This is a genomic window from Salinivibrio sp. ML198 (genome assembly GCF_001996015.1).
In the GTDB taxonomy this organism is placed as follows: domain Bacteria; phylum Pseudomonadota; class Gammaproteobacteria; order Enterobacterales; family Vibrionaceae; genus Salinivibrio; species Salinivibrio siamensis.
The window spans coordinates 115,344-169,572 of the sequence record NZ_MUEZ01000007.1 but is presented as its reverse complement, the minus strand read 5'-3'; the positions used below and the strand labels follow the sequence as shown (position 1 = coordinate 169,572).

The 54,229-nt window shown below is 52.6% G+C and carries 53 protein-coding genes (1 of these 53 running past the window's edge); 39 read left to right on the top strand and 14 right to left on the bottom strand.

Features of this window, described 5'->3' with window-relative positions; genetic code table 11:
* The 8 genes from ftsY to BZG25_RS06905 all read left to right on the top strand — a co-directional run.
* A partial coding sequence (gene ftsY, locus BZG25_RS06940; protein WP_077638728.1) for a signal recognition particle-docking protein FtsY occupies nt 1-1,046 on the top strand: 1,046 nt, incomplete at its 5' end.
* 2 nt (nt 1,047-1,048) lie between these two features.
* The gene (gene ftsE / locus BZG25_RS06935) at nt 1,049-1,717 is read left to right on the top strand and encodes a cell division ATP-binding protein FtsE (RefSeq protein ID WP_046074629.1); all 669 of its coding nucleotides are present in this window, start codon (nt 1,049-1,051) and stop codon (nt 1,715-1,717) included.
* On the top strand, nt 1,710-2,648 hold the full coding sequence (ftsX, locus tag BZG25_RS06930; RefSeq protein WP_077638727.1) for a permease-like cell division protein FtsX: 939 nt from the start codon (nt 1,710-1,712) through the stop codon (nt 2,646-2,648). Before ftsE ends, ftsX begins: the two co-directional genes overlap by 8 nt.
* A gap of 133 nt (nt 2,649-2,781) precedes the next feature.
* The gene (gene rpoH, locus BZG25_RS06925) at nt 2,782-3,633 is read left to right on the top strand and encodes an RNA polymerase sigma factor RpoH (protein ID WP_369795704.1); all 852 of its coding nucleotides are present in this window, start codon (nt 2,782-2,784) and stop codon (nt 3,631-3,633) included.
* Nucleotides 3,634-3,952: 319 nt separating this feature from the next.
* Nucleotides 3,953-4,288, top strand: a complete 336-nt coding sequence (glpE, locus tag BZG25_RS06920) for a thiosulfate sulfurtransferase GlpE (RefSeq protein ID WP_077638726.1) — start codon at nt 3,953-3,955, stop codon at nt 4,286-4,288.
* A 23-nt stretch (nt 4,289-4,311) separates the two neighbouring features.
* Nucleotides 4,312-5,142, top strand: a complete 831-nt coding sequence (glpG, locus tag BZG25_RS06915) for a rhomboid family intramembrane serine protease GlpG (RefSeq protein ID WP_046074633.1) — start codon at nt 4,312-4,314, stop codon at nt 5,140-5,142.
* 252 nt (nt 5,143-5,394) lie between these two features.
* Nucleotides 5,395-6,756: a glycerol-3-phosphate transporter gene (gene glpT, locus BZG25_RS06910; RefSeq protein WP_046074634.1), complete on the top strand. Its 1,362-nt coding sequence runs from the start codon at nt 5,395-5,397 to the stop codon at nt 6,754-6,756.
* An 87-nt stretch (nt 6,757-6,843) separates the two neighbouring features.
* Complete coding sequence (locus BZG25_RS06905; RefSeq protein ID WP_077638730.1) at nt 6,844-7,638, top strand: DeoR/GlpR family transcriptional regulator; 795 nt, start codon at nt 6,844-6,846, stop codon at nt 7,636-7,638.
* On the opposite strand, the gene BZG25_RS06900 is transcribed toward BZG25_RS06905, so the two are convergent.
* Nucleotides 7,639-8,055 (bottom strand): flagellar basal body-associated protein FliL, encoded by a 417-nt coding sequence (locus tag BZG25_RS06900; RefSeq protein ID WP_046074635.1) that lies wholly within the window; start codon nt 8,053-8,055, stop codon nt 7,639-7,641.
* Between the two features lie 157 nt (nt 8,056-8,212).
* Between BZG25_RS06900 and BZG25_RS06895 the strand changes: the two genes are divergently transcribed.
* Nucleotides 8,213-8,755 (top strand): chorismate lyase, encoded by a 543-nt coding sequence (locus BZG25_RS06895; protein ID WP_046074636.1) that lies wholly within the window; start codon nt 8,213-8,215, stop codon nt 8,753-8,755.
* Nucleotides 8,752-9,606, top strand: coding sequence for a 4-hydroxybenzoate octaprenyltransferase (gene ubiA, locus BZG25_RS06890; protein WP_046074637.1), 855 nt, complete (start codon nt 8,752-8,754; stop codon nt 9,604-9,606). Before BZG25_RS06895 ends, ubiA begins: the two co-directional genes overlap by 4 nt.
* An 85-nt stretch (nt 9,607-9,691) precedes the next feature.
* Here ubiA and plsB read toward each other — a convergent pair whose 3' ends face one another.
* A complete protein-coding gene (gene plsB / locus BZG25_RS06885) occupies nt 9,692-12,142 on the bottom strand; it encodes a glycerol-3-phosphate 1-O-acyltransferase PlsB (RefSeq protein WP_046074638.1) in 2,451 nt (816 codons plus the stop codon).
* 213 nt (nt 12,143-12,355) lie between these two features.
* Here plsB and lexA point away from each other — a divergent pair, with 213 nt between their 5' ends.
* The 6 genes from lexA to BZG25_RS06855 all read left to right on the top strand — a co-directional run bounded on the left by lexA (nt 12,356) and on the right by BZG25_RS06855 (nt 18,322).
* Complete coding sequence (gene lexA / locus BZG25_RS06880) at nt 12,356-12,982, top strand: transcriptional repressor LexA (protein WP_077456800.1); 627 nt, start codon at nt 12,356-12,358, stop codon at nt 12,980-12,982.
* A 120-nt stretch (nt 12,983-13,102) separates the two neighbouring features.
* The gene (locus tag BZG25_RS06875) at nt 13,103-13,897 is read left to right on the top strand and encodes a class I SAM-dependent methyltransferase (RefSeq protein ID WP_327294138.1); all 795 of its coding nucleotides are present in this window, start codon (nt 13,103-13,105) and stop codon (nt 13,895-13,897) included.
* Between the two features lie 310 nt (nt 13,898-14,207).
* The gene (gene coxB / locus BZG25_RS06870; protein ID WP_077638725.1) at nt 14,208-15,317 is read left to right on the top strand and encodes a cytochrome c oxidase subunit II; all 1,110 of its coding nucleotides are present in this window, start codon (nt 14,208-14,210) and stop codon (nt 15,315-15,317) included.
* 9 nt (nt 15,318-15,326) lie between these two features.
* On the top strand, nt 15,327-16,928 hold the full coding sequence (gene ctaD / locus BZG25_RS06865) for a cytochrome c oxidase subunit I (protein ID WP_077578180.1): 1,602 nt from the start codon (nt 15,327-15,329) through the stop codon (nt 16,926-16,928).
* The gene (locus BZG25_RS06860) at nt 16,918-17,445 is read left to right on the top strand and encodes a cytochrome c oxidase assembly protein (protein ID WP_046074642.1); all 528 of its coding nucleotides are present in this window, start codon (nt 16,918-16,920) and stop codon (nt 17,443-17,445) included. The genes ctaD and BZG25_RS06860 overlap by 11 nt, the downstream gene beginning before the upstream one ends.
* Nucleotides 17,446-17,455: 10 nt before the next feature.
* Nucleotides 17,456-18,322: a cytochrome c oxidase subunit 3 gene (locus BZG25_RS06855; RefSeq protein WP_046074643.1), complete on the top strand. Its 867-nt coding sequence runs from the start codon at nt 17,456-17,458 to the stop codon at nt 18,320-18,322.
* 1 nt (nt 18,323) lies between these two features.
* On the opposite strand, the gene BZG25_RS06850 is transcribed toward BZG25_RS06855, so the two are convergent.
* Nucleotides 18,324-18,530: a DUF2909 family protein gene (locus BZG25_RS06850; RefSeq protein WP_074213800.1), complete on the bottom strand. Its 207-nt coding sequence runs from the start codon at nt 18,528-18,530 to the stop codon at nt 18,324-18,326.
* A 45-nt stretch (nt 18,531-18,575) separates the two neighbouring features.
* On the opposite strand from BZG25_RS06850, the gene BZG25_RS06845 reads away from it, so the two are divergent.
* Genes BZG25_RS06845 through cyoE form a run of 4 tightly spaced genes read left to right on the top strand, consistent with a single transcriptional unit; the run spans nt 18,576 to nt 21,703 of the window.
* Nucleotides 18,576-19,283 carry an SURF1 family protein gene (locus BZG25_RS06845; RefSeq protein WP_158010253.1) on the top strand — a complete coding sequence of 236 codons (708 nt, stop codon included), beginning with the start codon at nt 18,576-18,578 and terminating at the stop codon, nt 19,281-19,283.
* Nucleotides 19,280-19,801 (top strand): hypothetical protein, encoded by a 522-nt coding sequence (locus tag BZG25_RS06840; protein WP_077638723.1) that lies wholly within the window; start codon nt 19,280-19,282, stop codon nt 19,799-19,801. The genes BZG25_RS06845 and BZG25_RS06840 overlap by 4 nt, the downstream gene beginning before the upstream one ends.
* A 2-nt stretch (nt 19,802-19,803) precedes the next feature.
* Nucleotides 19,804-20,826, top strand: coding sequence for a heme A synthase (locus BZG25_RS06835; RefSeq protein WP_077638722.1), 1,023 nt, complete (start codon nt 19,804-19,806; stop codon nt 20,824-20,826).
* Nucleotides 20,801-21,703 (top strand): heme o synthase, encoded by a 903-nt coding sequence (gene cyoE / locus BZG25_RS06830; protein ID WP_046074647.1) that lies wholly within the window; start codon nt 20,801-20,803, stop codon nt 21,701-21,703. The genes BZG25_RS06835 and cyoE overlap by 26 nt, the downstream gene beginning before the upstream one ends.
* Nucleotides 21,704-21,707: 4 nt before the next feature.
* Here cyoE and BZG25_RS06825 read toward each other — a convergent pair whose 3' ends face one another.
* Nucleotides 21,708-21,956: a lipoprotein gene (locus BZG25_RS06825; protein WP_046074648.1), complete on the bottom strand. Its 249-nt coding sequence runs from the start codon at nt 21,954-21,956 to the stop codon at nt 21,708-21,710.
* 248 nt (nt 21,957-22,204) lie between these two features.
* Here BZG25_RS06825 and dinF point away from each other — a divergent pair, with 248 nt between their 5' ends.
* The gene (gene dinF / locus BZG25_RS06820; protein ID WP_077578184.1) at nt 22,205-23,545 is read left to right on the top strand and encodes an MATE family efflux transporter DinF; all 1,341 of its coding nucleotides are present in this window, start codon (nt 22,205-22,207) and stop codon (nt 23,543-23,545) included.
* Between the two features lie 58 nt (nt 23,546-23,603).
* Here the strand turns inward: dinF and nfuA are convergent, their stop codons facing one another.
* Both nfuA and BZG25_RS06810 read right to left on the bottom strand, forming a co-directional pair.
* Nucleotides 23,604-24,263, bottom strand: a complete 660-nt coding sequence (nfuA, locus tag BZG25_RS06815; RefSeq protein ID WP_152795962.1) for a Fe-S biogenesis protein NfuA — start codon at nt 24,261-24,263, stop codon at nt 23,604-23,606.
* Between the two features lie 36 nt (nt 24,264-24,299).
* Nucleotides 24,300-25,031 carry a ComF family protein gene (locus tag BZG25_RS06810; RefSeq protein ID WP_077578185.1) on the bottom strand — a complete coding sequence of 244 codons (732 nt, stop codon included), beginning with the start codon at nt 25,029-25,031 and terminating at the stop codon, nt 24,300-24,302.
* Between the two features lie 39 nt (nt 25,032-25,070).
* On the opposite strand from BZG25_RS06810, the gene bioH reads away from it, so the two are divergent.
* From bioH to BZG25_RS06795, 3 genes are all read left to right on the top strand, one after another.
* Complete coding sequence (bioH, locus tag BZG25_RS06805) at nt 25,071-25,850, top strand: pimeloyl-ACP methyl ester esterase BioH (RefSeq protein ID WP_077578186.1); 780 nt, start codon at nt 25,071-25,073, stop codon at nt 25,848-25,850.
* Between the two features lie 98 nt (nt 25,851-25,948).
* A complete protein-coding gene (locus BZG25_RS06800) occupies nt 25,949-26,308 on the top strand; it encodes a hypothetical protein (protein ID WP_046074653.1) in 360 nt (119 codons plus the stop codon).
* Nucleotides 26,309-26,372: 64 nt separating this feature from the next.
* Nucleotides 26,373-26,846, top strand: a complete 474-nt coding sequence (locus BZG25_RS06795) for a hypothetical protein (RefSeq protein WP_046074654.1) — start codon at nt 26,373-26,375, stop codon at nt 26,844-26,846.
* Between the two features lie 63 nt (nt 26,847-26,909).
* On the opposite strand, the gene BZG25_RS06790 is transcribed toward BZG25_RS06795, so the two are convergent.
* Nucleotides 26,910-29,207, bottom strand: a complete 2,298-nt coding sequence (locus tag BZG25_RS06790; protein WP_077578187.1) for a Tex family protein — start codon at nt 29,205-29,207, stop codon at nt 26,910-26,912.
* Nucleotides 29,208-29,297: 90 nt separating this feature from the next.
* Nucleotides 29,298-29,792 carry a transcription elongation factor GreB gene (gene greB, locus BZG25_RS06785; RefSeq protein ID WP_046074656.1) on the bottom strand — a complete coding sequence of 165 codons (495 nt, stop codon included), beginning with the start codon at nt 29,790-29,792 and terminating at the stop codon, nt 29,298-29,300.
* Nucleotides 29,793-30,013: 221 nt separating this feature from the next.
* Between greB and ompR the strand changes: the two genes are divergently transcribed.
* The 3 genes from ompR to BZG25_RS06770 all read left to right on the top strand — a co-directional run bounded on the left by ompR (nt 30,014) and on the right by BZG25_RS06770 (nt 32,553).
* Nucleotides 30,014-30,730, top strand: coding sequence for a two-component system response regulator OmpR (gene ompR, locus BZG25_RS06780; protein WP_046074657.1), 717 nt, complete (start codon nt 30,014-30,016; stop codon nt 30,728-30,730).
* A gap of 2 nt (nt 30,731-30,732) precedes the next feature.
* Nucleotides 30,733-32,058 carry a two-component system sensor histidine kinase EnvZ gene (envZ, locus tag BZG25_RS06775; protein ID WP_077578188.1) on the top strand — a complete coding sequence of 442 codons (1,326 nt, stop codon included), beginning with the start codon at nt 30,733-30,735 and terminating at the stop codon, nt 32,056-32,058.
* A 99-nt stretch (nt 32,059-32,157) separates the two neighbouring features.
* Nucleotides 32,158-32,553 carry a GntR family transcriptional regulator gene (locus tag BZG25_RS06770; RefSeq protein ID WP_046074659.1) on the top strand — a complete coding sequence of 132 codons (396 nt, stop codon included), beginning with the start codon at nt 32,158-32,160 and terminating at the stop codon, nt 32,551-32,553.
* On the opposite strand, the gene recG is transcribed toward BZG25_RS06770, so the two are convergent.
* The 5 genes from recG to gmk all read right to left on the bottom strand — a co-directional run bounded on the left by recG (nt 32,538) and on the right by gmk (nt 38,577).
* The gene (recG, locus tag BZG25_RS06765; RefSeq protein ID WP_077578189.1) at nt 32,538-34,616 is read right to left on the bottom strand and encodes an ATP-dependent DNA helicase RecG; all 2,079 of its coding nucleotides are present in this window, start codon (nt 34,614-34,616) and stop codon (nt 32,538-32,540) included. The genes BZG25_RS06770 and recG overlap by 16 nt on opposite strands.
* 39 nt (nt 34,617-34,655) lie before the next feature.
* Nucleotides 34,656-35,357, bottom strand: a complete 702-nt coding sequence (gene trmH / locus BZG25_RS06760; protein WP_077578190.1) for a tRNA (guanosine(18)-2'-O)-methyltransferase TrmH — start codon at nt 35,355-35,357, stop codon at nt 34,656-34,658.
* 82 nt (nt 35,358-35,439) lie between these two features.
* On the bottom strand, nt 35,440-37,539 hold the full coding sequence (spoT, locus tag BZG25_RS06755) for a bifunctional GTP diphosphokinase/guanosine-3',5'-bis pyrophosphate 3'-pyrophosphohydrolase (RefSeq protein WP_046074662.1): 2,100 nt from the start codon (nt 37,537-37,539) through the stop codon (nt 35,440-35,442).
* Between the two features lie 27 nt (nt 37,540-37,566).
* Complete coding sequence (gene rpoZ, locus BZG25_RS06750) at nt 37,567-37,839, bottom strand: DNA-directed RNA polymerase subunit omega (RefSeq protein ID WP_046074663.1); 273 nt, start codon at nt 37,837-37,839, stop codon at nt 37,567-37,569.
* 114 nt (nt 37,840-37,953) lie between these two features.
* A complete protein-coding gene (gene gmk / locus BZG25_RS06745) occupies nt 37,954-38,577 on the bottom strand; it encodes a guanylate kinase (protein ID WP_046074664.1) in 624 nt (207 codons plus the stop codon).
* A gap of 379 nt (nt 38,578-38,956) precedes the next feature.
* Between gmk and BZG25_RS06740 the strand changes: the two genes are divergently transcribed.
* Together BZG25_RS06740 and BZG25_RS06735 are read left to right on the top strand one after the other, a co-directional pair.
* Nucleotides 38,957-39,874: a phytanoyl-CoA dioxygenase family protein gene (locus BZG25_RS06740; protein WP_077578191.1), complete on the top strand. Its 918-nt coding sequence runs from the start codon at nt 38,957-38,959 to the stop codon at nt 39,872-39,874.
* A gap of 131 nt (nt 39,875-40,005) precedes the next feature.
* A complete protein-coding gene (locus tag BZG25_RS06735; RefSeq protein ID WP_241828661.1) occupies nt 40,006-41,109 on the top strand; it encodes a glycerophosphodiester phosphodiesterase in 1,104 nt (367 codons plus the stop codon).
* Nucleotides 41,110-41,320: 211 nt separating this feature from the next.
* Here BZG25_RS06735 and BZG25_RS06730 read toward each other — a convergent pair whose 3' ends face one another.
* Nucleotides 41,321-42,631, bottom strand: a complete 1,311-nt coding sequence (locus tag BZG25_RS06730) for an MATE family efflux transporter (protein ID WP_077578192.1) — start codon at nt 42,629-42,631, stop codon at nt 41,321-41,323.
* A gap of 679 nt (nt 42,632-43,310) precedes the next feature.
* On the opposite strand from BZG25_RS06730, the gene BZG25_RS06725 reads away from it, so the two are divergent.
* The 10 genes from BZG25_RS06725 to gndA all read left to right on the top strand — a co-directional run.
* Complete coding sequence (locus BZG25_RS06725; protein ID WP_046074667.1) at nt 43,311-44,336, top strand: ABC transporter permease subunit; 1,026 nt, start codon at nt 43,311-43,313, stop codon at nt 44,334-44,336.
* Between the two features lies 1 nt (nt 44,337).
* Nucleotides 44,338-45,381, top strand: coding sequence for an ABC transporter permease (locus BZG25_RS06720; protein WP_046074668.1), 1,044 nt, complete (start codon nt 44,338-44,340; stop codon nt 45,379-45,381).
* Nucleotides 45,382-45,427: 46 nt separating this feature from the next.
* The gene (locus tag BZG25_RS06715; protein WP_077578193.1) at nt 45,428-47,254 is read left to right on the top strand and encodes an extracellular solute-binding protein; all 1,827 of its coding nucleotides are present in this window, start codon (nt 45,428-45,430) and stop codon (nt 47,252-47,254) included.
* A gap of 8 nt (nt 47,255-47,262) precedes the next feature.
* Entirely contained in the window at nt 47,263-48,129 is an 867-nt protein-coding gene (locus tag BZG25_RS06710; protein WP_077578194.1) for an ABC transporter ATP-binding protein, read from the top strand.
* 15 nt (nt 48,130-48,144) lie between these two features.
* Nucleotides 48,145-49,032 carry an ABC transporter ATP-binding protein gene (locus tag BZG25_RS06705; RefSeq protein ID WP_077578195.1) on the top strand — a complete coding sequence of 296 codons (888 nt, stop codon included), beginning with the start codon at nt 48,145-48,147 and terminating at the stop codon, nt 49,030-49,032.
* A 288-nt stretch (nt 49,033-49,320) separates the two neighbouring features.
* Nucleotides 49,321-50,337, top strand: coding sequence for a TRAP transporter substrate-binding protein (locus tag BZG25_RS06700; RefSeq protein ID WP_046074670.1), 1,017 nt, complete (start codon nt 49,321-49,323; stop codon nt 50,335-50,337).
* 62 nt (nt 50,338-50,399) lie between these two features.
* Nucleotides 50,400-50,957 (top strand): TRAP transporter small permease subunit, encoded by a 558-nt coding sequence (locus BZG25_RS06695; RefSeq protein ID WP_077606753.1) that lies wholly within the window; start codon nt 50,400-50,402, stop codon nt 50,955-50,957.
* The gene (locus tag BZG25_RS06690) at nt 50,950-52,266 is read left to right on the top strand and encodes a TRAP transporter large permease subunit (RefSeq protein WP_077578197.1); all 1,317 of its coding nucleotides are present in this window, start codon (nt 50,950-50,952) and stop codon (nt 52,264-52,266) included. The genes BZG25_RS06695 and BZG25_RS06690 overlap by 8 nt, the downstream gene beginning before the upstream one ends.
* A gap of 79 nt (nt 52,267-52,345) precedes the next feature.
* Nucleotides 52,346-52,846 (top strand): gluconokinase, encoded by a 501-nt coding sequence (locus tag BZG25_RS06685; protein ID WP_077638721.1) that lies wholly within the window; start codon nt 52,346-52,348, stop codon nt 52,844-52,846.
* Nucleotides 52,843-54,229, top strand: partial view of an NADP-dependent phosphogluconate dehydrogenase gene (gene gndA / locus BZG25_RS06680; RefSeq protein WP_077638720.1) — the 5' portion only. The gene runs 104 nt beyond the window's last position; only the first 1,387 of its 1,491 coding nucleotides appear in the window; the start codon lies at nt 52,843-52,845; the stop codon falls past the right edge of the window. Before BZG25_RS06685 ends, gndA begins: the two co-directional genes overlap by 4 nt.

Below are 54,229 nucleotides of genomic sequence, written 5' to 3'. Positions count from 1 at the left end.
AGCCAGAGCCAGAGCCAGAGCCAGAGCCAGAGCCAGAGCCAGAGCCAGAGCCAGAGCCAGAGCCAGAGCCAGAGCCAGAGCCAGAGCCACAATCTGCTGCGGTTCGCGAGCGTGAAAGACCGCAACGTGAAGGCTTTTTTGCCCGCCTAAAGCGTGGCCTGCAAAAAACCAAAACCAACTTAGGTTCTGGATTTTTTGGCCTGTTTAGCGGTAAGAAAATCGATGATGACTTATTCGAGGAGCTCGAAGAGCAGCTGCTTATCTCCGATGTGGGGATGGAAGCGACCACTAAAATCATCGATAACCTGACCGATAAAGCCAGTCGCCGCGAGCTAAAAGATGGCGAAGCCTTGTATGGCATTCTTAAACAAGAAATGGCGCAGATGTTGGAAAAGGTCGAGCAACCGTTGGTGCTGACTGACCAAAAGCCTTACGTGATCTTAATGGTCGGGGTCAATGGAGTGGGCAAGACGACCACCATCGGCAAACTAGCACGCCAGTTCCAAGATCAAGGTAAATCTGTGATGCTGGCTGCCGGTGATACCTTCCGTGCGGCCGCGGTGGAACAGCTGCAAGCTTGGGGCGAACGCAATCAGGTGCCCGTGGTCGCGCAACACACGGGTGCAGACAGTGCTTCTGTGCTGTATGACGCGATTGAAGCGGCCAAAGCGCGTAACGTCGATGTGGTGATTGCGGATACCGCCGGGCGCTTGCAGAACAAAGCCAACTTGATGGAAGAGCTGCGCAAGATTGTGCGCGTGATGCAAAAGCTGGATGTGGGTGCCCCACATGAAGTGATGCTGACCCTGGATGCCGGTACCGGACAAAACGCCATCAGCCAAGCGAAATTGTTCAATGAAATTGCACCGATAACGGGGATTACGCTGACAAAATTAGACGGCACTGCCAAAGGCGGAGTGATTTTTGCTGTGGCAGAACAATTTAATATTCCGATTCGCTATATTGGTGTCGGTGAAGGCATTGAAGATTTACGCACCTTTAACGCCAACGACTTTATCGAGGCGCTCTTTAGCCGGGAGGAATAACCGTGATTCAGTTTCAGCAGGTAAGTAAAGCCTATCGGGGCGGTCGTCAGGCGCTACAAAAAGTCAGCTTTGAGCTTCCCAAAGGGGATATGGCGTTGTTAACCGGCCATTCTGGCGCTGGGAAAAGTACGCTGCTGAAACTGATCTGCGCCATTGAACGTCCCAGTGATGGGCAGATTTACTTCAATGGCCATGATATTTCCCGCATTCCGCGCCAAGACATTCCGTTTCTACGGCGCCATTTAGGGATTATTTTTCAGGATCATAACCTGCTGATGGACGCGACTGTCTACGAGAATGTGGCGTTACCGCTGCGAATTGAGCAGCAGCCAGAGGGTGAAATCAAAAAACGCGTGTCTGCGGCGTTAGATAAAGTGGGGTTGTTGGATAAAGCGCGTTGTTTCCCGATTCAGCTATCAGGGGGCGAACAGCAGCGCGTTGGGATTGCCCGGGCGGTGGTCAATCGCCCGCAAGTCCTGTTGGCGGACGAGCCAACGGGGAATCTCGATGCCGCTTTGTCAGCGCAGATTATGGAGCTGTTTCGCCTGTTCAACCAAGTGGGCGTGACCATTCTTATGGCGACCCATGACACCAGCTTGCTTGAGCAGTACCGCCACCTTAGGCGGTTTGATCTCCAGCAAGGCAGTTTGGCGGAGGTCAGTCATGGCTGAATCTTTTATGCAGACGCAAAAGCGTCATGCCTCCACTGCTTGGCGAGATCTGTTTCAACGCCCGATGGGGAATCTACTCACCTTGATGGTGTTAGCAGTTGCACTTTCCTTACCCGCGACCTTCTACTTATTGGCCAAGAATGTGGTAGCAGTGAGTGCGCAGTGGCATAGCCCTGCAGAGCTCAATGTGTTCTTAACGCCGGATCAATCGTCGCAGCAAGGTGAAGCACTGGCTAAGCAGCTGGGGGAGTGGCCCGCCATTGATAGCATTGAATACATCTCGCCTGACCAAGGTATGGCGTCGCTAAAACAGCAGCGAGGCTTTAATCAAGCGGTGAGCTTGTTAGATAATAATCCACTGCCTGCTGTGTTGGTGGTGGTGCCTGACGTAACCCCCGCAGATGGAGAAGACGCCATCTCTTTGACCGCGCGTGTGGAAGCCTTGTCCGACAAGCTTTCGGCACTGGCTGAAGTCGAGGAAGTGCGGTTAGATACGGATTGGCTGGCACGGTTGGACGCGATCAAAACACTGGCCATTACACTTGCTTGGCTTTTTTCCGGGTTGATGTTGGCAGCTGTCGTGCTACTTGTGGGGAATACCTTGCGGTTGCAGGTACTCCATCATCGTGCACGGATCCAAGTGATGAAAATGGTAGGAGCCACCGACCGTTTTATCTTACGGCCTTATCTTTATATGGGCGCATGGTTGGGCGGACTGGCGGCGATCGTCGCGTGGTTACTCACCGGATTAAACACCTGGTTGATGGATGGGGCGGTGCGGCAATTTGCACAGCTTTATGACAGTCCCTTTACCCTTAGCGGACTCAATTGGGATGAATCTTTGCTATTGTTAATGGGCTCAATCCTACTAGGAGTGTTGGCGGCGTTGCTGGCGACGCGCCGACATTTAAAAGAAATTGAACCTGTGTAGGGTTAATACGGTCATAGACTCACAACAGACAGATAAAGGCTTGCAGTTTGCCCCTGCTTGGGTATATTTTTGCATGCTTAATCAGCAATTCGGTCTTCGACGATTCGGAAACGAGGTTTGAATGACAAAAGAGATGAACGCATTGGCACCGATTGTTCAAGATAACATCGACGGTTATCTGCAAGCGGTAAACAGCCACCCTATGCTCAGCGCTGAAGAGGAGCATTCGCTGGCCGAGCGTCTCCATTATCATGGTGATTTGGAGGCGGCGAAGTCGCTGATCCTATCTCACTTGCGTTTTGTTGTTCATATCGCCCGCGGATACACCGGATACGGTCTCCCGATGGCAGACTTGGTACAAGAAGGCAACATTGGTTTGATGAAGGCGGTGAAGCGCTTCAACCCAGAAGTTGGCGTGCGCCTCGTGTCCTTTGCTGTCCATTGGATCAAAGCTGAAATTCACGAGTACGTATTGCGTAACTGGCGTATCGTTAAAGTGGCAACCACCAAAGCGCAGCGTAAGCTTTTCTTTAACTTGCGTAAAAACAAAAAGCGCTTGGGTTGGTTTAATAACGACGAAGTGAATATGGTCGCAGAGCAACTCGGCGTGGAAGCGTCTGAGGTGCGCGAAATGGAAGCTCGGTTGGCCGCACAGGATGCGACCTTTGAAGCGCCGGCGAATGCCGACGATGAGCGCGAAAGCGGTCCAATGGCCCCTGTCTATTATCTGGAGGACAAAACCTCAGATATTGCCGCGTCGCTAGAGGCGGAAAACTGGGAGTCGCACGCAAACCGCCGATTGGCCAGTGCACTATCCGCATTGGATGAGCGCAGCCAACATATTGTCCGTTCTCGTTGGTTAGACGACAACAAAGCCACGCTGCAAGATCTCGCGGATCATTATCAAGTGTCGGCGGAGCGGATCCGTCAGCTAGAGAAGAACGCGATGAAAAAGCTTAAACAAGCAATGGGTGATGCGCTGTAAGATCGTCTTCGATCAAAGCTGAACCGGCCATGAGGCCGGTTTTTTTATGCCTGTTGCCAGGGAAAAAGAAAAGTGTTGAAGAGGTTATTCACAGCTTATCCTGGATCCTTACTACATCTAGTGGATCCGGTATGACGATCATCGCTTATCAACGCAATCCACACCTTTTTCCACAGTCGACTAAAAAACGAACACTGTTGGCGGGGGGAAGCAGACGTGTGAGATCAAACTCAGGTACAATGCGGACTTGTTTCGAGGAGCACGTTATCCTCGTGTGACGTCAGCTGGGAATAACTTTGTGAGTGAAGGGGTAAAAGGTATGGATCAGTTTGCACACATCTCTGTGACCGATGCGTGGGAAATGCTGCGTGATGATCAGCAAAATGCAGTATTAGTGGATATTCGCGATCCACAAACGTTTCAGGTTGCGCACCCTCAAGATGCGTATCACCTAACGAACGATACCTTGGTGGCGTTTATGGATCAGGTTGACTTTGATCAGCCGGTGCTGGTGATGTGTTATCACGGGATCAGCAGCCAAGGCGCGGCGCAGTACTTGATCAATCAAGGCTTCGATGCGGTATATAGTGTCGATGGCGGGTTTGAAGCCTGGCAACGTCAAGCCCTTCCCACCGCGTCGGGTATCGATATTTAATAGGGGCCTCAATAGGACAGCTCATGCAAAAAATCGCGGTACTGCCAAATGCGCGCTTGGCTCAGGCGTTTGTCGATTATGCGGCAGCGCATCACGTCACTCTTGAACTCGCCCCTGAGCCGGAAACGCAGGTGGCGATTTGGTTGGTGAACGACAACGATAAAGCCTGGGTGGATAGCGAGCTGGAGCGGTTTATCGCTGACCCCATGCATAGCCGTTATCAAGCGGCGTCTTGGCAGGTGGCAGAAACCCGCCATGCCCGTTTTCACTACCCCTCCTCAGGGTTATGGCAAACGGTCAAAGATAAGTCTGGTCCAGTGACCTTGGCGGTGATGTGCGCCAGTGTGGTGTTGTTTGCGTTGATGACGCTGGGCGGGTTTGAGGTTGTCGTACGCAGCTTACTGTTTCCGGCTGATAGTGGTCAGCGCTGGCAGCTGTGGCGTCTATTCAGCCATGCGCTCCTGCATTTTTCCGCTTTGCATATTATCTTCAACTTACTCTGGTGGTGGGTGCTTGGTGGTCGCATCGAGCGCCTCGGCAGTAGCAGTAAGCTGGTTCAAATCTTTTTATTTGCCGCGCTTTTCTCGGGACTCGGTCAGTATTGGTTGGAAGGGCCTTACTTTGGTGGTCTCTCGGGCGTGGTTTACGCGCTGTTAGGCTATTTATGGTGGATGACTTGGCTGGCGCCATCGCGTGGCCTCACGGTCGAAAAGCCATATGTTGTCTTTATGCTGGCGTGGTTGGTGATTGGCTTTTTCCAGCCGATGGGCATGAACATCGCCAATATGGCGCATTTATTTGGTCTGATCATTGGCTGTTTGCTCGCTCTGTGGGACGCGAAACGCCATTCTTAGCGGATCGGTACTTCTGTCTACATCGCATTATCTCTATCGCGTAAAGAAAAAAGAGCAGGTAACTGCTCTTTTTTTGTTCGTAAGCGCAATTTTATTGCGTCAGATCTATGTTTTTATGTTCGCTTTCACGGTTTTTGTTTTCAATTTGAGTAATTATTCTACTCGTTGAGCGAATACGAAAATTTATTGCTCACTTCTTTGATTTTTATCCTTTTATAAATCCATCGCGTACATCTTACTGAGGACCCTCTCATGTTTGGAATCTTCCGTCCGGCTGCTCACCGGCAAAGATTGCCCCAAGCGCAGATCGGTGACACCTACACTCGACTGCGCTGGCAACTGTTTATCGGGATTTTTATCGGCTATGCCGGCTACTATCTCGTGCGTAAAAACTTTAGCTTGGCCATGCCGTATTTGATTGATGAATATGGCTTTAGTCGTGGTGATTTGGGGGTAGCGCTCGCCGCTGTGTCCATCGCTTACGGCTTATCAAAATTCTTAATGGGCAGTGTCTCTGACCGCTCAAACCCACGTTATTTCCTAAGTGCTGGGCTGTTAATGTCATCGTTGGTGATGTTCAGCTTTGGTTTTCTTCCTTGGACAACCAGCAGCATTACCATCATGTTTATCCTGCTGTTTATCAATGGTTGGGTACAAGGTATGGGCTGGCCTGCCTGTGGGCGCACCATGGTGCACTGGTGGTCACGGAAAGAGCGTGGTGAGCTGGTGTCGGTTTGGAACGTGGCGCATAACGTCGGGGGTGGCTTAATTGGGCCGCTATTCTTGCTCGGCTTGTGGCTGTTTAATGATGACTGGCGTGCGTCTTTTTATGTACCTGCATTTTTTGCCGCATTGGTCGCGGTGTTTATCTGGTTAACGCTACGTGACACCCCACAATCGTGTGGCTTGCCACCGATTGAGGAGTATAAAGACGATTATCCAGAGAACTATGACGAGGAAGCGTTTGAAAAAGAGATGACCGCCAAAGATATCTTCGTCACCTACGTGATGAAGAACCGTTTGCTGTGGTATATCGCGATTGCCAATGCCTTTGTCTATTTGATTCGCTATGGCGTACTCGATTGGGCACCGGTTTATCTTGATGAAGCGAAAGGCTTTACCGTGGATAAATCCTCTTGGGCCTACTTCCTCTATGAATGGGCGGGGATCCCAGGCACCTTATTATGTGGCTGGATGTCTGATAAATTCTTCAAAGGGGCGCGAGCACCTGCCGGTGTGTTGTTTATGGTGCTGGTGACCGTGGCAGTGTTGGTGTACTGGTTTAACCCAGCCGGCAACCCGGGCATCGATATGGTAGCGTTGGTGGCGATTGGTTTCTTGATTTACGGGCCGGTGATGCTGATTGGCCTGTATGCATTGGAGCTGGCACCGAAAAAAGCGGCGGGCACCGCGGCCGGCCTGACCGGTTTATTCGGCTATCTGGGTGGCGCGGTTGTCGCGAACATCGCGCTTGGCTATACCGTCGACCACTTTGGCTGGGATGGTGGCTTTATGCTGCTCACCGGCGGGTGTGGGTTGGCTATCTTCTTCCTGTGTTTGGCATGGGTCGGGGAGCATCGTGTGCGTCGTGACACAGCTGTGCACGCTGTCTAAGTGATCTGTCTTGGCATCGCCTAGTGGCTATGCGTAAACTAGGAAGCCCTCGTGATCGCGGGGGCTTTTTTTGTAAGGGGAGAAGCAGTGAAGCAAAACAAACGTCATCAGCAAATCATTGATCTGGTTAAGTCACAAGGATACGTGAGCACGGAAGACTTGGTTGAGCGCTTCAATGTCAGCCCGCAAACGATTCGACGCGATCTCAATGAATTGGCGGCAGAGAACCACATTCGTCGTCATCATGGTGGCGCGACGGTGCCGTCCAGCTCAGAAAATACCGCGTATGCGACCCGCAAGGTGCTTCAGCAGCAAGAAAAAGACACCATCGCACAGGCCTTGGTCAAACATATTCCTGATGGGGCGACCTTGTTTATCGATATTGGTACCACACCTGAAGCGGTGGCACGTGCGCTACTAGACCATCATAACCTGCGCGTGGTGACCAACAACTTGAATGCGGCCGCGATCTTAATGCCAAAGCAGGACTTTACGGTGATTATTGCGGGCGGCGAGGTACGGAATCGCGATGGGGGGATTGTCGGTGAGGCAACGCTCGATTTTGTCTCTCAGTTTCGGCTCGACTTTGGCATTCTTGGCATCAGTGGTATTGATGATGATGGCTCATTACTCGACTTTGACTACCATGAAGTGCGCGTCAAAAAAGCCATTCTTGATAACAGTCGTTGTGTGATGCTGGCAGCAGACCATACCAAGTTTGGCCGCAATGCCATGGTGAATTTGGGCAATATCACCCAGCTGGATATGGTCTTTACTGACGCAACGCCACCAGCTCAGATCCGTGACATGCTGAGCGCACAGGGAAGCCACCTTGAGGTGATTAGCCACCCTGAGCCCGCCGCTAACGTCACGGCTGAGTGATTATTGATATAAGTATTTTGTGAATAACAGGTCGGTGAGCATGCGGCGATTGGTTTCGGCGAGTAGGTGCTCGTTGACTTTCTCTAAACAGGTTTTGCGAATCGTTTCTCGGCCAGACAACGACTTTATCTGGGTGGCGGTTTGCTGGTTTAGGGTTTCAATAATCACATCGCGGATCAGGGGAGAGTGATACTCCAGCTCACTGACGAGTTTGGGGTTATCGACCATCAACTCGACTTTCACCTTGATAAAACCTAATCGACGGCCTTCGGTGACATAGTTGGTGGTAATCTCAGGCTCTAAGGAAAAGTAACTGTATTTGGGGTTACCCTCACCCTCTTCTTGTGCATGGACGGCGGCACTAAGCCAGAACAACACGCTCAGTACGACCATTAATAGGGGTTGTTTTTTACTCATAGTGACCCAGTTATTCCGTTCATGGTGTGACAGGGATAGGCTGAGCGCATTCTCCAAACGCAACCAGCCTGATACAATTACCAGCCGAGTATAGCAACATTGTCCCCCCCTTAGCGGTAAGGACAGGCGAATTTTGCGCGATGTGGCACAGGAAACAATGTCGGAATTAAATCATACCTATTTAGAAGCGCTGCAAACGGCACGCTGGGAGCGACCAGATATTGCGGCGCTAAAGCGCACCGCAGAAGGCAGTTGGTTACTCGAATCACATTCGATGACAGCAAGGTTGAAGCAGCACTGTCATGACTTTGACGTGGATGTGATTGCCGTTTATCAATTAACCCCAGACAAACTGACCGACAGCGAAGTGGCGCTGATTGGCCAAGAGGCTTGTGTGGTGCGTGAAGTGGTATTAAAAGGCGATGGACTTCCTTGGTTGTGCGCGCGTACCTTGATGCCGGCCTCCACCTTAGAAGGACAAGGGGGACACTTGCATGCCTTGGGAACAGAGCCACTAGGCCAACATGTCTTTAAGCAGCGCGCCTCACGGCGAGATGCGATTGAAACCGCTAATGTGGCGTGCCTGTCCCATCAGTTGCATGCGCGTCGCTCTCGGCTTTGGCTCCACAATCGCCCCATGCTAGTGGCGGAATTATTTCTGCCTAGCTCACCTGTGTATGGAAAGGAGATCCCTGCATGAGCGCAAAACTGGCCGCCTTCGGACAGCTGGCCCGTCTAGACCGGCCCATAGGCACGCTATTGCTGTTATGGCCAACCTTATGGGCCTTGTTTCTCGCTGCCGATGGCATGCCGTCACTGCTAACCCTGGTGGTCTTTGTGCTCGGGGTATATATGATGCGTGCCGCCGGGTGTGTCATTAACGACTATGCGGATCGCCATTTCGATGGCCATGTTAAGCGCACCAAAGACAGGCCCTTACCAGCCGGACGGATCAGCGAAAAAGAAGCGCTCGGCTTTTTTATTATGTTGGTATTCGGTGCGTTTTTGCTGGTGCTCACCCAAAATCGTTTGACCATTCAGCTTTCTTTTGTCGGCGTCGCGCTGGCGTTTATTTATCCTTTTATGAAGCGCTACACCCATCTGCCTCAGTTAGTATTAGGGCTGGCGTTTAGCTGGGCGATCCCAATGGCGTTTGCGGCGGCGCAAAATGCGCTGCCACCAGTGGTTTGGTTGCTGTTTTTCGCCAATATTTGTTGGACCATCGCTTACGACACCTTGTATGCCATGGTCGACAGAGACGATGACGTGAAAATTGGTATCAAATCGACGGCGATTCTATTTGGCCGCTGGGATAAAGCGACGGTGGGTGGCTTACAATTATTAACCCTCGGGCTGCTGATGCTCGCTGGGCAGTGGTTGGCGCTGTCGCCAGCCTATCAGTGGAGCTTATTGGCCGCCTTTGCATTGTTTGTCTATCAGCAATACCTCGCCAGAGAGCGCGAGCGGATGGCATGCTTCAAAGCCTTTTTGAACAATAACTACGTCGGCCTAGTGATTTTTATTGGTGTATTGTTGGGTGTATACGGGTAGCCGAGTTTGGATAAAGAAAGAGAAGGCGCTTCGTGGTGAAGCGCCTTTTTTTTGTCAGGAGGGCTGTATGAGTGGGCCGTTTCGCTTAGCGTTTGTCCGCCTTATTCGTGCCTAATGGCTGATTAAGCACTGCTTGAATGGTCAATTGCACCTCGGGGGAAATCAACTCACATACCAGATCGTTGAGCGCGGCGATACGCTCTGCATTGGCCTTGGCATCATCGTCCAAATAGCCTTGCTCGCGCAAGGTGTCGACAAAAATGGAGAACACTCGCTTGTCAAAGAACTCAGGGGCGTTGATCCCATGCAAACGGCTGAGTCGCTGCGCCAGCATCTGGCTGTGTTTTTCCAAATCACGCTTATCAATATGCGGCTGGTGGCTGAATAAGGTAAGCGTAATCGCGTAGCGCTGTAGCGTTTCGGCAATGGTGCGGCCGAGTAATTGCAGCTCACCGAGCTTGGCATTATTCATGGTCACTTTGCCATCGTCACAGCACAGCAGCGACTGGTCGTGCATTGCGTGCAGTAAGGCTTCGAAGTAGCTTTCAAGGCCGGCTTGGTCAAAGCTCATAAAGAGTTCCGCTTTAAGCAAGGGGTACAATTGCTGCACGCAGGCGCGCAAGCCGGATCGGCTAATCGATTTGTGGGTCACCAATATTTGCGCGATCAGCGACGGCAGCGCCACCAGATGAATGACATTGTTGCGATAGTAGGTCATCAAGATCGCTTGCTGGCGATCCAGAGAAATGACTTCACCCATGGTGTCTTTTTCGACCACCAATTTGTTGAGTGATAACGCGTGATCGACCAGATCCGCCGGTGAATCTTGAGGCACACTGCTGCTCGCCGAGTAGGGAGCCTGTGTCAGCAGGGCTTGATACACCCCTAACTGGGCCTCGAGCGCTTCACGGCTTAAGGCACGCTGACGTGAGGCCAGCAACGCGGTGGCGCACAAGTTGAGAGCATTGGTCGCGGCGGCATCGTTGATATGGGTCATTACCTTGGTCGCCAAATCACTGACGACCGGATTCATCCACGCCGGTTTTTGCGGCTCCATCGGGTTAATGTAATCGTGCCAGTCAGGCACCTGCTCATTAAGGTGTTGGTTGAGCGCAATGGGTTCACCAAAGTTCACGTAACCCAAGCCGTAGTTACGCAGCTTACGCACGATCCCTAATACTTGGCCGACGCTTTCTTTCTCTTTGCGCTGGCCTTGGAGCTCTTTGGCGTAAGTGTTGACCTCCATCACGTGCTCATAGCCGATATAGACAGGCACCAAGGTGATAGGGCGTTGTTGGCCGCGAAGCATCGCCTGTAGGGTCATGGCGAGCATCCCGGTTTTCGCTGGCAGTAGGCGGCCTGTACGAGAACGGCCGCCTTCGGCAAAGTACTCGACCGAGTAACCACGGGCAAACAGTTCTGCGAGATACTCACGGAATACGGTGGAATACAGGCGATTGCCTTTAAAGCTGCGGCGAATAAAGAAGGCACCACCACGGCGGAATAAGGGGCCGGCCGGGAAGAAGTTGAGGTTCACACCGGCGGCGATATGCGGTGGCACCAAGCCCTCTTTGTATAACACGTATGAAAGTAGCAGGTAATCCATGTGCGAGCGATGGCAGGGCACGTAGACAATCTCGTGGCCATCTTGCGCGAGTTGACGCACACGCTCGGCGTTGTTGACATGAATGCCTTGATAGAGCTTGTTCCACAGCCAAGTAAGAATGCGGTCACTGTAACGGATCAAGCGATAGGAAAAGTTGGCGGCGATCTCCTCCATCATATCGACCGCTTCTTTGCGCACTTTGTCTACTGACACATCGCGCGTTTGCGCTTCATCGTGCACCACCTTGTCGATGGCTTTCGACGCAAGCAGCCGCTTAAACAGTAAGCCACGGTTGGGCAAGCGCGGCCCTGAAGCGGCGAGCTTTTGGCGTGAGAAATGGATCATCGCCACGCGCGCCAGTTTATGGGCGATAGCCTGGTCGGTGCCGTGCTTATCGGCCATATAGCGTAGCGATACCGCTTGGCTAAGTCGCACCATGCCATCGCGGCCACGGGTGAGGATGGTCCACAGTTTTTCTGGTCCATTCATCGCCCGCAGAATCGCTTGGTGGCGCTGGGTCTCATTGCCCGGATCGCGCTGCCATAGCACGGAGGCTGGGACGAGCTGGATATCTAATTCGCTATCTTGGCGGTGTAAGTGAAGTAAGTCTTTAAAATGCGCGAGCGAGCGCGCAGGCAGATCGTCATCCCCAGAAAACACCTTGCGTCCGTGGCTAATAAACACGTAGCGCGGCAAAGTGACATCGCCAATGGTCAAGGGCGTTAACGGATCGGGCAACCCCTGGCGTAAGCAGGTGCGCCGTAAGGTTAATAAATCGGTGTGAGACTGAAACGGCAACACATACACAATAGGGCGTGCGAGTGACAGATTAAGCTGTTCGACCGGTTCAGAGGGAATACATTGGGTGTTTACCCAGGCAGAAAGCGGCAAATTCAATAGCTTGTAATAAATCTTTTGCCAGAGAGCCATGATTGTCAGTGCCTCAAATTCAAAATGCGCGCCAAGGATAGCAGAAAAGTGCCGCGAACTTGCAAACAAAGGTCGAGATTTGCCATTAGCCTGCGCGTAATCGACGATATTCGCGATAATGAGATCGGCTTCTCGTGGCGTTAATTAGTGCTTTTCAAGCTGCATTTTACTGGATATACTCACAGTTAACTGTATAAAAAGACAGGTAAGAGCATGAAGCCGTTAACCGCGAGACAGCAACAAATCTTCGATTTGATTAAAGCCCACATTGAAGAAACAGGAATGCCCCCGACCCGTGCCGAAATCGCCCGTCAATTGGGTTTTCGTTCGGCGAATGCCGCAGAGGAGCATTTAAAAGCCTTGGCCCGTAAAGGTGTGTTGGAAATCATTCCAGGGGCATCACGTGGTATTCGTTTGATCAGTGAAGAAGAGGTGGTGACGCCGGAAGAGCAAGGGCTGCCTTTAATTGGGCGTGTTGCTGCCGGTGAGCCGATACTGGCGCAAGAGCACGTCGAAAGCCACTATCAGGTCGATCCTGCTCTGTTCAAGCCCAATGCTGACTTCCTACTTCGTGTCAATGGCATGAGCATGAAAGACATTGGTATTCTCGACGGTGATTTGCTCGCCGTCCACAAAACGCAAGATGTGCATAACGGCCAGGTGGTGGTTGCCCGTGTCGATGATGATGTGACGGTTAAACGGCTTGAGAAGAAAGGCGCACAAGTGGTACTTCATGCTGAAAACGATGAGTTTATGCCAATTTCGGTGGATTTGACCGCACAATCGCTGACGATTGAAGGCGTTGCTGTGGGGGTGATCCGCAATACCGACTGGATGTGATCTTGACCTTGGCGGACGACAGCGTCCGCCATTGGAACGCGGTTAAAAAAACACCTTTGCATTCTTGCTCAGTTAAACGATAATTATTATCATCAGTGATTATCGTGTGTGGAGGTGTCCGTGCGTACACAACAGCATTCTGTTCCCAGTAAGCTATTTAAGCCAATGTGGCTGCGCAGTCGTGAGAGCCTGACTGACGACGGCGTGATCTATGATCCCATGGCGGCGGCTGCCTGCCAGGGGTGCGTGTTGCAGCCTGAATGCGATTGGCACAACCTAGATCAAACCCAGCTGCTTTATGCCACGCTTACCAGTCAATGTGACGCGATTGTAAAACAATTCTTAGCCCAGCATCCCACTGCGTGGATTATTAACGTGGGTGGCGGACTCGATACCCGCTTTTATCGACTAGATAACGGCCGCTGTCGCTGGTTGGAAGTGGACGTAGACGAAACCCTGCTCTGGCGAGAGCGCTTGTTTCATACCAGTGAGCGTTTTCGCATGGTGCAAGGCTCGGTCAAGCAGCTTGATTGGCTGGCGCAGTTGGCGGTGCCGGCAGGTCATCCCACCATGCTGATTTGCGATCAAGCCTTGTTAGAGTGCACTAACCAAGAAATTTCTGCCTTTTGCCACCACATTAGCCGTTATTTTCCTCAACTGGAGGCTTGCTTGGTCTTAGCGGGGGATAAATGTCATACCCGAATGGGTCAAAAACTCGGCTGTGAGCACTATCAACATGGGTTCACCGACCCCAGAATGGCGATTATTAATGCGTTACCTTGGGCGTGTCGCGTGGAAGAAAAATCTCCGCTCGATAAGCCGTGCCCACGGTGGCGTCTATGGCAGCGTGCACTGGCCGCGATGCCTCGCTATCGCCTCCGCTTTACGCCGGTGGTGCTACATATCGAAATCTGATGCCATGGCGGCCCCCTGCTTACTGTGTTGAGCATCAGTATGTGCTTGGCATCACAATCTTTTTCCCTCTGTTTTTTTGTCCTTTGGGCAAACCTCTCCTAAATTGAATGTAAATAAAACGTTAATGGTTGTGACCAGCTGTATCGAGGTTTTTCCTTAACGACGGCTTGCTGATATCGCTACTCTGACCGCTATAACAGCGTGCGACGTTGATATGTGGCGACAAGCAGTAAGGCTTTGCATTGATGCCGTGAGGCAGGAGGGAGCCGTGCTGAGGCACCAAAGACGAATCCTAGCGCTGAGTTTAACAATGTTCAGTGGCGGTGCAGTAGCCACAGAGCGCGAAGGCTGGAATCTCACCCAAGGGGTGACGGCCATCAGCCAGCAGGTGTATGACCTGCATATGACCATTTTCTACATCTGTGTCGCGATTGGCGTACTGGTGTTTGGGGTGATGTTTTGGGCCATCATCCGTCACCGTAAATCCAAAGGCGCGAAGCCTGCCTCATTTCATGAAAGTACCAAGGTAGAAATTGCGTGGACGCTCGTGCCGTTTTTAATTTTGGTGGGCATGGCGATTCCGGCCACCCAGGTGTTACTCGATATGGAAGACACTACCGAGCCGGAACTCACGGTGCAGGTAACGGGATCACAATGGAAGTGGCATTACCGCTATTTTGACCATGACGTTGCCTTCTTTTCACTGCTTGCCTCAAGTCCTGAACAAATCCGCAATGAGAGACAAAAGCGGGACACTTATTTGCTCGAGGTCGACCAGCCGCTGGTGTTGCCAGTCGGGCGTAAGGTGCGCTTTTTGATTACTTCGCAAGATGTGATTCATTCGTGGTGGGTGCCTGCCTTTGCGGTGAAAAAAGATGCTAACCCCGGCTTTATCAATGAGGCGTGGACCAAAATTGATAAGCCCGGCATTTATCGCGGCCAATGTGCAGAGCTGTGCGGTAAAGACCACGGCTTTATGCCGATTGTGGTGATCGCCAAGCCTCAAGAGGAATTTGATGCTTGGGTGCAAGAAACGGCGCTAGCACAGCAAAAAGCGCGCGAAGAGGAGCAACGCTTGCTGGACATGGAAATGCCGATGGATGAACTGATGGCGCTAGGCAAGCAGGTGTACGACAGCCGCTGTGGTATGTGTCACCAAAGCGAAGGACAAGGGATGCCGGGCGTGTTCCCTGCGTTGGCCGGCGCTGAGATTGCCACTCAGCCAGATAGATTGGTCGACCATATCGATATCGTCGTCAACGGCAAGGCAGGCACCGCCATGCAAGCGTTTGGTCCGCAACTGTCGCTCAAAGAATTGGCGGCGGTGGTGACCTACGAGCGCAATGCGTGGGGCAATGACACCGGTGATACCGTACAAGCTGCGCAAATCAACGCGGTGAAGTCAGGTGAAGATCTTTAGGAGCGCGTGATGACAGATACTACCCCAGATACCTTGCATGACGATCATCACCATAAACCGCGTGGGATCATGCGTTGGGTGTTGACCACCAACCACAAAGATATTGGCTCCATGTATCTGATTTTCAGCTTCACCATGTTTTTACTGGGTGGGGCGATGGCGATGGTGATCCGCGCTGAGCTTTTTCAGCCCGGCCTGCAACTGGTTGAGCCTAACTTTTTCAACCAAATGACCACAGTACACGGCCTGATCATGGTGTTTGGCGCGGTGATGCCCGCGTTTACCGGTTTGGCTAACTGGATGGTGCCAATGATGATAGGAGCGCCGGACATGGCGCTGCCACGGATGAATAACTGGAGCTTTTGGATCCTGCCGTTCGCGTTCTTACTGCTGATTGGCTCGTTGTTTATGGAAGGTGGCGGCCCTAACTTTGGCTGGACGTTTTACGCGCCGCTGTCAACCACTTATAGCCCAGACAGTACCGGCCTGTTTGTGTTTGCCCTGCATATTATGGGGATAAGCTCGATCATGGGCGCTATCAATGTGATTGTTACCATCACCAATATGCGCGCGCCGGGCATGACCTACATGAAAATGCCGCTGTTTGTTTGGACTTGGCTAATCACGGCCTTTTTGTTGATTGCGGTGATGCCGGTATTGGCAGGGGCCGCCACCATGGTGCTGACCGATAAGTACTTTGGTACCAGCTTTTTTGATGCCGCGGGGGGCGGCGACCCGGTTTTGTTCCAGCATATTTTCTGGTTCTTTGGTCACCCCGAGGTCTACATCATGATTTTGCCAAGCTTTGGCATTATCTCGGCAATCGTCCCTGCGTTCTCGCGCAAGCGCCTGTTCGGCTATAGCTCGATGGTATACGCCACCGCCTCGATTGCGGGGTTAAGCTTTTTAGTATGGGCGCACCATATGTTCACCACCGGGATGCCGGTGTTTGCCGAATTATTTTTCATGTTCTGTACCATGCTGATCTCTGTGCCCACTGGGGTGAAGGTCTTTAACTGGGTCGCCACCATGTGGCGGGGCTCCTTGACCTTTGAAGTGCCTATGTTGTTTGCGATTGCCTTTATTGTGCTGTTCACCATCGGCGGTTTTTCTGGCTTGATGCTGGCGATCACCCCGGTCGATTTTCAGTATCACGACACCTATTTTGTGGTCGCACATTTCCACTATGTGCTGGTTTCGGGCGCTGTGTTCTCGATTATGGCCGCGGCTTACTACTGGCTCCCTAAGTGGACGGGCCATATGTTTAATGAAACCTTGGCCAAGTGGCACTTTTGGTGCTCAGTGATTTCGGTCAATGTGCTTTTCTTCCCCATGCACTTTCTTGGGCTGGCGGGGATGCCGCGCCGGATCCCCGATTATGCCCTACAGTTTGCGGACGTAAACGCCATTGTCAGCATCGGTGGCTTTGCCTTTGGTTTATCGCAACTCATCTTCTTGGTCGTCGTGGTTAAGTGCGCGCGTGGTGGCGCCCCAGCGGCTGCCAAGCCATGGGATGGCGCTGAAGGGCTAGAATGGACAGTGCCATCGCCCGCACCGTATCACACCTTTGAGACACCGCCTGATCTCAAGGAGGTGCGAGATGGCCACTAAATCAACCCGCTCCGCTCGTCGATTATTGTTGTTAGCGGTGGCCATGTTTGGCTTTGCGTTTGCCTTAGTGCCTTTGTACGACGTGTTCTGTGAGGTGACAGGGATCAATGGTAAAACCGATAACGAGGCGGCCGCATCCAGCGCGGGCATTGACCAAGACCGCTTGGTGACCATTGAGTTTATCGCCTATATCAACCCGGGGATGCGCTGGACGTTCGAGCCCCAAGTCAACCAGATGAAAGTGCACCCGGGTGAGACCCACACGATTAATTATCTCGCAACGAACAACGCACGCTATGACACCATTGGCCAAGCCGTGCCTTCGGTCTCGCCGGGTTTAGCCGCACAGTACTTAAACAAAATTGAATGCTTTTGTTTTAACCGTCAGCCATTGCCGCGTGGCGAGGATGCCTCTTTACCGCTGATCTTTTACGTGGATCCTGAGCTGCCGGATGACATTAACCACTTAACGCTGGCTTACACCTTGTTTGATGTGACTGCCAGCGCCAAGGAATAAGGAGGCGATCATGGCGACGCCTGAACGTTATTATGTCCCTGCCGCGAGTATTTGGCCGATCGTGGGTGCGGTGGCGCTGTTTTTGATTGCCGCTGGTGCGGGTGCCACCGTGGGTGGCTTGTTTGGTGGCAACGGCCCTTGGTTGTTGCTGGCAGGCACTGTGCTTATTTTGATTATGCTCACCGGCTGGTTTCGCGACGTGATCCGCGAATCCATGCAAGGGCTTTACTCGGCGCAAATGGACCGTTCTTTTCGCCAAGGAATGAGCTGGTTTATTTTCTCTGAGGTGATGTTTTTTGGTGCCTTCTTCGGCGCGCTCTTTTATGCCCGCTTTATCGCCGTCCCTTGGCTGGGCGGTGCGAGCAATAACGCGATGACCGCGGCGGTGCTGTGGCCAGATTTTGTCGCCCAGTGGCCGTTGACCCTCACGCCTGGAGGGATTGAAACCACTGCGATGCCGGCAATGGGACTGCCCTTACTTAACACGCTGATCCTACTCACCTCATCGGTCACGCTCCATATTGCCCATACCGCTATTGAAAAAAATCAACGTGAGCGATTGAAAGGCTTTTTACTGGTAACGGTGCTCCTTGGGGCGCTGTTTATGTTCTTTCAAGGCGAAGAGTATGTGCACGCCTATCAAGAAATGAATCTGCGTCTCGACTCCGGGGTGTATGGCAATACCTTCTATTTATTAACCGGCTTTCATGGCCTACACGTGACCTTGGGTACCATTATGCTGTTGGTGGTGTGGCTGCGTGTGATGCGTGGGCATTTTAGCCCTGAACATCACTTTGGCTTTCAAGCCAGTGCGTGGTATTGGCACTTTGTCGATGTGGTCTGGCTATGCCTGTTTGTCTTTGTGTATATCTTGTAGCTCAGTAAGGGCGCGGGTTGGGGGCAATCCAGCCCATGGATAGCGCAATCAGCAATAACACGAAGACAACCACGGAAAACAGCACACGCCGACCGAGATAACGCGACAAAGGCACAGCGCTATCGCCTTTTAGTAGCACGGGCAAGGCACGGAAGAGATTAAACAGAATAAAAATCAGTAAACAAATCAGAATGGCTTTGACCAACATAAGCGCTCCTTAGCGCAATAGGTAATCATGAAACAAGGACGGCGAATGGGGTTTCTGATATTGACTGTGGTTGTGGTCTTGCTGCTCGTCAAGTTAAGCCATTGGCAATGGACGCGTGGCGAGCAAAAAGCCCAACATCTGGCACAGTTTGAGGCCAATCAAGCACTAGGTTCACTCGCAAGCGCGGTGCAAAAAGGGCAATTTCTGGCGATCGATGGCCAGTTTCGCCCCGAGTTTGCCGTGTGGCTTGATAATCAGACCCACCAAGGTCGCGTAGGCTATCGCCTTTTTCTTCCCTTCATTCCAAACCAGCAGCCATCGCGATGGTGGCTGGTGGAATTGGGGTGGGTGGCCGCGCCTGCTGTGCGTGCCTTGCCGGCGGTACCCGCGTTGGCATCGCGCTATCAGCTGTCTGGCTTTATTGATACACCGTCCAAGCGGGTGGTACTCAAGAAAGAAACGGCATCGCATAAGTGGCCCGCTCGGGTGCAGCGCATTGACTTACAAGCACTTAAGGCTCAAATGTCCGCGCTGGAGGCGCAGTGGTTGATACGGGCAGAAAAACTGGTGGATGTGACCAAGCCGAGCACAGATACCTTGGCGCAAGCGGGGGTGACGCCGGTGTGGCAGCCGGTGGTGATGCCGCCAGTGAAACATTATGGCTATGCCTTGCAGTGGGCGTTAATGGCGCTCGCGGTCAGTATTGGCGCGGGCATCTGGTGGTACAAAACTAAACAGAGGGAAGCGGTGTGAAGGGACGCATGACGCTCGTGGCTTTGATTGGCATCTTTGTCCTGCCCGTGGTGGTGGCGAAATTGGTGTTGGAGCAAAGCTGGTATGAAAAAGGGGTCACCAATTACGGAGAGTTTCTCACTGAGCCGGCGACCTTGAATTGGTTACCTGAGCAAGGCCAGTGGCGGTTGATTTATCGGGTGCCAGAGCAATGTGATTCGGTGTGTAAGCAAGCGCTGTTTCAGTTAACACAAATTCCGATTGCGGTCGGCAAAGAGCGCGATCGGGTCAGTAGCGTGGCACTGACGAGCTCCGCCCCGAAAGCGCCGGAGGTACTGACATGGCAAACCCTGACCACAGAGCAAGCGCGGGCATGGCAGCAGCAAGCGTTTGATAAAAATACCATCTATCTTAGCGATCCGATGAATAATGTGGTGCTGGCCTATCCGGTCAGTGATGATAAAACCAAGTGGGTCGCGCAAGGCAAAGGCTTGTTACGCGACCTCAAACGGCTCCTTAAATTGTCGAAGGTAGGCTGATTATGGCAACGCGTCGCTACCAACTCGCCGTTTTATCGACACTGATACTGGCTGTGCTGGTGGTCGGCCTCGGCGCGTTTACCCGTCTTACTGAAGCGGGGCTTGGCTGCCCAGATTGGCCCGGATGCTATGGCCATTTGGCAGTGCCCGCCAGTGAAAGCGCGCAATCGGTCGCCATGTCGCGTTTCCCAGATGCGCCCATTGATATCAACAAAGCGTGGAATGAAATGCTGCACCGCTACGTGGCCGGCACCCTCGGGCTGGCGATTTTTGCGTTGGCCTGGATCAGCTGGCGACGTCCTGACTATCAGGCGTTCCGCGCTCTGACCACCTTGCTCAGTGTGGTAGTCATCGCGCAAGCCGCCCTAGGGATGTGGACGGTGACCTTAAGTTTAATGCCGGTGGTGGTGATGGCGCACTTACTCGGCGGTTTCACCACCGTATGCCTGCTGGTTTGGCTGGCGGCGGTGACAGGCGCATGCCGGTTTCCGGTGATTGCAATGTCGTCATCCGCGCGCCGCGTGGGCAGTGTGGCCTTGGTGGCGGTGATTGTGCAAATCGGGCTCGGCGGTTGGACCTCCGCCAACTATGCCGCCACTGTGTGCACCCAGCTACCTATCTGCGAAAGCCCTTGGTGGCAGCTTTTCACCCCTTCCGCCTTTCATCCTGTCAGTCCGCTTAGCGACACCTATCAGTTTGGCGTGCTGAACCATGCCGAGCGGGTGACCATCCATGCCACCCACCGTCTTGGCGCCATGGTGGTTACCGCATTAGTGCTCGCTTGGGCATGGATGCTGTGGCGTGTTGGGGCGCGCGCGCTGGCAATGACGGTGAGTGGTGTGTTGGCGATTCAAATTACGCTGGGGGTGACCAATGTGGTCGCGCTACTGCCGCTGAGTGTGGCGGTGGCGCATAATCTCGGTGGATTGTCGCTGTTGGCCACATTACTCCTCACCCGATTTTTATGTCTTTCACCGTCGACCCGACAAGGAGCCCGTGATGGCACAGTTTCAACGTACCGCTAGTGTTTCGACACCTGCTGGCGCCAATTGGCGTGATTATTACGAGCTGACCAAACCGCGTGTGGTTGCCATGTTGCTTCTCACCGCGTTGGTGGGCATGTGTTTGGCAACCCCAGGTTGGCCACCTTGGTCGGCGGTGCTGGTGGGATTATTTGGCATTGGTGCGCAAGCCAGTGCGGCGGCGGTGTTTAATCACGTTATCGATTGGAAAATTGATACGAAAATGCAGCGCACCCGCCATCGTCCCGTTGCTGAGGGGCGAGTGAGTCAAGGTGCCGCGTTGGCCTTTGCCGTGGTGCTGATGGTGAGCGGTTTTATTGCTTGCTGGTGGCTGAACCCGCTCACCGCCTGGTTAACGTTTGCCAGCCTAGTCGGGTATGCCTTGGTGTATACCCAGTGGCTTAAACCTGCGACCCCGCAAAATATCGTGATTGGCGGTTTGGCCGGTGCGATGCCGCCTTTGTTAGGCTGGACCGCGGTGACCGGAGAGCTTCACGCCCATGCGCTACTGCTGGTGATGATCATATTTACTTGGACGCCGCCTCACTTTTGGGCGTTAGCAATACATCGCCGCCATGACTATGCCAAAGCCGATGTGCCGATGCTGCCTGTCACTCACGGGGTAGGGTTTACCCAAACCATGGTCTTGCTTTACACCCTACTGCTGGTCATCGTGGGCATTTTACCTTGGCTGACCGGGATGAGTGGTTGGCTGTATCTGGTGGGGGCGACCACCTTAAATCTGGTCTTTGTCGGCTACGCTTGGCGACTGAAAACCCAGTCGCAAAAAGGCATCGCGTGGCAGACCTTTAAGTTCTCGATATGGCATATCTTCGCGACCTTTGTGGTGCTGCTTGCCGACCACGCGTTGCGCTATTAAGAGGCTACTTTAGCCCTTGCGCCGACAGCACGGTGGCTTTGTCGGCGACAAAAGACACTTTGATGTGCTTACCATCGCCGCCCCACACACAGTGGGTTAAGCCCATGGTGTCGTCGCATTGGCTAGGCTCGCCAATGTGGCTCACAACCACGTCATAACTCATGCCCACTTCGAGCTGATCGTAGTTTTGCTTGGTCACTTTCGAGCAACCCGCTAGCAATACCACCAACACACAGGCAAAAAATACACGCATAACCTTTCCTTATTCACAGAGGTGATGAGCGCTAGTTAGCGCAGTGCAACTGGCGCAGTGCAACTGACGTCGTGTCACTGGCGCAATACAATGGCCGCTCGTCGATGAGATTGTCGCAATGGTACACTGCTGCACCCATAAGGGCTACCCAAGGATGTTATCGCTTGTCGATGCAATCGTGTTCTTTATCAAAAATAGACGATCTCTCAAACGCAGTGCAGATCACTTAAAATTCAAATCGAGGAAGTATGTGGCAGTCTTTAACCCAGCGTGAGCTTCACTGGCGGGTCTTATCGCTGGCTTTACCTATGGTGATCTCCAATATCACCGTTCCGTTATTAGGGTTAGTGGATGCCGCGGTGATCGGCCATTTAGACCATGCATGGTATTTAGGTGGTGTGGCGGTTGGCAGCACCATGATAAATGTCACCTTTTGGCTGTTGGGCTTTTTGCGTATGGCGACCACCGGGTTTACCGCGCAAGCCTATGGCGCGAGTGATAACCGTGAGCTGGCGGCGACCTTTGTGCGTGGGGCGACCTTAGCGTGCTTGCTGGCTGTACTGTTAATCGCACTGCATGTGCCTATTTTAGAGGGGGTGATGCACTTTAGTGATGCCAGCGCTGAGGTGAAACACTATGCGAGCCAGTATTTCTCCATTCGGATCTTTAGTGCACCGGCGACCTTGATGAACTTGGTGATCATGGGCTGGCTACTGGGGGCCCAAAATGCGCGCCAGCCGATGTGGCTACTGATTGTGGTTAACAGTGCCAATATTATCCTTGATCTGCTGTTTGTGGTGGGCCTCGATATGAAAGTCGAAGGGGCCGCAGCGGCCAGTGTGGTTGCCGATTATCTCGGCCTCATCCTGGGGCTCTATTTTGTCAAAGGTATCTGGCAGTCGCGTCAGTTACCGACCGTTCGGTCGGTGTTTGAGCGCGGGCTGACTGGGATGAGCCGCTTGCTAAAGCTTAATCGAGACATCTTTTTACGTAGCCTTAGCTTGCAGTTGGCGTTTACCTTCATGACCTTCCAAGGGGCTACGCTTGGTGACGAGATTGTGGCCGCCAATGCGGTGTTGATGAGCTTTCTGATGCTGATTTCCTTTGCAATGGACGGTTTTGCTTATGCAATGGAGGCAATGGTCGGTAAAGCGATTGGCGCGCAGAGTAAGTCTGAGCTGTTAGTGTCACTCATAGGCAGCACTTTTTGGTCGTTGGTGATTTGCTTGGCGATCACGCTGGCGTTTGGTGTGGCAGGCCATCACATTATTGCGCTGATTTCCGATATCGAGGCGGTGCGTGACCAAGCGGCACGTTATTTACCTTGGCTGGTGGCCATGCCTTTGGTATCGATGTGGTGCTTTTTGCTGGATGGTATTTTTATTGGTGCCACGCGGGGTAAAGACATGCGCAATGGGATGTTTGTCGCCACCGCAGGTTTTTTTGCGGCATGGTGGTTAGCGCAAGGGTGGGGCAATCATGCACTGTGGTTAGCGATGCTTACTTTTATGGCGCTAAGAGGGCTCAGTCTTGCGGTGTGCTTTGTTTACCATTGGCGACGGGATAGCTTTTTTCACGTCACGCACTGAGGCTAATGAAAAAAAAACAGGCCATTTGGCCTGTTTTTGCGATAGGAGACGGCGTTTATTAGTAGTAAGAATGATCGCCACGGGCATGCTCAGTCACATCACGCACGCCGTTTAACTCGCCGCTAAACTCAGCCAGCAACTGCTTTTCGATCCCTTCTTTTAGGGTAACGTCCACCATCGAGCAGCCATTACAGCCGCCACCGAATTGCAAAATCGCAACCGCATCATCGGTGATTTCTATCAAGTTCACATGGCCGCCATGGCTGGCAAGCTGTGGGTTAACTTGGCTTTGAATCACGTAATCAACCCGCTCCATCAAGGGGGCATCGGAGGCGACTTTACGCATTTTCGCATTTGGTGCTTTCAGCGTCAGCTGTGAACCCATTTTATCGGTGACAAAGTCGATTTCCGCTTCGTCTAGAAATGGCAGGCTCATTTCATCGATAAAGGCAGAAAAGCCGTTGAACTTAAGTTCGGTATCGCTGCTTTCTATCGCTTCGGGTGGGCAATAAGAAACACCGCACTCGGCGTTTGGCGTGCCTGGGTTAACCACAAACACGCGAATATTGGTGCCCTCGGGCTGCTGCTCAAGCAGCTTCACAAAGTGGCTTTGTGCATTTTCTGAAATATTGACTTCTGACACGACAAATACCTGACTAATCCAGTGTGTTTTATACAGTGTACTCCGGTTTGCGTTGGCTATCACCCCTTGAAGCATGTGGCTACTTTATGAGCATGGATAGCACGCTTTCCGTTAGGGTAGATCGGTACGTGCCAAACAGTAAATATCGATCGTTTCTGCTCCCGCACGGCGTAATAACCGGCACAGTTGTGACACCGTTTGTCCAGTCGTGACCACATCATCAACAATCGCCACATGCGAACTTGGCAGCTCGCCCCTGATCGCAAACGCATATTTCAGATTAGAGAGCCGCGCCTGTCGGCTTAAACCTTGTTGTGGCGCAGTATGGCGATGTCGGACTAAAACGTTATCGACAACTTGAGTATCAAGGTGGTCGGCCAGCGCCCAAGCTAAATGCACACTTTGATTAAAGCCGCGTTGCCAGCGACGCCGCCAATGCAGAGGGACAGGAAGCAGCACGGGAGCGGGATGAAGGATACGCTCGCTTAACTGGCGTGCAAATGGCAAGGCCAACTCGAAGGCCTGCTGGTATTTGAATGCATGGACAAGTTGCGGCAAGGGATCATGGTAAGCGCTGATGGCAAACAGGTGATCCCACGCCGGTGGGTGGCTCAGGCAGGCACCGCATCGCGCTTGGGAGTCGGTCACCGGCAAACCGCAACACTGGCAAAGATGATATTGATAGTGGGCGTCCCAGCATGCGTCGCAACACAAAGCCTGTGTGGCCCCCACCGACGTGGTCGCCAGTGATAAGTGGCAAACAGGGCATTGCAAGGGCAAGATCTTGCCTCTCCAATGGGTCAGCCAACGCGTCAAGCGCCGTGGGTTGATTGCTGGTATCATAGGCACCTTGATTGAAAAGCAACCAAGGCAGTGTAAAGCATGGCGTTATGTGATTGGCAATCTTATGGTCAAGGCCCCGATCTGGTTCTCATTCACGGCTGGGGGATGAACAGTGCTGTTTGGTCGCTGTTACTGCCTTACCTGACCGCGCATTACCGTGTTCACTGTGTTGACCTACCAGGTTTCGGCCACAGCGCCCACCAACCGGATCTTAATATAGAGAAACTGGCACAACTGTTGCTTAAAGAATCACCAGCGCATGCAACTTGGATCGGTTGGTCGCTGGGCGGGTTAGTCGCCACACAGGCGGCATACTTATCGCCACAGCGTATGAGTGGTTTAGTCACCGTGGCCAGTTCACCCAAGTTTGTTGCAGAGCCAGGATGGCGCGGAATCAAGCCGGCAGTATTGACCGACTTTGCCGACCAACTTGAGCGTGATTTTTCGCAAACGGTGGAGCGCTTCATGGCGCTGCAAGCCATGGGGTCACCCACGGCGAGAAAAGATGTGAAAGCGCTCAAACAAGCGGTGTTTTCGCGGCCGGCGCCCGACCCTCGTGCTTTGGCAGATGGATTGTCGATGCTGGCAACCACAGATCTTCGCCAACATTGTGAGGCGATCACTGTGCCTTGGTTACGGTTATACGGGCGGCTAGACGGTTTGGTGCCTGCGTCGGTGGCGGAAGCGGTGTCTGCGTTGGCGCCTCACTCACAATGCGAGGTATTAGCACACAGTGCTCATGCCCCCTTTGTGACGGAGCCTGACGAAGTGGTGGACAAGCTACTTGCCTTTTTAGGCAAAAACTTGCCGCCCAAATAGTGTGCGCGGATCGTTTTTTGGTAGAATTGACTAAATCCTGTCATGGTTCTGCCGATAAGTTAACTATGTCACTTGCTCTGACATTAGGAGAGACCATAATGAACGTAGGTAACGTTGGGCAGTCTCAGGCGTATCATCAACAAACGATGAAGCCAAAAGCGCCGACACAGCCGCAACAAAATGCGGACAACGCGGCCAAAGATACGAAAGAAGCGAAGCCTGTTGAAAAGCTTTCTGCTGCTGAGGCAGCAAAAGAAAGCAAAGATGTGAAAGCAGCGAAAAACGCTGAAGGTGTTAAAAAGCCAGAAGAGAAATCATCGGTTGAATCCTTTACCTATGGTGCGTTGGGCATGGACCACCCGGAAAAAGTGAAAGAAAACGATGATACGGCCTATAGTGCGGGACAATTTTTGTCTGCGTTGGGCACAATAGGCACCATACTCGCGGTTGTCGTCTAAACTATAAGGAGACGAGGCCGCACTGACAATTAGGCCTTCAGCTGATGTTGGGAGGTAGCATCAGATGAATATATCGCCAGCAAGCGTCAGTATCCCAACTGTCGCGCCATCGGTGAACCCGCCAACCGAGCAAGTTGCGCGGGACAATCGCATGCGCGAAAAAATCGTCCCCACCAAGCAAGCCCCAGAGCCAGAACACGGCAAAGCGGCCACCGATCAAGGCAAGCAGCTCGGCCGCTCATCTTGGGATCCGTCACAGCACCCTAACTATTCGCTCGACTACAGTCGCGAGTCTTTGTCTGACGCTGATTACGATGGGGCGAACATTGCCGGTCGTGTCGACGCCATGGCACGTACCGAGCCTGGAGAGCAAGCACGTAAAGACAACGGCTACCCGCTGGGGTTGAAAATGCCGGAAGAAGTGCTTGAAAAAGTGGAAGAGCTGAAAAGGTTCGAGCAAACGCGTGCAGTCGTCGCCATGCGCTATCAGCAAGCGACCGTGGCGAATATGCCCTCAGAAGTGCTGATCGTGATTTAAGCGCTTTCCGTTGAGCCGATTGACGTCAAAGCCCCGCGTATTATCGCGGGGCTTTTTGCTTGGCTAAGAGCGCTTGGCGCGGGCAAAGGCATCCGCCATGCTGCCCATTGTGGCGGGTTTTTCCTGGCGCTTTTTCGGACTTTTCTCACGCTGCTTAGGGGCGGCAACTGTGGTTTCGCTCGCGGCTGGGGTATCGTCGAGGCGCATCGATAACCCAATGCGTTTGCGCGGCGCATCCACCTCCATGACTTTCACTTTCACCACATCACCGGCTTTCACCACGTCGCGGGGATCGCTAATAAAGCGGTTTGATAGGGCGGAGATGTGCACGAGGCCATCTTGGTGGACGCCGATATCGACGAATGCGCCAAAGTGCGTGACGTTAGTGACCACGCCTTCGAGTTGCATACCTGGTTTTAAGTCACTGATCTGATTCACGCCCTCGGCAAAGGTGGCGGTTTTAAACTCAGGACGCGGATCGCGGCCCGGCTTGGCCAGCTCGTTCAGTACGTCGGTGACCGTGATCTGTCCAAAGGCCTCGGTGGCATAATCGCTTGCGTTTAAGCTTTGTAGCATACCCGAATTGCCCACCAAGGCATCGATGGCCTTGCCGGTCTTTTGGGCGATTTGTTTAACCAAAGGGTAGGTTTCTGGGTGGACACCTGAGCGATCCAGCGGGTTAGCGCCATCCATCACCCTTAAAAAGCCAGCGCATTGCTCATAGGCTTTCGGGCCAAGGCGCGGCACTTTCAGCAGTGTTTTACGATCGCCAAATCGGCCATTTTCATCGCGAAAGGCAACAATGTTTTGTGCCATGGTTTGGCTAAGGCCTGCCACCCGGGTGAGAAGTGGTGCGGACGCGATATTTAGATCAACCCCTACGGCGTTCACACAGTCTTCCACCACGGCATCGAGCTTTTTGGCAAGCTGACTTTGAGAGACATCGTGCTGATACTGACCGACGCCAATCGATTTAGGATCAATTTTAACCAGCTCGGCGAGGGGGTCTTGCAAGCGACGGGCAATGGAAACCGCGCCACGTAGCGAGACATCGAGATCGGGAAACTCATTGGCTGCCAGCTCTGACGCCGAATAAACCGAGGCACCGGCTTCACTGACCATCACGGTTTGAATGCTTAAGTCGGCTTGCTTGAGCATGTTGGTGACAAAGTGTTCCGTTTCACGCGAGGCGGTGCCATTGCCGACGGCAATCAAGTTCACGCCATGGCGATCAATAAAACGGCGCAGGGTTTTGCTTGCCCCTTCAATATCGTGTTTAGGCGCGGTGGGATAAATCGTGGCGGTGTCGAGCAGTTTGCCCGTGCCATCCACCACCGCCACTTTACAGCCGGTACGTAGGCCTGGGTCTATCCCCATGGTGCAGCGAGGGCCAGCCGGTGCAGCCATCAATACATCTTTTAAGTTCGCCGCAAACACATCAATGGCATCATTTTCCGCGCGCTCTTTCAGATTGGCCATGAACTCTGTCTCGAGGTGCATCAAGATTTTTACCCGCCACGCAAAGGCAATCACCTGCTTGCGCCAACGGTCAGCCGGTGCGGTGCCTAAAGACAGCTGGTAATGCTGAGCAATCATGGTTTCGCATACGCTTTGCTTGCTGTCTGGTGCTTGGTCGGGGTCGGCAACCAGCGCCAGCTGCAGTACGCCTTCATTGCGACCACGTAGCATCGCCAGCGCGCGGTGAGAGGGCACTTTGGCAATCGGCTCTTGGTGGGCAAAGTAGTCTTTGAACTTTGCCCCTTTCTCTTCCTGACCCGCAATCACAGTGGCGCGTAGCACCGCATATTGCTTAAGGTATTGGCGCAGCGCCTCAAGTAAGCTCGCATCCTCAGCGAGGCGTTCCATCATGATGGCGCGGGCCCCCTCGAGTGCCGCTTTGGTATCGGCGACGCCCTTTTCAGCATTGATGTATTGCTCGGCAAGCGTGTCAGGGTCGTGCGAGGCATCTTGCCATAAGGTGTCGGCCAAGGGGGCGAGGCCGGCTTCAATCGCGATCTGTCCTTTGGTTCGGCGCTTGGGTTTGTAAGGCAGATAGAGATCTTCTAGGCGGTTTTTACTCTCCGCGGCGAGAATATCGCGGCGCAGGCTCTCGGTGAGTTTGCCTTGTTCGTCAATCGATTTGAGGATGGTGTCGCGCCGGGCATCCAATTCGCGAAGATAGACCAATCGCGTTTCTAGGGTACGCAACTGCGAGTCATCCAGGCCCTGGGTCGCTTCTTTACGATAGCGAGCGATAAAAGGGACAGTGTTACCATCGTCAAGCAGCTCAACCGCTGTCTTAACTTGACCTGGTGCGACATTGAGTTCGTGCGCCAGGGTTTGTGTAATGGATGTGTGCATGTGTTTCCTTTTCTCTACAAGCACGGCAGGGGATACCCTGCCAAGGGATAGCATTTTTGACCGCGATGGAGGCGAAGGTTCCCTCCGTGATTACTGAGCGTCGGTGTCATTGGGCTTTGGGTAGGTAATGGTATTCACAAACCACTGCTTTTCACCTTCAGGGGTTGAGACCACCACTTCGTCATCAACGGCTTTTTTTAATAGCGCCCGCGCCATAGGGGCATCGATAGAAATGTAATCTTTACGTTCATAAATCTCATCAGGGCCAACGATTCGAAATTGCTTGGTGTCGCCGGCCTCGTTTTCTATTTCCACCCAGGCGCCAAAAAAGACCCGTCCTTCTTGTTCTGGCGCGTAATCAACAATGGTTAAGTCATTGAGGCGTTTGCGCAGATAACGGACGCGACGGTCAATTTGACGTAACAGCCGCTTATTGTAGGTGTAGTCAGCGTTTTCTGAGCGATCACCTAAACTGGCGGCCCAGCTGACAATTTTGGTCACTTCTGGGCGTCGTTCGTGCCACAGGTAATCGTGCTCGGCTTTGAGCGCGTTAAACCCCTCTCGGGTCACCAATTTGGTTTTCACGTTACCTCTCCTTTCGCTAGCCATTCGGCGTCGCGCGATATAACCTTGTTCAGGAAACTACAAGAAGCGGACAAGCTTGTCGAGGCAACACTCGGTAACAATTTACTCCGCATGTGGTGACAGACAAACACGCGGTCTGACATTCAATTGTGGCAAAATTCAGTATGATATAAGTGACGGTCAATCCATGGCCGGGCAACGATCAGCATTGAGGGCTTAGCATGCAAGAGAACTATAAAATTCTAGTGGTGGATGATGATATGCGTCTGCGCTCGCTACTGGAACGCTACCTGACCGAGCAAGGTTTTCAGGTACGCAGTGTGGCCAATGCCGAGCAAATGGATCGCTTACTCGCGCGTGAAGCCTTTCACCTGATGGTACTGGATCTGATGTTGCCGGGTGAAGATGGCCTGTCTGTGTGTCGCCGTTTGCGTCAAGCGAATAACCAGTTGCCGATTTTGATGCTGACCGCCAAGGGCGATGAGATTGACCGCATTGTTGGCTTAGAGGTGGGTGCCGATGATTACTTGCCCAAGCCTTTTAACCCGCGTGAACTATTGGCGCGGGTACGGGCGGTATTGCGCCGGCAGACCATTGAAGCGCCAGGCGCGCCGAGTGCAGACTCAACCACGGTGACCTTTGGCGAGTTTCGCCTCAACTTGGGCACGCGAGAAATGTTTCGCAATGATGAGCCCATGACGCTTACATCTGGCGAGTTCGCGGTGCTTAAAGCCTTGGTGACCAATGCGCGAGAGCCTTTGTCACGTGATAAGCTGATGAACATGGCGCGTGGCCGTGAGTATTCGGCAATGGAGCGCTCTATTGATGTGCAAATTTCGCGGTTGCGCCGCATGATAGAGGAAGACCCGAGCAAACCGCGTTACATTCAAACCGTATGGGGGCTCGGCTACGTGTTCGTTCCGGATGGAGAGGTGTAGCGATGCGGATGTCACCGCGGACTAACTTTGCGCGTACCTTGTTTATCTTGGCTGGCTTATTAATTGCCAGCCAAGTTTTTTCTTATCTGACCATCGTCAATTATGCCTTACTGCCCAGCTTGCAGCAGTTCAACAAAATCTTGGCGTTCGAAGTACGCCTGATGCTGGAGGAAGACTGGTATCTTAAGGATGGTGAAGTCCTTCATCTTGGTGAACCTGTGCGGCGGCAGCTATTGGAGCAGATTGGTGTCACCTTGCATGCGCCCAACAGTGACCAAGCGGCGGCGTTTAAAGACGCGATGGAGATTGATTACTTAAGCGAGCACATCAGCAAAGAACTGGGCACGCAAACCGAAGTACGCTTGGTCAGTGGCGAAGACAGTTATGTGCTATGGCTGAAGTTTGACCAGATTGACGATTTTTTAATGCGGATCCCGCTGTCGGAACTGCATCAAGACGACTTTGCCCCTTTGTTTCAATACAGCTTAGTGATTGCCCTGTTGGTGATTGCGGGCGGGTGGCTATTTATCAAGATGCAAAACCGTCCACTCGTGGCTCTTGAGCGGGCGGCGTTAGATGTGGCGGATGGCCGTTTTCCCGATCCTGTCCCCCCGCGAGGGGCGTCGGAAATTCAGGCGGTGACGGTGGCGTTTAATAAGATGTCGGCCGGCATACGCAAACTCGAAGAAGACCGCGCTTTGCTGATGGCCGGGGTGAGCCATGATTTGCGCACGCCACTGACGCGCATTCGCCTTGCGACTGAAATGATGTCATCAGATGATGCCTACTTGGCCGATAGCATTACCGAAGATACCGAAGAGTGTAATGAAATCATCAACCAATTTATGGACTACTTGCGCGCGGTGCAGCAACAAGATCCTGATCCGGTTGATTTAGCCAGTATTTGCCGCGATGTGGCGAGTAATCAGCAGCAAGTCGGTGTCGATATTGAACTCGATTTAGGGGCGTTGCACGGAGAGTTATTTGCCAACTCGGTGGCCTTAAAGCGTGCGGTGACCAACCTAGTGGTCAATGCGGTGCGTTATGGACACGGTTGGGTCCGTCTCGGCTGTGGCAGCAATGCCGATCACACCTATCAGTGGGTGGAAGTGGAAGACAATGGCCCGGGGATCGATGCCAACTTAGAAAACTCGCTATTTCAACCCTTTACACGCGGCGACACCGCACGCGGTAGTGAAGGGACAGGCTTAGGGCTGGCTATCGTCAAACGCATTGTGGAACAGCTCCATGGTGATATTCGTCTTTCTTCACGTACTGAAGGCGGGCTGAGAATTCAAATGACGTTTCCCGTGGGCAATAAAAAATAACCCCTCGTGTGCGTGTGACCACGTTTTTAGCGGCGGAAGTCGCGGAATGCGGGCGTTAGGCCATACTGTCATAGAGATTCAATACACTGGGAAAAGGCTATGCGTTTATCGCTAGACAGTCAGGATCCGACGCCTAAATTTCAGCAGCTTATTGACCAAATTCAACGGCAAATTGCCAGTGGTACACTTTATCCGGGGGCGCGCCTCCCCTCGGTGCGGCAATTGGCCAAAACACTGGCGATGAACCCAATGACGGTATCGCGCAGCTATCAGCAATTGGTTGAAGATGGTTGGCTAGAGCGCTTGCCCGGCGTGGGTATGCAGGTCAGTGATGCCATGCGTCCTGCTGAGCCAGAGCAACGTCTGCAATATGTTGAAGCAACGCTGGCGCAATTTATTCATGCGACCAGCGAAGCAGGCTACAGTAAGTCAGAAGCCATGGCGCTGATCATGACCCATTGGGAGCGTTATAGCGGTGATCAGGCGTTGGAGTAATGGGTTTTATGCCCCAGCCAGCGGCGAATAATCGCATCCGCATGTTGTGGGTAATGTTGATGGATATGGGTCGCCAGTTTTTGTACTTCAGGGATCAGCGCTTGGTCTCTCACCAAGTCGGCGATTTTAAATTCGGCCAAGCCCGTTTGCCGAGTCCCCAATAGTTCACCCGGCCCGCGGATTTCGAGATCGCGCTGGGCGATAACAAAGCCATCATTACTGTCGCGCAGTACCCCCAGCCGCTGACTCGCGGTTTTAGATAAGGGTGCATGGTACAGCAGCACACAATGACTGGCGACTGCGCCTCGGCCGACACGGCCACGTAACTGGTGCAACTGTGCGAGCCCCAGCCGTTCTGGGTTTTCAATAATCATTAAACTGGCATTGGGCACATCGACCCCCACTTCAATCACAGTGGTCGCTACCAATAACTGCAGTTCGCCTTGCTTAAAAGCGTCCATCACCGCTTGCTTGTCCGTCGCTTTCATTCGCCCGTGAACCAAACCAATTTCCAGGTTGGGTAGGGCGTCTTTGAGTGCGGTGGCCGTGTCTTCGGCGGCTTGCGCTTCTAAGGCGTCGGACTCTTCAATCAAGGTGCATACCCAATACGCTTGTCGACCGGCGGCACAGGCGGCACTGACGCGGGCGATGATATCGTCACGGCGGGTGTCGGGGACGGCAACGGTTTGAATGGGGGTACGACCTGGGGGTAACTCATCAATCACTGAGGTTTCTAAATCGGCATAGGCGGTCATCGCCAAGGTACGAGGAATGGGGGTCGCGGTCATGATCAACTGGTGTGGATGCGCACCTTGTTGCTCGCCTTTTTCACGCAGCGCAAGACGCTGATGAACGCCAAAGCGGTGTTGCTCATCAATAATCACCAGTGCTAAGCGGTGGAACCGGACACTGGCTTGAAATAACGCATGAGTACCGACCACCATTTGTGTTTTGCCACCGGCAACTTGTGCCAGGGTGTCCTCGCGTGCTTTTCCTTTTAACTTGCCAGCCAGCCAACCAACCTGAATCCCCAAAGGCTCAAGCCACTGGGAAAAGTTGGTGGCGTGTTGCTCGGCCAAGAGCTCGGTCGGTGCCATCAATGCCACTTGATGGCCTTGCTCAATCGCTTGCAAGGCGGCGAGGACGGCCACCAAGGTCTTGCCCGCGCCGACATCCCCTTGCACGAGGCGCATCATTGGAAACGGCTTGGCCAAATCGGTGCTGATCTCGCTCACCACTCGGGTTTGTGCTCCCGTGGGTGAAAAAGGCAGGTTGTCTAAAAGACGCTGCCCCAGTGACTGACTGGGCGCGAGGGCAAAGCCTTTCACTTGTTGTGCCTGGTGGCGCACAGACAGCATCGACAGATGCTGGGCAAGGAGCTCTTCAATGATTAAGCGCCGCTGAGCGGGATGTTGACCGGTTAATAGATCCTCTAGCGCGGTATCTGGCGGCGGGCGATGTAATAGGTGCAACGCCTCGCGCAATGAGAGTTGTCGATCGTACAAGCCCTCGGGCAGCAGCTCGTCGACGCCACTTTTATCCAGCAACGCCAGCGCTTGATCGGTCAGGCTGCGCAGGGTCGCTTGGCGCAGCCCCTCCGTGGTGGGATACACGGGGGTCAGGGTTTCTTCCATCACCAATTCGGTGGGCTCAGAAAACACCTGATACTCGGGGTGAATGATCTCCAGCCCGTGCTTTCCGCGTTTGAGTTCGCCGTAGGCTTTCACTTGCTTGCCGACCGCTAAACTGTTTTTCATCGCGGCATTAAAATTGAAAAACCGTAGCGTTAACGCGCCGCTGCCATCTTGCACCCGGACGGTGAGCATCCGGCGGCGACCAAATACGGTATCGTTGTGGGTGATCTCACCTTCGATAGTTGCATGTTGGCCAGGTAAGAGGCTAGCGACCGGCCAGACACGGGTACGATCTTCATAGCGATAAGGCAGGTGAAACAACACGTCCTGCACTGTATGCAGGCCAACTTTTGCCAGTTTTTCTGCCATCTTATTGCCAACACCGCTTAAGGTATCGACAGTAACGGCACTCAGCATGGAAGATCGCATCCGTTTCTCTATTTGGTTAGCGCTGGCTATTGTACATGACTAACGTGCGTGTTTAGCCGCTTGCATCTGTGCCCACCATGCCTCGTCCGCCACGATTTGACCATGTTCATTTAAAGGCGGATAAGGCAAACCTTTTTGTTTTGCCACCCGGGCAAGTACCGGATGGCCGCGCTCGAACAAAATGTGGTGGACTTCGTGTTCGGGTAAGCGGGTTTTATCCTGTTGATACATGCCAGCCGCTTGGCGCTGGCGCTGTGCTTCGTACAAAATCAAGGCACTGGCGACTGACACATTAAGTGACTGTACCATACCCACCATAGGAATGAGGATGTCTTGGTCTGCTTTATCCAGTGCTTCGCGACTGATGCCTTGTTTTTCTTGCCCCAGCACGATGGCAGTCGGACGGGTGTAGTCAATCTCGCGAAAATCAACCGCGGTATCCGATAAGTTGGTGACTAACACCTGCATCCCTTGGGCTTGCATGGTATTAAACGCTTCTTCCGTGGTGTTGTGAGTCACCACATCTATCCAGTTGCGTGAACCGGCCGATGTGCCCCCGAGGGTGCGCATCTTCGTGCCTTCTGGCCACACGGCATGCATGCGATGAATCCCCACGGCGTCGGCAGTGCGAATGATAGCGGAAATATTATTGGGTTTATGAACTTGCTCCATGCAGACAGTGAGATCAGGCTGGCGTTGGGCCAAGACCTGATGAATGCGTTCAAAGCGTTCAGGGGTCATGATTCAATTCCGTAAATGGCAGACGAAAAACAAATGCGCCCGCCAAAAAGGACGGGCGACGGGCAATAGTGTATTGAGGCGATCAGTTTTTCTGGCGGCTAACCTTCACCACGTTAGGCATCACCCGCAGGCGGCGCATGATATTGGCTAGGTGCACTCTGTCTTTGGTCGTTAGGCGAACAAAGATAGTGTACAAGCGGCCATCGCGCTCTTCGGTGGTTAGCCCTTGGATATTGGAGCCGGTTGATGCAATGGTATTGGTTAAATCTGCCAGCGCCCCTTGATGGTTTTGCATATCCACACGCACCCGTGTGCTGAACTCTTGTTCAAAATCGTCCGCCCACTCGACCGGCATATATTTATCCGGCTCTTGGCGGTGGCCGCGGATGTTAGCACAGGTTTCACGGTGGATAACCAAGCCTTTACCTGGGCTGACATGGGCAATGATCGGGTCACCTGGGATTGGGCGACAGCAATTGGCATAGGTGACCAAGATACCATCGGCACCACGGATAGGCATTTTGCCCTCGGTGGGGGCCGCCGGGTCTTGATCTAGCAAGCGACGTGCGATCACTACGCTCATGAGTTCGCCAAGGCCAATCGACGCCAGTAAGTCGTCGCTGGTTTTCAGCTTTAAGTCACTCAGTACTGCCTCAACCCGCTCAGGGTTGATATCCGGCAGGTTTTGCTCTCCAAGCGCATGATTGAGCAGACGACGCCCTAAGGTCACCGACTCTTCACGGCGCATGGTTTTCAGCACTTGACGAATTTTCGTCCGGGCCCGCGCGGTCACTACATAGTTAAGCCAAGCCGCGTTGGGGCGCGCGCCGGGTGCGGTGATAATCTCTACTGTTTGACCATTTTTGAGCGGTTGACTTAGCGGGTAAGGTTGACGATTAACCCGCGCCCCGACACAGGTATTGCCCACATCGGTATGGACGGCATAGGCAAAGTCGACCGCGGTGGCATCGACAGGGAGCTCGACAATCCGCCCTTTGGGGGTAAAGACGTACAGCTCATCGGGGAAGAGATCCGATTTGACGCTCTCAATAAATTCAAACGAGCTACCGGCACTTTGTTGGAGCTCAATAATGTTTTGCATCCAGCGCTGCGCCCGTTTCTGTGCGGTGGTGCCAGAGGGCCTGTCGGCACCGCTTTTATACGCCCAGTGTGCCGCGACCCCTTTGTCGGCCATTTGATCCATGTCTTCGGTACGAATTTGTACTTCCACCGGGACACCATGTGGACCAATCATAGAGGTGTGCAGTGATTGATACCCGTTGGCTTTAGGCACCGCGATATAGTCTTTGAGCCGGCCTGGGCGTGGCTTATACAAGTTATGCATTTGCCCTAGCACGCGATAGCAGGTATCAAGATCACCCACAATCACTCGAAACGCGTATAAATCCATGATGGTATGGAAACGCTGCTCTTTATTCTTCATCTTGTTATAGATGGAGTAGAGGTTTTTCTCTCGGCCCAGCACACGGGCGTTAATCCCGGCATCTTCCAAACGACCTTCAATTTCCGCATGGATTTTTTGGATCATCTCTTTGCGGTTCCCCCGCGCTTGCGCGATCACCTTTTTAAGGACGCGGTAGCGATTGGGGTACAAGGCCTCAAAGCCGAGCTCTTCAAGCTCCACCTTTATATTATGGATACCCAAGCGGTGGGCGAGAGGGGCGAAGATTTCTAGCGTTTCACGGGCAATACGGCGTTTTTTGTCTGGGCGGAGGGCGCCCAAGGTACGCATATTGTGGGTGCGGTCACTCAGTTTTATCAGGATCACGCGAATGTCATGGGCCATCGCCATGACCATTTTGCGAAAGTTCTCGGCTTGGGCTTCTTTACGGTCGCGAAATTTAAGCTTATCAAGCTTAGAGACGCCGTCGACCAAGTCAGCCACCACATCACCAAAGCGTTGCTGCAGATCGTCTTTGGTCACCTCAGTGTCCTCAATGACATCATGCAGCAATGCCGCCATCAGGGTTTCACAGTCCAAGCGCATTTCCGCCAAGATCCGTGCCACCGCGATGGGGTGAATGATATAAGGTTCGCCGGTTGAGCGAGTTTGCCCGTCGTGGGCATCCCTGGCTACTAGGTAGGCTTGCCGAAGCGCTTCAAGCTGTGACTCCGGCAAATACTGGCTAGCAACTTCTTTCAGGCTATCAAATAGATACAAACGGCCTGTCCCTGATAAATGCAGCGTTTAACGTTGACCCGAAATGGTGCTTACCGCGGCCATTTCAGCGGCTTCTTGCTCTTGCTTTTCCTGACGCTCACGCGCGTCGAGGACTTCTTTGTTGATCAGTCCTTCTTCAACTTCACGCAAAGAGATCACTGTGTACTTGTCGTTTTCTTCTGCGACGAGGGCATCTTTGCCACCCGTTTGCATTTGACGGGCGCGGCGAGCCGCAACCAGAACGAGATCGAAGCGGTTACCAATTTTTTCAACGGCGTCTTGAACAGTTACGCGTGCCATGAAGGACTCCAGCTATGTCATCAATAGGTCATTCAAAATGACCGAAAAGTATACAAAAGGCCGCGACCTATTGCCAGCGTTGGCTGGGGCAATGGCCACGTCTCAATGTGGTGGTTAGTCAGCCAACAGTTCGTCGATCATTGCATGATACTTGCTGGCTTGTTTGGCTTGTGCCATCCGCTCGGCACGGATGATGGCCTTAATATCCATCAATGCGACATCAAAGTCATCATTAATAATCAGGTAATCATAATCAGCATAGTGAGAGATCTCGGAGCGTGCTTCCTGCATGCGTTGCGCAATCACTTCCTCACTGTCTTGGCCACGTGTCGTGAGGCGTCTTTCTAACTCTTCACGGCTTGGTGGCAAAATGAAAATACTCTTGCTGTTCGGCATTTGCTGACGAATTTGCTCAGCGCCTTGCCAATCGATATCGAGAAAAATATCGACACCATTATTAAGCATTTTTTCAATCCATACGCGCGAGGTGCCGTAATAATTGCCAAACACTTGCGCGTGCTCTAAGAACGCTTCCTGTGCAATCAGTGACTGAAATTCTTCCACCGAGACAAAATGATAGTGTACGCCATTTTCTTCACCCGGACGCATGGCGCGCGTTGTGTGAGAGACTGACACTTTCATGTCATAGCGAGGATTATCATTCAGCAACGCTGAAATCAGACTGGATTTACCCGCACCACTTGGGGCGGAAACAATGTAAAGCGTACCTTGGCTCATGGATTGATCACTTTCACTGGCTGATGCCCATCCGCAGTATAGCGTACACGTACAGGCGTCGATCGACGAATAGATAGTTGTTCCCCGTGGGAGGCGCGCAGGGTAGCACGAACCAATGAGGATTTGAACGGGATCGGTGTGAAAGCGATCCGCTGGATCGCTCACGAGGCATAATGACGTTGTGGTGACAAAGGTTCACTGTTCGATGCTGAGCTGATAGGGTAGCTCGCAGTTATCCGAGAAGATGCATCGCACGCGTATGGGGGTTGATTTTCGATTGGCCGCCCATACCTGTGTTGTGTTCAATTCACGCCCTTTAGGGCCTCAAACAGCGAGAAGATATCACCAAAAAACGAACGACATGAAGGAGGTGTCAATAATGGAAGGTACTCCCGATTTGTATCCCTCACGCGTCAATGGACAAGAAACGCTTTCCCCACGTCTAGACCCTGTTGTGTACGGCAGTGTGCAGCCAGAGGTACCGCATAGCTTAAGCTCGCACGAGCTGGATACGTTCGAGCGCCAAGGCTTTCTGGTGATGGATAATTACATGCCGGAAATGGTGGCACCGCTTAAACGTGAAATAACCCGTTTACGCGATGATATGGCCGGCTATGAAGAGCTATATACTGAGCCGGATAGTGACGAGCTGCGCACCATTTTCAAACCTTTTGCCTACAGTGATTTGATTGATCGCTTCTCACGCGATCCGCGCATTCTCAATAAAGTGCGGCAAATTTTGGGCTCGGACGCATATTTGATGCAATCGCGCGTCAATATTAAGCCTGCGTTTAAAGGCAAGTCGTTTCCTTGGCATTCTGACTTCGAGACTTGGCACGTTGAGGATGGAATGCCACGGATGCGAGCCGTGACCGTATGGCTGATGCTAACCGACAACACCGAGCACAATGGGCCTTTGTATGTGATCCCCGGCTCACACCATCACTATGCGTCTTGTGAAGGCAACACCGGCGAAAAAAACTATCAGCAATCGCTGAAAAAACAAATGCTGGGTGTGCCCAAGCCAGAGACCATGGAGGCATTGTTAGAAGACAATGGCATTGCCTCGGTAACGGGACAAGCCGGTACCTTGGTGTTCCATGATTGTAACTTGATGCATGGTTCACCCGATAATATCGCCAACGACCCACGCTCAATTTTAATGTTTGTCTATAACAGTGTGGAGAATAAACCGGTGACGCCCTTTAGTGGGTTGTCACCGCGCCCCCACTATTTATCCAATCCCGACCAACGCCCCCTGCAGGCGGTTGAGTCACTCTGGCCGCTAGCTTCTTAGCCCGACTAACGCCCACGTTGTTGTGGGCGTTTTTATTTTTTCTCTTTAAATCAGGGTTTTGCTATGCTGTCTCGATAATTGAACAAGCGTTTAATTATCTCGCCAATTTCAACGACATTAAGGAGTTTCCGTTGAACACATCATTAAAAGCGACCTTGAGCGTGACGGCTACTGCCCTGAGTGTAGCCAGTGCCTTATCTTACCCTTCTTTTGCCCAAGCCAGTGACAGTGCGCTTAGCGAACAACTTGGCATTGCTGATCACGCCGTGATTGCCCACCGTGGTGATTCTTACAATGCACCAGAATCAACCTTGCCGGCCTACCAACTTGCGTGTGAAGTGGGGGCCGATTATCTCGAGCTTGATCTGCAACGCACTCAAGACGGCAAACTGATTGCGGTGCATGACGACAACCTTAAGCGCAACACTAATATTGAGACAGTTTATCCAGAGCGTGCCGACGACCCGGTCAATACCTTTACTTGGGCAGAGCTGGAAAAGCTGGATGCGGGCAGCTGGTTTAATCAGTCATACCCAGAGCGTGCGCGTGAGAGCTTCCGCGGCTTGAAGCTAGTGACGCTGGATCAGGTACGTGAAATCGCTGAAGACTGTGCCCATCAGCCAGGACTTTATATCGAAACCAAGGTGCCGGAGTTCTTCCCAGGGATTGAGCAGGATTTGAAGCAAGACTTGACCGAGCATGGTTGGTTAGATGACGACGCCAAAGGCAAAGTGATCCTGCAGACTTTTAATAAATCGAGCCTTGAAGCATTGCAAGATGTGATGCCAAACGTGCCAAAAATCTTGCTGCTATGGGCAGGCGATGGCTACATTCCGACCAAAGACAGCGCGCCGAAAGCGGATGATGAGTCCTACGCTCAGTACTATGCGCGCCAAGAAGTGGCCTCGAAAGCCGGCTACGCAGAGTGGTTGGATTATGCCAAGGAGCACGGTGCCATCGGTGTAGGCCCGTCGGGCACGCAAGCCAACTTCGATGATGCCTGGTCAAGCCAATTTAGCTATATGGACCTGGCGAAGACCTGGATGGTGGACATGAGCCATGAAAAAGGCTTATTGATGCACATGTACACCTTGGACGATCGCGAAGATTTGATTCGTTACCGTGAGCGTGGCGTGGATGGCTTCTTTACCAACCGTCCTAACGTGGCGGTTAAAGCCTTAACCGACAGTGACGGTAAAGACATTGAAGCGACCTTAACGCAACTGGGTTATTAACCCCGCGCGTTAACCGTTTTTATCCTTTGAGCCCGCCTTATATTTGGTGGGCTTTTTAGTTGGGGGCGAACGCTGGAGGGTTTGATGATCGGCTTAGTTCGCTAAGCAGACCCTCCGCGCCATGGATGGCGCGGCGGAGCCTCCAGGGAAGGATTGACGGCGTGTCTGTGTGCGAACTGAGCCGATGCCCCAAGGTTGACGTTTTGGCTCTCTATTCGCTCGCCATCAGTTTGGCTAGCGTACGTCGGTACATGGCATAAGCCACGGCGCCTGCGAGTAGGTTACCGATTAAGGCACCGGCAAACAGGCCAAATAGCTCGCCAATTTGTGCGCCTAACCAGAGGCAGGGCAGGAAAAACGCAAATAGGCGGAGCGCAGAAATGGTTAGCGCGGTGTACGAGCGACCTAATGCATTGGTAATCGACACCATCAACATACACACCCCCAGAGCGCCAAGACTAAATGGCACTAGCGTGAGGTGGGTATACAAGATATCGGTGACTTGTTGATCGCTGGTCATCAAGTCCGCCAAGGGAGCGGCGGCAAGCCAGGTGACCAGTGCTATCAGCAATTGAAAGCCGAGAATAAACTGACAGGCTAACTTGACCAGATGCCGCACTTCGGTCAGATCGCCTTTACCCAGCAAACGACCCACCATGGGGGGCATCGACATGGTCAGCGCCAGCACCGAGACAATGGCGAAAAACTCAAAGCGTGAACCCAGCGCCCAGGCGGCCACTGCCGCTGAGCCAAAGCTGGCGAGCAGCTTGGTGGCCAGCATAGATGACACCGGCGGCAGCAGCTGGCTTATCATCGCTGGTCCCATAATATGCCCAATCGAACCCACACTGTGTTTGATGTCTAAGTCTTGCCAGTCAAACGAAACCCAACCTTTACCAAACACGCGGGGCGCGACAATGGCGATGCCTGAGCCAAACGCAATTAAGGTGGCGACGGCCGCGCCATTAATGCCCCAATCGAGCCAAAAGATAAACACCGGATCGAGCGCGAGGTTTAATAAGCTGGTCACCACCATCATGGAGCCGGGCAACATGGTGTTTCCATTGGCGCGTGCTAGGCTATAAAAGAAGTAGAGTACCGCGCCTGTCCAGGCACTGACTAACCAAATTTGCCAATAGCTATCAATTACCGGAAACACATTATCCGGTGCATCCAGCAGCTGCAAGATGGGGTGGCGTAATGCATAAAGTAAACCGGCGAACAAGGCGACCCCTGTGGTGCCGATAAATAAAATTAAACCGCCGAGTTGTTTGGCGTAACGGCACTGATCGGCACCGAGCGCGCGCGAGATCACCGCCGTGGTCGCAATCCCGAGTCCGACTTGAATGCCGATAATGATCATCTGAATCGGCAAGGTGAAGCCTTGCGCGGCGAGGGGCAACACGCCCAGCTGACCAATGAAAGCACTGTCAACGAGCTGAAAACTCATCAGTGACAGTACGCCAAACAGCATGGGTAGGGTGGTCGAGAACAAGCGCTTTGCGCGAGAAGCAGACTCCATCAGGCACTCTTTGCTTAATTGGATGAAAAAAAGCCGAGCAGGAAGAGGCTCGGCATCACTCAACCAATTGTAGAGGATTGCTAAAAATTACCAACCCCTAATAAATACGGTTATTCAGTGTCAGAGAGCCTGACCCTAGCGATGCGATGGACGTTCAGGGAGCGACTGCACACAATCATTGGGGTTAGTGATTCATGCTGGTAGCCCTAGTTTATAGTGAAACAAGTCACTATCACTGTTGCACTGATCCTGATGAATGAATATGAGATTGAGGGTGGAGCGGGAGGATGGTTGTCTGTTTATCAAGGCAGGCACTGTGGTGGGTTATCGGTGCGTGCAATCACGAGAAGATACAAGGTTTCGGTGAAATGTCATTTTTATTGCATTTTAAACCAAACCTTTTTAACTATTGATTGAAATATTTATTGCTTTTAGCGATAAGCAAGCTAGCACAACACAGTAATTAGTGCCGGAATAACGTCATTGTTTTGTCGAAAAAAAATGACTTTTGACAGCGTGTTATCGTTGATCGTGACCAAAATTCAAGATAAATATAGACCACTTTATATAAGTGTGTAATACGTATTGTTGCTTTCAGTGCTTAGGATGGCCAAGAGAACGCAACGGCAGGCGCAGTGCTCTGCAAAAATATCAGACAGTGGACAGGGAGTAGTGGACTATGCTGTCGTACTTTTTACGCCGGTTACTGTTGGTGATCCCGACGTTTCTCGGCATTACCATTTTGATTTTCGGTATCACCCGCCTAGTACCAGGTGGGCCGGTCGAACGGATGATGACGCAAATGCAGGCTCAAGCCGATGGTGGCTCGAGCTTGCAGCGTGCTGGCGATAGCTCAGCGTTATCAGACGATCAGATTGCCGAACTCAAGGCATTTTACGGCCTCGATAAACCCGTGCTCGAGGCCTACGTGGATTGGCTCGGCAAACTGGCCAATTTGGACTTGGGCGAGTCGACCCGCTACTACGAGCCGGTCACCGACATGATTGCCGAGCGTCTGCCCGTCTCTTTGTTTTATGGCGGGATGACCTTCTTCATCAGTTATTTCATTTCTCTTCCGCTTGGTTATTACAAAGCCCTCAAACACGGCTCGGTGTTTGATTCGTCCTCCTCTGTGCTGATCTTTATTGGTTTTGCCTTACCCGGCTATGTGGTGGGGGTATTGCTGATCACCTTATTTAGCTATCACCTCGAATGGTTTCCGATGGGGGGCTTTGTGGGGGACGCTTACTACGATGCCACCAGTTTTTGGGAACGCGCCAAAGATGTGATGTGGCATGCGGTGCTGCCGCTGATTTGTTATCTGATTGGTGACTTTGCCACTCTGACCATGACGATGAAAAACAACCTGATGGAAAACTTGTCGGCGGACTATATCCGTACGGCTATCGCCAAAGGGTTACCGTTTCGTTCGGCGGTGCGCAAACACGCGCTGCGCAACAGCTTAATTCCGATTGCCAGCCATTTTGGCAACTCCTTGTTGTTCTTTATGACTGGTGCGTTTTTGATTGAAGTGATTTTCAACATCAACGGCATTGGCTTACTTGGCTATGAGTCGATTATGGAGCGCGATTATCCGGTGGTAATGGGCATTGTCGCCATCAATGCGCTTTTACTGCTGGCCGGCAATATTATCTCCGATATCTGTGTTGCCTTGGTTGACCCTCGCGTGAAGTTTGGATCTTGATATGTTGACGTTTAGCCCTTTAACTCAAAAGAAAATCCGCAGTTTTAAGCAAATTAAACGTGGTTACTGGTCGTTTATCATCTTGACCACCATGCTGGTGTTGTCGCTGTTTGCCGAGCTTTTTATCAACAGTAAAGCGTTAATGGTCAAATACGACGGCGAGTATTATTTCCCCGTACTGAGTGATGTGTACTTGGCGAGCGATTTTGGGCAGGTAGGAACCAGTGAGGCCAACTATCGTCAGCTCGCGAAAGCCTTTGCCGCGCAAGGCGGTGACAATTATGTGGTGATGCCCCTAGTGCCGTGGAACCCGCTTGAGCAAGACTTTAGCGGTGACTTCCCGCCGACAGCGCCCAGCGCTGAGCATCAGCATTACCTTGGCACTGATGAGATTGGTCGCGACATCCTCGCCCGCTTGGTGTACGGCTTTCGTATCGCCATGGGCTTTGCGTTGCTCACCATGGCCGCTTCCTATGCGATTGGCACGGCTGTCGGCTGTGCGATGGGCTTTTGGGGCGGCAAGTTTGACCTTTTCTTCCAACGCTTTATCGAAATCTGGTCGATGGTGCCGTTTTTGTACGTGATCATGATTTTGGTCTCGATTCTCCAGCCCACGTTTGCTCTGTTTGTGGGGATTAACGTGTTGTTTGGCTGGATGGCGATTACTTGGTATATGCGCACCATGACCTATAAAGAGTCAGCGCGTGATTATGTGATGGCCGCGCGTGCACTCGGTGCCTCGACCAGCCGGATCTTATTCCGTCATATTTTGCCCAATACCATGGTGATGATTGTGACTTTGGCGCCCTTTACCATCGCCCTCAATATTACCGCGCTAACGGCGCTGGATTATCTCGGCCTAGGACTGATGCCGCCGACGCCAAGTTGGGGGGAGCTGTTGCAGCAAGGCAAATCAAATTTGGACGCGCCATGGATTGTTGCGTCCGTGGTGACCTCACTGGTGGTGGTATTGGTGATGGTGACCTTCATTGGTGAAGCGGTGCGCGCCGCGTTCGACCCGAAAAAATTCACCCGTTACGACTAACGTTAAACACAATGTGCAATGTTTGAATCACGATAAGGAAATCACGATGAAAAAACTGATCCTTGCGACCTCAATCTCAATGTTTAGCCTGACTGGCTGGGCGGCGGATTTGCCTGAAAACCTCAATTGGCAAACCAACTGGGATGCGCCTAAAATCGGCTCTCCCGACGCCAAGCGCGGCGGCGTTCTGCGCTCACACTTAAGCTCCTTTCCCCAGACGCTGCGCACGGTAGGCCCAGACTCCAACGCAGGCCTGCGCAGCTATTTTCTCGATGAAATGCCCTCATTGGTAAAGCGCCACCCTGACACGCTGGAATGGATCCCGGATTTGGCCAACGAGTGGGCCTATGGCGACGACCATAAAACCATCTACTTTAAACTGAACCCAGAGGCGACCTGGTCGGATGGCGAGCCCGTCACCGCTGATGATTTTGTCTTTATGATGCAGTTCTACCGCTCGAAAGACATTGTTGCCCCTTGGTACAACGACTACTACACCAACACCATTGGTGGGGTAGAGAAAATTGACCAACACACCATTGCGATCTCGACCGCGATAGAGAAAAGTGACGAAGATCTGATGTATACCTTGGGTAGTTTGGTCCCACGTCCCGCGCATTTTTACGCCAATCCGCGTAAAGATGAAAACCAAGACGGCATTGCCGACGACTTTGTGCGCCGTTATAACTTCAAAGCGACCCCCACCCTGGGTCCGTACGAATTAGCGCGGGTGCAAAAAGGCCGCAGCGTCACCTTTGAGCATGTCGATGACTGGTGGGGCTACACCAACCCCTATTATCAGCACCGCTATAACGTCGACAAAATTCGCCTGCGTGTGATCCGGGATAACGATATCGCCATGAAGCACTTTGAGAAAGGCAACTTGGATGTGTTCGACTTGCTCTTACCGGATGTGTGGCACGACAAAACCCAATCTGAACCTTATAGAAAAGGCTATATCACCAAATTCTGGGGCCACAACGAGGTGCCGGTTGGCGCGGGTGGTTTATGGATGAATACCGCCATGCCGCTACTCGATGATATCAATGTGCGCAAAGGCATCATCTATGCCACGGACTTTGATGGCATGATTGAAAACATTACCCGTGGTGACTACTCACGCAAGCCACATGCAATGGGACATGGTCATGGTGAGTACGACAATGATGGTGCGACGCCACCACCATTTGATCCTGAAAAAGCGATCAGCTATTTCGAAAAAGCCGGCTTTGACCAAGTGGGCCCTGATGGCATTCGTGTTAACGACAAAGGCGAGCGTTTAAGCTTTGCGATTACTTATGGGTATCAGCACCACACCCCACGTATTGCTTACTTAAAAGAACAAGCGAAGAAAGCGGGGTTGGATTTTACCATTCACCTGGTTGATGGCTCATCGGCGTTTAAATACATACTGGAGAAAAAGCATCAGCTAGCGTTTCTTAATATGGGCACCTCAGAAATCCCGGCCTATTGGGAGTACTTCCACTCGGATAACGCCAATAAAAAGCAAACCAATAACCACACCAATTACAGCTCCCCGGTGCTGGATAAGCTGATCATGGCGTACAAGACCGAGTTCGACATGGCGAAGAAATACCAGCTGTCGCACCAGATCCGCGCTAAGATCTCAGAAGCCAGTGTGATTGTGCCCGGGTACATGGTGCCCTATGTGCGTCAAGGTTTTTGGCGTTATGTGCAAATCCCAGATAACGCGATGACCAAGCGCACCGAGAAGATGGTGACCAGCGGCCGCGTGATGGGCTTTGGCACCTTCTGGATTGATGAAGAGATGAAAGACGCCACCGAAGAGGCCATGGACGAGGACAAAGCCTTTGAGCCGGTGACCATCATTGATGACAGATACAAGCTGTAGAGGCGGTTATGACCCAGGATGTCATTCTTTCGGTTAAGGATTTGACCGTTAATTTTACCACTGACGATGGCCCCCGTGAGGTACTTCACGGGGTGAGCTTTGAAGTCAAAGCCGGGCGCACGCTCGGCTTAGTGGGCGAGTCGGGCAGCGGCAAAAGTGTTACAGCGATGTCGATCATGGGCTTACTGCCTAAGCCTTACGGGCAGGTGACGGGTGGTGAAATCTTGTACCGCGGGACCGACTTGGTCACTCTGCCAGCCAAAGAGCGCTATGCGATGCGCGGCAATCGGATCTCGATTATCTTTCAAGACCCGATGACGGCGCTGAACCCTGTGCACACCATTGGCCGGCAAATCAATGAAGTCTTGACGCTACACCGCCCAGAGCTCGACAAAAAAGCCCGTGCGGCGTGTGCGCTCGACATGCTGGCTAAGGTGAAAATCCCGATGCCAGAAAAGCGACTGAACGAGTATCCGCATAACCTATCCGGCGGGATGCGTCAGCGGGTAATGATCGCGATGGCACTGGCCTGCAAGCCTGACATCTTGATTTGTGATGAGCCAACCACTGCCCTAGATGTGACGGTGCAGGCCTCGATTTTGGACTTGATCAACGAGCTGCAAGAAGAAACCGGCATGGCGGTGATTTTTATCACCCACGATCTGGGGGTGGTCGCCGAGGTGTGTGACGATGTGGCGGTGATGTACGACGGCCAAATTCGCGAACGCGCTGATATCTTTACCTTGTTTGATCATCCAGCCCATCCGTATACCAAGCGGTTGTTGGGATTAATGCCGGGGCGTCACCATCAGTCCAAACAGATGATTGATATTCGGCCGTTGGAAGAGTTTGATGCCGCGCCATCATCCACGTAGTTGCAGGAGAACGCGATGAGCAAGGAAGTCCTCAGAGTAGAAAATCTGAAGCAGTATTTTGTCTCGGGCAAGGGCCTGCTTCGTCAAGGCTACACCATTAAAGCCGTCGATGGCGTATCGCTCTCGGTATCCCAAGGCGAAACGCTCGGGCTAGTGGGCGAGTCGGGGTGTGGCAAAAGCACCCTTGGCCGTACCATGCTTAAGCTGTTTGAGCCGACCGAAGGGAAAATTTTCTTTGAAGGTAAAGACATCACGCATTTATCGCCACGTCAGATGCGGCCACTGCGTAAAGACATGCAGATTGTCTTTCAAGACCCGCTCGAGTCGCTCAACCAGCGCCATACCATCGGCGGGATCTTAGAAGAGCCCTTTATTATTCACAATATTGGCACCGCGAAAGAGCGTCGCCAGTGGGTACTTGAGCTATTAGATAAAGTCGGCTTGCCCCACGATGCGGTTAACCGTTATCCGCATGAATTCTCGGGCGGTCAGCGCCAGCGGATTGGTATTGCACGGGCAATTGCCCTTAAACCGAAGCTGCTTATTTGTGACGAATCCGTCTCCGCCTTGGATGTGTCGGTGCAGGCACAGATTCTTAACTTGCTGTTGAAACTCCAGCAAGAGATGAACTTGGCGATGATTTTTATCTCCCACGACTTATCGGTGGTTCGTCATATCTCCGATAAAGTGGCGGTGATGTACTTTGGTCATGTGGTGGAAGAGGGTCCGACCGAAACCGTCTACCATCAGCCGCAGCACGAGTACACGCAAACGCTACTCTCCGCGATCCCGATCACCCATCCCAAATACCGCAAACACAAACGCCGTGCTGAGCAGCCGGCCGCTGACGCGGACATTCAGCACGAGTCGGTGGGCGAAAAAAAGCCTGAAACCACCCGCTAGTACCGTTTCCCACCCTGTTTCAGGGTGGGCATCGGCTCATGCTTACGCTTTTTACCGAGGACGCTAGCCCGACAACCGCCAATGTGGTGTGCCTCACACTTCTTCCTCTTTGCTTTATCCTTGTGACAGATTAATCAATAACTGTGAGTGCGATCTCTGTTCATGCATCAGTGTTACCGGTAACTTTACGACGTAGAACGTTGGTAACATAACTATTACATCCAGTGTTTCGACCAATCGCATTCCAGGACTTTGGAATAAGTGGAAATAAAACAAGGACATCCTACTATGAAAGCAATAACGAAAACCCTGCTCGCTGCCTCTATCTCTGGCTTGTTCTCTGTGTCAGCGATGGCGGCGGATTTTAATCTGAAAATCCAATCCTCTGATCCCTCAGGTGATCTCAACTTTAAGGTTCAGCAGCGCTGGGCGGATCGTGTTGAGACCATGTCTGATGGCCAAATCAATATCGATTTATTGCCTGTCGGCTCTGTGGTGAAACACACCGAGACCCTTGGGGCGATAAAAATGGGGATCCTGGACGGCCATGTCACCGCCACGGGCTACTTTTCGGGCAAAGATCCGGCCTTTGGCTTGATTGGTAATATGGTCGGTGCCTGGTCCGATACCACCCAGCTGCTGCAATACATGAATTACGGTGGCGGGAATGAGCTGATGACTGAGCTTTACGCTCCGTACGGCGTGCAGTTTGTAGGCGCATCGACCACAGGCGTTGAGTCGTTTATTTCCAAAAAACCGATTGATGGCGTGGCTGATCTGAAAGGGCTCAAATTGCGTGCCCCGGAAGGCTTGGTGCAGCAAGTGTTTGCCGCTGCTGGCGCCACACCGGTTAACTTGCCGGGCTCGGAAGTCTTTACCGGTCTGAGTAAAGGGGTGATTGATGCGGCCGATTACACCGTGTTTTCCACCAACCAAAAAGCGGGCATGAATGATATTGCACCGCACCCAGTGCAACCAGGCTTCCACTCGCTGCCACTGATTGATATCTCTATTGCGCAGAAAAAATGGGACAAGATGCCGGAAGACTTGCAGACCATTTTGAAAACCTCTGTTCGTGACTTTTCTTACGACATGACCACCCAACTGAAAATGGCAGATATGGCAGCTGTGAAAGAGGCCAAAGCCAACCCAGAGATCACTATCCACGATTGGTCTGACGAAGAGCGCAAGAAGTTTCGTGAAATTGCCAAAACCCAATGGAAAGTGTTTGCCGAGCGCTCACCGAATGCACAAAAAGTGTATGACTCAGTGACCGAGTTCTTAGAAACCAATGGCTTGTTGTAAGCATTCATCCTTGTCTTGTCAGTGATAGGAGGGCATCGCCCTCCTGATTGTGGACCTATTTTATGACTGAACAAACACCTCATACCCCGCCCGAGCCCGACGAGCACCCAAGAAACGTACTCGATAGAGCGATCATTAAGGTGAGCCACCTATTAAGTTGGTTGTTTATCGCCACCGTCTTTATCTCTTTTTATGAAGTGGTGATGCGCTACCTGTTTGATTCGCCCACCACCTGGGTGCATGAAACGGCCTCATTTATCGGCGGCTCTTTGTTCATTATCGGTGGGATTTATGCCTTCGCGGCCAATCGCCATGTGCGTGTCGTCCTGGTTTACGACGCGGTGTCGTCACAAACGCGCAAATACCTCAACCTGGTTCATCACCTCGTGGGGCTCGCGTTTGCCAGTATGCTGGCTTATTCATCCTACTCGCTTGCCAAGGAAGCTTGGTTTGCACCTTGGGGCGAATTACGGCTTGAGACCTCGGGGTCTGTGCTTAATGCGCCCTATCCGGCGCTGCTTAAAGGGCTGATTTTTATCGCGCTGTGTATTCTCGTGATCCAGTTTGTATTGCATCTCATCCAAGAGCTGATGGGACTGAGGAACAAAGACGATGTTTGATTTATCTTCGATTGGACTGGCATGGGGAAGCCTGCTCATGCTGGTGATGCTGATTGGACTGCTGCTCACTGGAATGCAATTGGCGTTTGTGTCTGGGTTTGTGGCGATCTTTTTTACCCTCTTTTGGTTTGGCCCCGAGGCGATGCCATTAATTGCCAGCCGTACCTACAGTTTTGCCTCTGGTTACGTCTTTTTAGCCGTGCCGATGTTCGTATTAATGGCTGCACTGCTTGACCGTTCAGGCATTGCCAAAGATCTTTTCGATGCCATGAAGTCCCTAGGGCGCAAGGTGAGAGGCGGGGTCGCGGTACAAACCATTTTAGTCGCGGTGTTGCTGGCTTCTATGTCTGGCGTGATTGGCGGTGAAACCGTGCTATTGGGGATCTTGGCGTTACCGCAAATGCTCCGCCTTGGTTATGATCGCAAACTGGCGATCGGGACCACCTGTGCCGGGGGCGCGCTCGGGACCATGCTGCCGCCCAGTATCGTACTGATTATTTACGGCATGACCGCCAGTGTATCGATTGGAGATTTGTTCAAGGCATCCTTTCTCCCCGCCTTTATTCTTGCCGCCTGTTACATCGCTTATGTGTTGATTCGCTGTAAGTTAAACCCATCTCTGGCACCGATCCCAAGCGACAGCGGCGAAGAAGAGGAGCCGCAAGTGAGCTACTTTAAAGCGCTATTTTTCCCGCTTTTCTCGGTAGCGGTGGTGCTTGGCAGTATTTACACCGGGGTGGCCTCGGTCACTGAAGCCTCGGCGCTTGGCGTGGTGGGGATCATGCTGTCTGCGATTGTCCGTGGTGAGATGAATCTTTCGATGCTCAAAGAGAGCGCGATTGCCACCATGCGCACTTGCGGGATGATCATGTGGATTGGCATTGGTGCCAGCGCCCTGGTGGGAATCTACAACCTGATGGGCGGGATTGATTTTGTTGAACAAGTGATCCTGAGCCTAAGTGGCGGCAGTGCGATAGGTACCTTGCTTATCATGATGGTGATCTTACTCGTCTTAGGGATGTTTCTAGACTGGGTCGGGGTGGCGCTGTTAACCATGCCGATCTTTGTGCCCATCATCACCGGGCTTGGTTTTGACCCCATTTGGTTCGGGGTGGTGTTCTGCCTCAACATGCAGGTGTCGTTCCTTTCGCCACCATTTGGACCCGCTGCCTTTTACCTTAAATCGGTCGCCCCGAAAGACATTAGTCTTGGTGAGATTTTTACCTCACTCCTGCCTTTTATCGCTCTGCAAGTGTTCGTGCTGTCATTAGTGATTATCTTCCCTGAGTTGGCAATGTGGTGGCAATGATCATGGTATTAAAACAGCAATATCGAGTTCTCAAGGTGTTATCGCTGGCGTGTAGCCCGGCTAAGGGTTGTGGTGTGCAATGAAAGTAAAAAAACTATTAATCATGGGGGTTTCAGGGTGCGGCAAAAGCCTGATTGGCAGTGAAATTGCCTGTGCACTCGACCTGCCTTTTTATGACGGTGACGATTATCATCCCGCTGACAATGTAGAAAAAATGCGGCAAGGGATCCCACTGACTGATGCTGACCGTAGTGGCTGGTTGCGCACCTTGAACCGTCTGTACACCGACAATGAAGCGGCGGTGATTGCCTGCTCAGCATTAAAACCGGAGTACCGCGACGTTCTGCGACAAAACAACCCAGAGTTAGTGATTGTCTACCTGCAAGGGGATTACGCCACGATTTGGTCACGGCTACAAAAACGGGCTAACCACTATTTTCATGGTGAAGCCATGCTGCGTAGCCAATTTGACGCCTTGGTTGAGCCCAGCGCCGAAGAGGCCTTGTTTGTCGATATTTCTTACCCCGTCGACACCGTGGTCGCGCACGCGTTGCAACAAATAAAGGAGGTGGAGTCATGATGCCATCACAGATAAGTCTGGTTGGATTAGGTGTGATGGGGAAAAGCCTGGCTTTAAACCTTGTCGATCATGGCTTTAACGTCGCAGGCTTTGATATTGATCCGCATCACCGGCAAGCGGCGCGCGAGGCCGCGCTGCCCCTCAATCAGGTCTCGGGAAAAGGCCAGCTAACGGTGGTCGATTCGCTATCTCAGCTGCTGGTCAGTTTGCAAACGCCGCGTGTTATCGCCTTGTCGGTGCCCGCCGGCGAAGTTGTTGATCAGGTGATCGATGAGTTGTTGGCGGCGGGCCTGGCACCTGACGATATTGTTATCGATACCGGCAACAGCCTGTGGACAGATAGTGAGCGGCGCGCCCACGACTACCAAGGGCAGTTGCGCTTTTTTAACACCGCCATCTCCGGTGGGGAAGTGGGCGCGCGTACCGGCCCTTCGCTGATGGCCAGTGGCGATGCGTCAGCGTGGGCGCAGGTTAAACCCATGTGGTTGGCGATTGCGGCAAAAGTGGATCACGCCGGTCAGCCTGTGGGCCAGTTTGAGCAGGGGGAGCCGTGTGCCGCTTATCTAGGCGGGGCGGGCGTGGGCCATTATGTCAAGATGGTACATAACGGCATTGAATATGCGGACATGCAGTTAATTGCCGAAGCGTATCATTTTATGTCGCAAGCACTAGGACTGTCGGCGGTGGAAATTGGCCAATGTTTTGCCCGTTGGAATCAAGGGCCACTCAATAGCTACTTGATGGCAATCAGCGCCGAAATCTTGCAAACCCCAGACCCTATCACAGGTAAGCCGTTCGTCGAGGTGGTGCTGGATAAAGCCGGCCAAAAGGGGACAGGCATGTGGACGGCAGTGAATGCGCTGCAAACTGGTGTTGCGGCACCGACCATTGCCCAGGCGGTGTTTGCACGCGCCCAAAGTGGCTTAAAAGCGGTGCGAGTGGCGGCTGCGAAAACCCGCACTAACCCAGAGTCTGTTGCATATGATGATATTGATACACAGCTTGGAAACCTGCACGACGCCCTGTATTGCGCCAAATTATCGGTGTATGCCCAAGGGTTTGACCTGATCAACACCACCGCGCAGCAACAAGGCTGGACACTGGATTTTGCGCAAATTGCCAAGATTTGGCGCGCAGGGTGCATTATCCGCGCACAGTGTTTAAGCGAGATTGCCAGCGCGTATCAACAGACGCCAGATGTCGATAACTTACTTCTTGTCGCGCCCTTTGCCGAGGCGGTGAGTCGGCAAGCTTCCGGCTGGCGTGCGACCGTCGCCAGTGCCGCGCAAGCGGCGGTGCCTATTCCCGCGATGGCGGCGTCATTGAGTTATTTTGATGCCCTGTACAGCGAGGTGTTACCCGCTAACTTGCTTCAGGCTCAGC

What these genes read in the sequence shown, in the direction of transcription:
- ftsX (WP_077638727.1), top strand. Translation starts at nt 1,710, where the DNA reads ATGGCTGAATCTTTTATGCAGACGCAAAAGCGTCATGCCTCCACTGCT.
- rpoH (WP_369795704.1), top strand. Translation starts at nt 2,782, where the DNA reads ATGAACGCATTGGCACCGATTGTTCAAGATAACATCGACGGTTATCTG.
- glpE (WP_077638726.1), top strand. Translation starts at nt 3,953, where the DNA reads ATGGATCAGTTTGCACACATCTCTGTGACCGATGCGTGGGAAATGCTG.
- glpG (WP_046074633.1), top strand. Translation starts at nt 4,312, where the DNA reads ATGCAAAAAATCGCGGTACTGCCAAATGCGCGCTTGGCTCAGGCGTTT.
- glpT (WP_046074634.1), top strand. Translation starts at nt 5,395, where the DNA reads ATGTTTGGAATCTTCCGTCCGGCTGCTCACCGGCAAAGATTGCCCCAA.
- BZG25_RS06900 (WP_046074635.1), bottom strand. Translation starts at nt 8,055, where the DNA reads ATGAGTAAAAAACAACCCCTATTAATGGTCGTACTGAGCGTGTTGTTC.
- BZG25_RS06895 (WP_046074636.1), top strand. Translation starts at nt 8,213, where the DNA reads ATGTCGGAATTAAATCATACCTATTTAGAAGCGCTGCAAACGGCACGC.
- ubiA (WP_046074637.1), top strand. Translation starts at nt 8,752, where the DNA reads ATGAGCGCAAAACTGGCCGCCTTCGGACAGCTGGCCCGTCTAGACCGG.
- plsB (WP_046074638.1), bottom strand. Translation starts at nt 12,142, where the DNA reads ATGGCTCTCTGGCAAAAGATTTATTACAAGCTATTGAATTTGCCGCTT.
- lexA (WP_077456800.1), top strand. Translation starts at nt 12,356, where the DNA reads ATGAAGCCGTTAACCGCGAGACAGCAACAAATCTTCGATTTGATTAAA.
- coxB (WP_077638725.1), top strand. Translation starts at nt 14,208, where the DNA reads ATGTTCAGTGGCGGTGCAGTAGCCACAGAGCGCGAAGGCTGGAATCTC.
- ctaD (WP_077578180.1), top strand. Translation starts at nt 15,327, where the DNA reads ATGACAGATACTACCCCAGATACCTTGCATGACGATCATCACCATAAA.
- BZG25_RS06860 (WP_046074642.1), top strand. Translation starts at nt 16,918, where the DNA reads ATGGCCACTAAATCAACCCGCTCCGCTCGTCGATTATTGTTGTTAGCG.
- BZG25_RS06855 (WP_046074643.1), top strand. Translation starts at nt 17,456, where the DNA reads ATGGCGACGCCTGAACGTTATTATGTCCCTGCCGCGAGTATTTGGCCG.
- BZG25_RS06850 (WP_074213800.1), bottom strand. Translation starts at nt 18,530, where the DNA reads ATGTTGGTCAAAGCCATTCTGATTTGTTTACTGATTTTTATTCTGTTT.
- BZG25_RS06845 (WP_158010253.1), top strand. Translation starts at nt 18,576, where the DNA reads ATGGGGTTTCTGATATTGACTGTGGTTGTGGTCTTGCTGCTCGTCAAG.
- BZG25_RS06835 (WP_077638722.1), top strand. Translation starts at nt 19,804, where the DNA reads ATGGCAACGCGTCGCTACCAACTCGCCGTTTTATCGACACTGATACTG.
- cyoE (WP_046074647.1), top strand. Translation starts at nt 20,801, where the DNA reads ATGGCACAGTTTCAACGTACCGCTAGTGTTTCGACACCTGCTGGCGCC.
- BZG25_RS06825 (WP_046074648.1), bottom strand. Translation starts at nt 21,956, where the DNA reads ATGCGTGTATTTTTTGCCTGTGTGTTGGTGGTATTGCTAGCGGGTTGC.
- dinF (WP_077578184.1), top strand. Translation starts at nt 22,205, where the DNA reads ATGTGGCAGTCTTTAACCCAGCGTGAGCTTCACTGGCGGGTCTTATCG.
- nfuA (WP_152795962.1), bottom strand. Translation starts at nt 24,263, where the DNA reads ATGCTTCAAGGGGTGATAGCCAACGCAAACCGGAGTACACTGTATAAA.
- BZG25_RS06810 (WP_077578185.1), bottom strand. Translation starts at nt 25,031, where the DNA reads ATGATACCAGCAATCAACCCACGGCGCTTGACGCGTTGGCTGACCCAT.
- bioH (WP_077578186.1), top strand. Translation starts at nt 25,071, where the DNA reads ATGGCGTTATGTGATTGGCAATCTTATGGTCAAGGCCCCGATCTGGTT.
- BZG25_RS06800 (WP_046074653.1), top strand. Translation starts at nt 25,949, where the DNA reads ATGAACGTAGGTAACGTTGGGCAGTCTCAGGCGTATCATCAACAAACG.
- BZG25_RS06795 (WP_046074654.1), top strand. Translation starts at nt 26,373, where the DNA reads ATGAATATATCGCCAGCAAGCGTCAGTATCCCAACTGTCGCGCCATCG.
- BZG25_RS06790 (WP_077578187.1), bottom strand. Translation starts at nt 29,207, where the DNA reads ATGCACACATCCATTACACAAACCCTGGCGCACGAACTCAATGTCGCA.
- ompR (WP_046074657.1), top strand. Translation starts at nt 30,014, where the DNA reads ATGCAAGAGAACTATAAAATTCTAGTGGTGGATGATGATATGCGTCTG.
- envZ (WP_077578188.1), top strand. Translation starts at nt 30,733, where the DNA reads ATGCGGATGTCACCGCGGACTAACTTTGCGCGTACCTTGTTTATCTTG.
- BZG25_RS06770 (WP_046074659.1), top strand. Translation starts at nt 32,158, where the DNA reads ATGCGTTTATCGCTAGACAGTCAGGATCCGACGCCTAAATTTCAGCAG.
- recG (WP_077578189.1), bottom strand. Translation starts at nt 34,616, where the DNA reads ATGCGATCTTCCATGCTGAGTGCCGTTACTGTCGATACCTTAAGCGGT.
- trmH (WP_077578190.1), bottom strand. Translation starts at nt 35,357, where the DNA reads ATGACCCCTGAACGCTTTGAACGCATTCATCAGGTCTTGGCCCAACGC.
- rpoZ (WP_046074663.1), bottom strand. Translation starts at nt 37,839, where the DNA reads ATGGCACGCGTAACTGTTCAAGACGCCGTTGAAAAAATTGGTAACCGC.
- gmk (WP_046074664.1), bottom strand. Translation starts at nt 38,577, where the DNA reads ATGAGCCAAGGTACGCTTTACATTGTTTCCGCCCCAAGTGGTGCGGGT.
- BZG25_RS06740 (WP_077578191.1), top strand. Translation starts at nt 38,957, where the DNA reads ATGGAAGGTACTCCCGATTTGTATCCCTCACGCGTCAATGGACAAGAA.
- BZG25_RS06730 (WP_077578192.1), bottom strand. Translation starts at nt 42,631, where the DNA reads ATGGAGTCTGCTTCTCGCGCAAAGCGCTTGTTCTCGACCACCCTACCC.
- BZG25_RS06725 (WP_046074667.1), top strand. Translation starts at nt 43,311, where the DNA reads ATGCTGTCGTACTTTTTACGCCGGTTACTGTTGGTGATCCCGACGTTT.
- BZG25_RS06720 (WP_046074668.1), top strand. Translation starts at nt 44,338, where the DNA reads ATGTTGACGTTTAGCCCTTTAACTCAAAAGAAAATCCGCAGTTTTAAG.
- BZG25_RS06715 (WP_077578193.1), top strand. Translation starts at nt 45,428, where the DNA reads ATGAAAAAACTGATCCTTGCGACCTCAATCTCAATGTTTAGCCTGACT.
- BZG25_RS06710 (WP_077578194.1), top strand. Translation starts at nt 47,263, where the DNA reads ATGACCCAGGATGTCATTCTTTCGGTTAAGGATTTGACCGTTAATTTT.
- BZG25_RS06705 (WP_077578195.1), top strand. Translation starts at nt 48,145, where the DNA reads ATGAGCAAGGAAGTCCTCAGAGTAGAAAATCTGAAGCAGTATTTTGTC.
- BZG25_RS06700 (WP_046074670.1), top strand. Translation starts at nt 49,321, where the DNA reads ATGAAAGCAATAACGAAAACCCTGCTCGCTGCCTCTATCTCTGGCTTG.
- BZG25_RS06695 (WP_077606753.1), top strand. Translation starts at nt 50,400, where the DNA reads ATGACTGAACAAACACCTCATACCCCGCCCGAGCCCGACGAGCACCCA.
- BZG25_RS06690 (WP_077578197.1), top strand. Translation starts at nt 50,950, where the DNA reads ATGTTTGATTTATCTTCGATTGGACTGGCATGGGGAAGCCTGCTCATG.
- BZG25_RS06685 (WP_077638721.1), top strand. Translation starts at nt 52,346, where the DNA reads ATGAAAGTAAAAAAACTATTAATCATGGGGGTTTCAGGGTGCGGCAAA.